The organism is Streptomyces sp. NPDC050560 (assembly GCF_044457285.1).
Classification (GTDB): Bacteria; Actinomycetota; Actinomycetes; order Streptomycetales; family Streptomycetaceae; genus Streptomyces.
Genome location: NZ_JBITGT010000021.1, coordinates 1 through 56,945 on the forward strand (window position 1 = coordinate 1; position 56,945 = coordinate 56,945).

The 56,945-nt window shown below is 73.5% G+C and carries 48 protein-coding genes (1 of these 48 running past the window's edge); 23 read left to right on the forward strand and 25 right to left on the reverse strand.

The window, feature by feature from the left end:
* Positions 1-425: 425 nt before the first annotated feature.
* On the reverse strand, positions 426-1,433 hold the full coding sequence (locus ACIBIW_RS33645; protein ID WP_399341831.1) for a stage II sporulation protein M: 1,008 nt from the start codon (positions 1,431-1,433) through the stop codon (positions 426-428).
* Positions 1,434-1,605: 172 nt separating this feature from the next.
* On the opposite strand from ACIBIW_RS33645, the gene ACIBIW_RS33650 reads away from it, so the two are divergent.
* Complete coding sequence (locus ACIBIW_RS33650; RefSeq protein WP_399341833.1) at positions 1,606-2,511, forward strand: RDD family protein; 906 nt, start codon at positions 1,606-1,608, stop codon at positions 2,509-2,511.
* 54 nt (positions 2,512-2,565) lie between these two features.
* Here ACIBIW_RS33650 and ACIBIW_RS33655 read toward each other — a convergent pair whose 3' ends face one another.
* The 13 genes from ACIBIW_RS33655 to ACIBIW_RS33715 all read right to left on the reverse strand — a co-directional run bounded on the left by ACIBIW_RS33655 (position 2,566) and on the right by ACIBIW_RS33715 (position 18,718).
* Positions 2,566-3,000 carry an SRPBCC family protein gene (locus ACIBIW_RS33655; RefSeq protein WP_399341834.1) on the reverse strand — a complete coding sequence of 145 codons (435 nt, stop codon included), beginning with the start codon at positions 2,998-3,000 and terminating at the stop codon, positions 2,566-2,568.
* A 54-nt stretch (positions 3,001-3,054) separates the two neighbouring features.
* The gene (locus ACIBIW_RS33660) at positions 3,055-3,711 is read right to left on the reverse strand and encodes a hypothetical protein (protein ID WP_399341836.1); all 657 of its coding nucleotides are present in this window, start codon (positions 3,709-3,711) and stop codon (positions 3,055-3,057) included.
* 168 nt (positions 3,712-3,879) lie between these two features.
* A complete protein-coding gene (ahcY, locus tag ACIBIW_RS33665; protein ID WP_399341839.1) occupies positions 3,880-5,334 on the reverse strand; it encodes an adenosylhomocysteinase in 1,455 nt (484 codons plus the stop codon).
* 230 nt (positions 5,335-5,564) lie between these two features.
* Positions 5,565-6,545: a cation diffusion facilitator family transporter gene (locus tag ACIBIW_RS33670; RefSeq protein ID WP_399341840.1), complete on the reverse strand. Its 981-nt coding sequence runs from the start codon at positions 6,543-6,545 to the stop codon at positions 5,565-5,567.
* Positions 6,546-6,627: 82 nt separating this feature from the next.
* The gene (gene manA / locus ACIBIW_RS33675; protein ID WP_399341842.1) at positions 6,628-7,800 is read right to left on the reverse strand and encodes a mannose-6-phosphate isomerase, class I; all 1,173 of its coding nucleotides are present in this window, start codon (positions 7,798-7,800) and stop codon (positions 6,628-6,630) included.
* Positions 7,801-7,864: 64 nt separating this feature from the next.
* A complete protein-coding gene (locus ACIBIW_RS33680) occupies positions 7,865-9,001 on the reverse strand; it encodes an SIS domain-containing protein (RefSeq protein WP_399341845.1) in 1,137 nt (378 codons plus the stop codon).
* Positions 9,002-9,219: 218 nt separating this feature from the next.
* Positions 9,220-9,390: a Trm112 family protein gene (locus tag ACIBIW_RS33685; RefSeq protein WP_399341847.1), complete on the reverse strand. Its 171-nt coding sequence runs from the start codon at positions 9,388-9,390 to the stop codon at positions 9,220-9,222.
* 265 nt (positions 9,391-9,655) lie between these two features.
* The gene (locus ACIBIW_RS33690) at positions 9,656-11,020 is read right to left on the reverse strand and encodes a phosphomannomutase/phosphoglucomutase (protein ID WP_399341849.1); all 1,365 of its coding nucleotides are present in this window, start codon (positions 11,018-11,020) and stop codon (positions 9,656-9,658) included.
* 176 nt (positions 11,021-11,196) lie between these two features.
* Positions 11,197-11,622 carry a DUF3499 domain-containing protein gene (locus tag ACIBIW_RS33695; protein WP_399341853.1) on the reverse strand — a complete coding sequence of 142 codons (426 nt, stop codon included), beginning with the start codon at positions 11,620-11,622 and terminating at the stop codon, positions 11,197-11,199.
* A 420-nt stretch (positions 11,623-12,042) separates the two neighbouring features.
* Entirely contained in the window at positions 12,043-12,498 is a 456-nt protein-coding gene (locus tag ACIBIW_RS33700) for a metallopeptidase family protein (RefSeq protein WP_399342023.1), read from the reverse strand.
* A 123-nt stretch (positions 12,499-12,621) separates the two neighbouring features.
* A complete protein-coding gene (locus ACIBIW_RS33705; protein ID WP_399341855.1) occupies positions 12,622-14,205 on the reverse strand; it encodes a DUF5719 family protein in 1,584 nt (527 codons plus the stop codon).
* A complete protein-coding gene (locus tag ACIBIW_RS33710; RefSeq protein ID WP_399341857.1) occupies positions 14,202-18,155 on the reverse strand; it encodes a glycosyltransferase in 3,954 nt (1,317 codons plus the stop codon). Before ACIBIW_RS33710 ends, ACIBIW_RS33705 begins: the two co-directional genes overlap by 4 nt.
* A 290-nt stretch (positions 18,156-18,445) precedes the next feature.
* Positions 18,446-18,718: a WhiB family transcriptional regulator gene (locus tag ACIBIW_RS33715; RefSeq protein WP_399341859.1), complete on the reverse strand. Its 273-nt coding sequence runs from the start codon at positions 18,716-18,718 to the stop codon at positions 18,446-18,448.
* A 913-nt stretch (positions 18,719-19,631) separates the two neighbouring features.
* On the opposite strand from ACIBIW_RS33715, the gene ACIBIW_RS33720 reads away from it, so the two are divergent.
* The 4 genes from ACIBIW_RS33720 (at position 19,632) to ACIBIW_RS33735 (ending at position 23,562) form a co-directional block, all read left to right on the forward strand.
* Positions 19,632-20,204, forward strand: a complete 573-nt coding sequence (locus tag ACIBIW_RS33720; protein ID WP_399342024.1) for a cysteine dioxygenase — start codon at positions 19,632-19,634, stop codon at positions 20,202-20,204.
* Between the two features lie 12 nt (positions 20,205-20,216).
* Complete coding sequence (gene cofD, locus ACIBIW_RS33725) at positions 20,217-21,197, forward strand: 2-phospho-L-lactate transferase (RefSeq protein WP_399341861.1); 981 nt, start codon at positions 20,217-20,219, stop codon at positions 21,195-21,197.
* Positions 21,194-22,495 carry a coenzyme F420-0:L-glutamate ligase gene (locus ACIBIW_RS33730; protein WP_399341863.1) on the forward strand — a complete coding sequence of 434 codons (1,302 nt, stop codon included), beginning with the start codon at positions 21,194-21,196 and terminating at the stop codon, positions 22,493-22,495. Before cofD ends, ACIBIW_RS33730 begins: the two co-directional genes overlap by 4 nt.
* Positions 22,496-22,563: 68 nt before the next feature.
* Entirely contained in the window at positions 22,564-23,562 is a 999-nt protein-coding gene (locus ACIBIW_RS33735; protein WP_399341866.1) for a DNA-3-methyladenine glycosylase family protein, read from the forward strand.
* Between the two features lie 124 nt (positions 23,563-23,686).
* Here ACIBIW_RS33735 and ACIBIW_RS33740 read toward each other — a convergent pair whose 3' ends face one another.
* Positions 23,687-24,991, reverse strand: a complete 1,305-nt coding sequence (locus ACIBIW_RS33740) for a cytochrome P450 (protein WP_399341868.1) — start codon at positions 24,989-24,991, stop codon at positions 23,687-23,689.
* Positions 24,992-25,704: 713 nt separating this feature from the next.
* On the opposite strand from ACIBIW_RS33740, the gene ACIBIW_RS33745 reads away from it, so the two are divergent.
* From ACIBIW_RS33745 to ACIBIW_RS33755, 3 genes are all read left to right on the forward strand, one after another.
* On the forward strand, positions 25,705-26,280 hold the full coding sequence (locus ACIBIW_RS33745) for a hypothetical protein (RefSeq protein WP_399341870.1): 576 nt from the start codon (positions 25,705-25,707) through the stop codon (positions 26,278-26,280).
* A 92-nt stretch (positions 26,281-26,372) separates the two neighbouring features.
* Positions 26,373-26,921 (forward strand): regulator component, encoded by a 549-nt coding sequence (locus ACIBIW_RS33750; protein WP_399341871.1) that lies wholly within the window; start codon positions 26,373-26,375, stop codon positions 26,919-26,921.
* Complete coding sequence (locus ACIBIW_RS33755; protein ID WP_399341873.1) at positions 26,909-28,183, forward strand: MAB_1171c family putative transporter; 1,275 nt, start codon at positions 26,909-26,911, stop codon at positions 28,181-28,183. The genes ACIBIW_RS33750 and ACIBIW_RS33755 overlap by 13 nt, the downstream gene beginning before the upstream one ends.
* Before the next feature lie 234 nt (positions 28,184-28,417).
* Here ACIBIW_RS33755 and ACIBIW_RS33760 read toward each other — a convergent pair whose 3' ends face one another.
* The gene (locus ACIBIW_RS33760) at positions 28,418-29,500 is read right to left on the reverse strand and encodes a sugar phosphate nucleotidyltransferase (protein WP_399341875.1); all 1,083 of its coding nucleotides are present in this window, start codon (positions 29,498-29,500) and stop codon (positions 28,418-28,420) included.
* Positions 29,501-29,649: 149 nt separating this feature from the next.
* Between ACIBIW_RS33760 and ACIBIW_RS33765 the strand changes: the two genes are divergently transcribed.
* From ACIBIW_RS33765 to ACIBIW_RS33785, 5 genes are all read left to right on the forward strand, one after another.
* On the forward strand, positions 29,650-30,417 hold the full coding sequence (locus ACIBIW_RS33765) for a TIGR03089 family protein (protein WP_399341876.1): 768 nt from the start codon (positions 29,650-29,652) through the stop codon (positions 30,415-30,417).
* A 675-nt stretch (positions 30,418-31,092) separates the two neighbouring features.
* Complete coding sequence (locus tag ACIBIW_RS33770; protein ID WP_399341877.1) at positions 31,093-32,925, forward strand: LCP family protein; 1,833 nt, start codon at positions 31,093-31,095, stop codon at positions 32,923-32,925.
* A gap of 84 nt (positions 32,926-33,009) precedes the next feature.
* Positions 33,010-34,779, forward strand: coding sequence for an LCP family protein (locus ACIBIW_RS33775; RefSeq protein WP_399341879.1), 1,770 nt, complete (start codon positions 33,010-33,012; stop codon positions 34,777-34,779).
* A gap of 367 nt (positions 34,780-35,146) precedes the next feature.
* Positions 35,147-36,610, forward strand: a complete 1,464-nt coding sequence (locus ACIBIW_RS33780; protein WP_399341881.1) for an LCP family protein — start codon at positions 35,147-35,149, stop codon at positions 36,608-36,610.
* Between the two features lie 143 nt (positions 36,611-36,753).
* On the forward strand, positions 36,754-38,001 hold the full coding sequence (locus tag ACIBIW_RS33785; protein WP_399341882.1) for an LCP family protein: 1,248 nt from the start codon (positions 36,754-36,756) through the stop codon (positions 37,999-38,001).
* A 120-nt stretch (positions 38,002-38,121) separates the two neighbouring features.
* Here the strand turns inward: ACIBIW_RS33785 and ACIBIW_RS33790 are convergent, their stop codons facing one another.
* Positions 38,122-38,643: a MarR family winged helix-turn-helix transcriptional regulator gene (locus ACIBIW_RS33790; RefSeq protein ID WP_399341883.1), complete on the reverse strand. Its 522-nt coding sequence runs from the start codon at positions 38,641-38,643 to the stop codon at positions 38,122-38,124.
* A gap of 126 nt (positions 38,644-38,769) precedes the next feature.
* Between ACIBIW_RS33790 and ACIBIW_RS33795 the strand changes: the two genes are divergently transcribed.
* On the forward strand, positions 38,770-41,439 hold the full coding sequence (locus tag ACIBIW_RS33795; RefSeq protein WP_399341885.1) for an FUSC family protein: 2,670 nt from the start codon (positions 38,770-38,772) through the stop codon (positions 41,437-41,439).
* Positions 41,440-41,551: 112 nt separating this feature from the next.
* Here the strand turns inward: ACIBIW_RS33795 and ACIBIW_RS33800 are convergent, their stop codons facing one another.
* From ACIBIW_RS33800 to ACIBIW_RS33810, 3 genes are all read right to left on the reverse strand, one after another.
* Positions 41,552-42,316, reverse strand: a complete 765-nt coding sequence (locus ACIBIW_RS33800; protein ID WP_399341887.1) for an SDR family NAD(P)-dependent oxidoreductase — start codon at positions 42,314-42,316, stop codon at positions 41,552-41,554.
* A 24-nt stretch (positions 42,317-42,340) separates the two neighbouring features.
* Complete coding sequence (locus tag ACIBIW_RS33805; protein ID WP_399341889.1) at positions 42,341-42,580, reverse strand: hypothetical protein; 240 nt, start codon at positions 42,578-42,580, stop codon at positions 42,341-42,343.
* Positions 42,581-42,657: 77 nt separating this feature from the next.
* Complete coding sequence (locus ACIBIW_RS33810; protein ID WP_399341891.1) at positions 42,658-43,242, reverse strand: TetR/AcrR family transcriptional regulator; 585 nt, start codon at positions 43,240-43,242, stop codon at positions 42,658-42,660.
* Positions 43,243-43,800: 558 nt separating this feature from the next.
* Between ACIBIW_RS33810 and ACIBIW_RS33815 the strand changes: the two genes are divergently transcribed.
* Complete coding sequence (locus tag ACIBIW_RS33815; protein WP_399342027.1) at positions 43,801-44,004, forward strand: helix-turn-helix transcriptional regulator; 204 nt, start codon at positions 43,801-43,803, stop codon at positions 44,002-44,004.
* A 38-nt stretch (positions 44,005-44,042) separates the two neighbouring features.
* On the opposite strand, the gene ACIBIW_RS33820 is transcribed toward ACIBIW_RS33815, so the two are convergent.
* Positions 44,043-44,834, reverse strand: coding sequence for a phosphotransferase (locus ACIBIW_RS33820; protein WP_399341892.1), 792 nt, complete (start codon positions 44,832-44,834; stop codon positions 44,043-44,045).
* 594 nt (positions 44,835-45,428) lie between these two features.
* A complete protein-coding gene (locus ACIBIW_RS33825) occupies positions 45,429-46,094 on the reverse strand; it encodes a hypothetical protein (RefSeq protein WP_399341894.1) in 666 nt (221 codons plus the stop codon).
* Between the two features lie 230 nt (positions 46,095-46,324).
* Here ACIBIW_RS33825 and ACIBIW_RS33830 point away from each other — a divergent pair, with 230 nt between their 5' ends.
* From ACIBIW_RS33830 to ACIBIW_RS33845, 4 genes are all read left to right on the forward strand, one after another.
* Positions 46,325-46,582, forward strand: a complete 258-nt coding sequence (locus ACIBIW_RS33830; protein WP_399341895.1) for a hypothetical protein — start codon at positions 46,325-46,327, stop codon at positions 46,580-46,582.
* Entirely contained in the window at positions 46,557-47,090 is a 534-nt protein-coding gene (locus ACIBIW_RS33835) for a DUF6879 family protein (protein ID WP_399341896.1), read from the forward strand. The genes ACIBIW_RS33830 and ACIBIW_RS33835 overlap by 26 nt, the downstream gene beginning before the upstream one ends.
* A gap of 22 nt (positions 47,091-47,112) precedes the next feature.
* A complete protein-coding gene (locus ACIBIW_RS33840; RefSeq protein WP_399341898.1) occupies positions 47,113-47,964 on the forward strand; it encodes a helix-turn-helix domain-containing protein in 852 nt (283 codons plus the stop codon).
* 185 nt (positions 47,965-48,149) lie between these two features.
* On the forward strand, positions 48,150-48,311 hold the full coding sequence (locus ACIBIW_RS33845) for a hypothetical protein (RefSeq protein ID WP_399341900.1): 162 nt from the start codon (positions 48,150-48,152) through the stop codon (positions 48,309-48,311).
* A 125-nt stretch (positions 48,312-48,436) separates the two neighbouring features.
* On the opposite strand, the gene ACIBIW_RS33850 is transcribed toward ACIBIW_RS33845, so the two are convergent.
* Positions 48,437-49,600: an acyl-CoA dehydrogenase gene (locus tag ACIBIW_RS33850; protein WP_399341901.1), complete on the reverse strand. Its 1,164-nt coding sequence runs from the start codon at positions 49,598-49,600 to the stop codon at positions 48,437-48,439.
* A 135-nt stretch (positions 49,601-49,735) separates the two neighbouring features.
* Between ACIBIW_RS33850 and ACIBIW_RS33855 the strand changes: the two genes are divergently transcribed.
* Positions 49,736-51,076: a UDP-glucose dehydrogenase family protein gene (locus ACIBIW_RS33855; protein ID WP_399341903.1), complete on the forward strand. Its 1,341-nt coding sequence runs from the start codon at positions 49,736-49,738 to the stop codon at positions 51,074-51,076.
* A gap of 920 nt (positions 51,077-51,996) precedes the next feature.
* Positions 51,997-52,536 (forward strand): DUF4232 domain-containing protein, encoded by a 540-nt coding sequence (locus ACIBIW_RS33860; RefSeq protein ID WP_399341906.1) that lies wholly within the window; start codon positions 51,997-51,999, stop codon positions 52,534-52,536.
* A 271-nt stretch (positions 52,537-52,807) separates the two neighbouring features.
* Here ACIBIW_RS33860 and ACIBIW_RS33865 read toward each other — a convergent pair whose 3' ends face one another.
* Together ACIBIW_RS33865 and ACIBIW_RS33870 are read right to left on the reverse strand one after the other, a co-directional pair.
* The gene (locus ACIBIW_RS33865; RefSeq protein ID WP_399341907.1) at positions 52,808-54,031 is read right to left on the reverse strand and encodes a sensor histidine kinase; all 1,224 of its coding nucleotides are present in this window, start codon (positions 54,029-54,031) and stop codon (positions 52,808-52,810) included.
* On the reverse strand, positions 54,022-54,684 hold the full coding sequence (locus tag ACIBIW_RS33870; RefSeq protein ID WP_399341909.1) for a response regulator transcription factor: 663 nt from the start codon (positions 54,682-54,684) through the stop codon (positions 54,022-54,024). Before ACIBIW_RS33870 ends, ACIBIW_RS33865 begins: the two co-directional genes overlap by 10 nt.
* Before the next feature lie 152 nt (positions 54,685-54,836).
* On the opposite strand from ACIBIW_RS33870, the gene ACIBIW_RS33875 reads away from it, so the two are divergent.
* Both ACIBIW_RS33875 and ACIBIW_RS33880 read left to right on the forward strand, forming a co-directional pair.
* On the forward strand, positions 54,837-56,099 hold the full coding sequence (locus ACIBIW_RS33875; RefSeq protein ID WP_399341911.1) for an ABC transporter permease: 1,263 nt from the start codon (positions 54,837-54,839) through the stop codon (positions 56,097-56,099).
* Between the two features lie 143 nt (positions 56,100-56,242).
* Positions 56,243-56,945 carry the 5' portion of an ABC transporter permease gene (locus ACIBIW_RS33880; RefSeq protein ID WP_399341913.1) on the forward strand. It continues 680 nt past the right edge of the window, so only the first 703 of its 1,383 coding nucleotides appear in the window; the start codon lies at positions 56,243-56,245; its stop codon lies beyond the right edge, outside the window.

Below are 56,945 nucleotides of genomic sequence, written 5' to 3' on the forward strand. Positions count from 1 at the left end.
GCACACTGTTGAGTTCTCAAGGAACGGACACTTCCTTCGTACTCACCCACACTCAGCAGGCTTTCCTCCGGGCGCTTTCCCTTTCGGTGTTCCCACCGTACCAGACTCGATTTCAGTCTCAGTTCCGGTTGGAAACCATTCACCGGCCGGAGCCTTTCGGCTGCCTTTCGGTGATCCCGACTTTATCAGAGGCGGAAGACCGCACCGACCACAGTCGGATTTCTGATCGAATCGGAGAGTGCCTCAGGAGTTCTGCGCGATGCGCTCGACGCTCCCGAAGCCGGTTGATTGTCATGGTTGCCACGGAGGACACGCCTCCAGGGCAACTGTTCAAATCTACCTCCCCGCCCCAGTAATGTCAAAGACCGGGCCGAAGCGCTGCCGAGGTTAGCAGTTGGGCGCGGCCCGACGCACATCGAGGGCGGTCAAGCCGCCACGGGCAGCGCCGCGTTGCGCTCCTTCGCCGCCAGGTCGCCGGTGTCGCCCTCGCGGACGGCCCGGCCGCCGAGCACGTACACGTAGGTCAGGAAGGCGGCCTCAGCGACGACGCCGATGCCGATGCGGGCCCACGTGGGGAGTCCCGACGGGGTCACGAACGCCTCGACGGCGCCGGAGACGAGGAGGACGAGGGCGAGGCCCAGGGCCATTCCGATGGCGGCGCGGCCCTCCTCAGCGAGGGCACCGCGGCGGGTTCTGGGGCCCGGGTCGATCACGGTCCAGCCGAGCCTGAGCCCGGTGCCCGCGGCGACGAAGACGGCGGTCAGTTCGAGCAGGCCGTGCGGCAGGAGCAGCCCGAGGAAGGTGTCGAGGCGGCCGGCCGACGCCATCAGGCCGATGCCGACGGCCACGTTCAGCATGTTCTGGAAGACGATCCAGAGCACCGGCACACACAGGAAAGCGCCGAGCACCAGGCAGAGCGCGGTGGCCTCGGCGTTGTTCGTCCACACCTGGGCGGCGAAGGACGCGGCCGGATGGCTTGAGTAGTACGCCTCGTACTCGCCGCCGGGGCGGGTCAGCTCGCGTAGCTGGGAGGGGGCGGCGATGGTCGCGCGCACCTGCGGGTGGGTGCCGATCCACCAGCTCAGGACGGCGGCGACGGCGAGGGAGACGAGGGCCGTGGGCACCCACCAGTGGCGGCTGCGGTAGACGGCGGCGGGGAACCCGCGCGTGAGGAAGCCGGTGACGTCCCCCCAGGAGGCGCGGCGGGCGCCGGTGACCGTGCTGCGCGCGCGTGCCACGAGCTGGGTGAGCCGCCCGGTGAGCTGGGGGTCGGGTCCCGCGGAGCGGACCAGGGAGAGATGGGTGGCGGTGCGCTGGTAGAGGGTGACGAGTTCGTCGGTCTCGGGTCCTGTGAGGCGGCGTCTGCGGCGCAGCAGGGTGTCGAGGCGGTCCCACTCGGCCCGGTGGGCGGCGACGAAGACGTCGAGGTCCATCGGCTGGCTCCCTCCCGCTGCGTGCCGTACCGGCTGCGGCGCGCTCCTGACCAGCTTGGCAGACTGGCGGTTCCCGGGGTCGTGGGGGCGCTCCGTCCCGGGGTGTTCGAGACTGGGGGGGCGGCGTTCTGTCGCGCGCGGTGGCGGGGCGAGTGGAAGTGAGGCGGTGCCGGTGAGCGAGCTGGTGACGGGCGAGGCGGTGGCTCTTGAGCTGCGTCCCGCGAAGGTGCCGAGCCGGGCGCTCGCCGTGCTGCTCGATCTGCTGGTGGCGTTCGTGGTGTACGCGGCGGTGTCGATCGCGGTGGTGGCGGGGACCTCGTCGCTCGACGACGCGGCGGAGGCGGCGGTGGCGGTGGCGCTGCTCGTGCTGGTGCTGATCGGGGCGCCGGTCGCGGTGGAGACGCTGTCGCGGGGGCGTTCGCTGGGGAAGCTGGCGTGCGGGCTGCGGGTGGTGCGGGACGACGGGGGGCCGATCAGGTTCCGGCATGCGCTGGTGCGGGGTCTTGTGGGGGCCGTGGAGATCCTGGGGACGCTGGGCATCCTGGCGTGCATCGCGTCGCTGGCGTCGGAGCGCGGCCGCAGGGTGGGTGATGTGCTCGCGGGGACGCTGGTGGTGCGGGAGCGGGTGCCTGCCGACGGTCCGGCGTTCCTGCCGCCTGCGCCGCCGTGGCTCGCGGGGCGGTTCTCCGGGCTCGACCTGTCGGGGGTGCCGGAGGACCTGTGGCAGGCGATACGGCAGTACCTGGCGCGGATGCGGCAGCTCGACCAGCAGGTGAGCTGGTCGATGTCGGTGCGGCTGGCGGGCGAGCTGGCGGAGCGCACGGGGGCTCCTGTGCCGCATGACGTGCCGCCCGCGGCGTTCGTGGCCGCGGTGCTCCAGGAGCGGCAGGCCAGGGACGCGCGGCGGGCGTTCGGGGCGGGGGTGCGGGGGCAGGCGGCGGGGCCGTGGCCGGTGGCCGGGCCTTGGCCGTCCGCGTCGTGGCCTGGGGCGGCGGTGCGGGGGCCCGGCGTGGTGTGGCCTGACGGTGGTGCGGCGGGCCCCGAGGCGCCGCGTACGGGGTTCGTGCCGCCCGCGTAGCTCCCGGACCCGCGTCACGCGCGCGGGGGCGCGGCGCGGGTGTCCGGCGGGTGGTCAGGCTTCGAGGATGCCCTTGAGGGTGGTGAGGTCGGCGTGGACGGCCGCGGCGTCGCGGCGGAACTCCTCGTCGCTCATGCCGCGGCGGCGGAGGGTGAAGACGACCTCGCTCCCGGCGCCGTCGGCGATCACCCGTACCGGGTTGTGGACGGTCTCGCCCGAGGGGAGGGTGACGTCGTGGTCGAGGACGCCGAAGTCGTTGGGCGGTGTGAAGACGACCTCGGCGCGGCCGAGCGGGGAGTCGCCGGTGATCCAGCGTCCTTCGTCGGTCCTGGTGAGGGTGGAGCCGAGGCCGGCGGCCCAGGCGGGCAGGTGGGCGGGGTCCGAGGCGTAGGCGTAGACGTCGTGCCGGTCGCGGGCGATGCGGACGCTGACGTGTACGGAGTCGGGGTCGTACGGGAGCGTGGCGCCCCGGGGGTCGTTCGCGTTCATGGCGCCGACGGTAGGCGGGCCCGTGCGGGGGCGTCTTGAACGAAACGGACCGGTTCAGGCGGTGTCGGGGTCCTGGAGGGCCGACGGCGGGGATTCGAGGTCTTCGAGTTCGATGCCGGGGGCGGCGAGGACGACGTCGCCGCTGAGGTGCACGGTGTGCTCTTCGCCGGTGTCCAGGGCTCTGACCTGGTATTCGTCCACGGTCAGTGGGCCGTTGTCAGTGGCGTGTGCTTCTCTGTGGACCAGTGCCCAGGACTGCTCGACGGTCCTGGGTGCCAGGGAGGGCTGTGTGAAGGAGACGAGGCGTACCCGGGTGGCGGGGGCCCCGGGTCGCAGGCGCAGCAGGAGCGCGGTGGCGACGAGGAAGGAGGGGGAGTCTCCGGTGAAGGCGTGGGCGGGGGCGTGGGCCTCGGTGGTGTCGGCGGGGGCGCCGGGTGCGGTGGGGGTGCGTACCCAGGTGACGCCGTCGAGGGCTGCGGCGCGTACCTGCCAGTCGGCGGTGCGCAGTTCGAGGCGGAGGGGGCGGCCTCGGGCGTCGAGGGTGAGGTCGAGGGTGCCGCGGTCGGGGGCGTGGCGGGGGGTGTCGTCGTCCGGTGCGGTGGTGCGGGAGACGTAGCGCCAGCCGTTGGGGCCCGGGGCGCACTGGAAGTGTTCCTCGCCGAGGGGGGTGCGGTCGTGCGGGTCGTGCAGTGAGTAGCGGCCGCGGGGCATGGGCTGTCCTGGGGTGGGGGCCTTGGCCGGGGGGCGGGGCCGGGGGCCCGGTCCTCCGTGAGGGGGAAGGGGGCAGGCCCCCGGCACGGGGGTGCGGGGGCCTGCTGCCGTCCGGTCCCGCCGTGTTCCGCCCGGTGACGGGGGCGGGGCACGGCGGGGGTGGTGCGGTCAGTAGCGGTAGTGGTCCGCCTTGTAGGGGCCCTCGACCTGGACGCCGATGTAGGCGGCCTGCTCGGGTCGGAGGGTGGTCAGTTTGACGCCGAGGGCGTCGAGGTGGAGGCGGGCGACCTTCTCGTCGAGGTGCTTGGGCAGGACGTAGACGCCGATGGGGTATTCCTCGGGCTTCGTGTGCAGTTCGATCTGGGCCAGGGTCTGGTCGGAGAACGAGTTGGACATCACGAAGGAGGGGTGTCCTGTGGCGTTGCCGAGGTTGAGGAGGCGGCCCTCGGAGAGGACGATGATCTTCTTGCCGTCGGGGAAGGTCCAGGTGTGGACCTGGGGCTTGACCTCGTCCTTGACGATGCCGGCGATCTTGGCGAGTCCTGCCATGTCGATCTCGTTGTCGAAGTGGCCGATGTTCCCGACGATGGCCTGGTGCTTCATCCTGGCCATGTCGCTCGCCATGATGATGTCCTTGTTGCCCGTGGTGGTGATGAAGATGTCGGCCTCTTCGACGATGTCGTCGAGGGTGGTGACCTGGTAGCCGTCCATCGCGGCCTGGAGGGCGCAGATGGGGTCGATCTCGGTGATGACGACGCGGGCGCCCTGGCCGCGGAGGGACTCGGCGCAGCCCTTGCCGACGTCGCCGTAGCCGCAGACGAGGGCGACCTTGCCGCCGATGAGGACGTCGGTGGCGCGGTTGATGCCGTCGACGAGGGAGTGGCGGCAGCCGTACTTGTTGTCGAACTTGGACTTGGTGACGGCGTCGTTCACGTTGATCGCGGGGAAGAGGAGGGTGCCCTCGCGCTGCATCTCGTAGAGGCGGTGGACGCCCGTGGTGGTCTCCTCGGTGACGCCGCGGATCTCGGAGGCGAGCCGGGTCCACTTCTGGGGGTTCTCGGCGAGGCTGCGGTTCAGGAGCTGGAGGATGACGCGGTGCTCGTCGCTCTCGGCGGTGTCGGGTGAGGGGGCCTCGCCGGCCTTCTCGTACTCGACGCCCTGGTGGACGAGGAGGGTGGCGTCGCCGCCGTCGTCGAGGATCATGGTGGGGCCGCCGGTGGTGGTGCCCGGCCAGGTCAGGGCCTGCTCGGTGCACCACCAGTACTCGTCGAGGGTCTCGCCCTTCCAGGCGAAGACGGGGATGCCGCGGGGGTCTTCCGGGGTGCCGTCGGGGCCGACGGCGATCGCGGCGGCGGCGTGGTCCTGGGTGGAGAAGATGTTGCAGGAGGCCCAGCGGACGTCGGCGCCGAGTGCGGCGAGGGTCTCGATGAGGACGGCGGTCTGCACGGTCATGTGCAGGGAGCCGGTGATGCGGGCGCCGGCGAGGGGGCGCCGCTCGGCGTACTCGCTGCGGATCGCCATGAGGCCGGGCATCTCGTGCTCGGCGAGGGTGATCTCCTTGCGGCCGAAGTCGGCCAGCGCGAGGTCGGCGACCTTGAAGTCGTGGGCGCGCGTGTCGCTCATGCGGGGGTGCTCCCTTGAGGGTTTCGGATACGGCTGGTCTGCGCGTCTTCGGGCATACGGGTCCCGGGGCCGCGCAGCGCAGTCCGTCGGAGGCCCTCTCTCCCTCGGTCGGCCCTGCCGGGCCGCCCGACCGCCATCAGCAGCGACGTCTGGCTCGGTGCTGAATTTACACCTGTTGGTCCGCTGGTCCCACCCCGCGGGCGGGGTGGGGGCGGTGCGGGCGGCGGGTGTCAGTGGGCGGCGGGTCCCGGGCCCGGGCCGCCGGGGGTGGCGGCGGGGTCGGGGCCCGCGGCGGCCTCGGCGGCGCTGTAGATGTCGGGTTCGAGGTAGATGACGCGGGCGATCGGGACGGTCTCGCGGATGCGGGCCTCGGCGCCGTCTATGGCGGTGGCGACCTCGGCGGCGGTGTCGTCGTGGCGTACCGCGATCTTGGCGGCGACGAGGAGTTCCTCGGGGCCCAGGTGGAGGGTGCGCATGTGGATGACGCCGGTGACGGTGTCGCCGTCGACGAGGGCCTTCTCGATCTTGGCGAGCTGCTCGGGTCCCGCGGCCTCGCCGATGAGGAGGGACTTGGTCTCCACGGCGAGGACGAGCGCGATGAGGATGAGGAGGGCGCCGATGCAGAGGGTGCCGACGCCGTCCCAGACGCCGCTGCCGGTGGCGAGGGAGAGCACGACGCCGAGGAGGGCGAAAACGAGGCCGATGAGGGCGCCGAAGTCCTCCAGGAGGACGACGGGCAGTTCGGGGGCCTTGGCGTGGCGGATGAACTGGACCCAGGACAGTCCGCGGCGCAGCCCGTTGGACTCCTTGACTGCGGTGCGGAAGGAGAAGCCCTCGGCGAGTACGGCGAAGACGAGGACGCCGACGGGCCAGTACCAGTTCTCCAGGTCGTGGGGGTGGCTGACCTTCTCGTAGCCCTCGTAGACGGCGAACATGCCGCCGACGGAGAAGAGGACGATGGAGACGAGGAAGGCGTAGACGAAGCGTTCGCGGCCGTAGCCGAAGGGGTGCTGGGGGGTGGCCGGGCGCTGGGACCTCTTACCGCCGATGAGCAGCAGGAACTGGTTGCCCGAGTCGGCGACGGAGTGGACGCTCTCGGCGAGCATCGAGGACGAGCCGCTGAAGAGGAACGCGACGAATTTCGCCACTGCGATGGCGAGGTTGGCGCCGAGTGCCGCGATGATCGCCCTGGTTCCGCCTGAAGCGCTCATGTGCTTCCGCTGTCCCTTCGCCTTGGCTTTGCCCGCGCTTTGCGGTGGGCCATTGTTGCAGTACGCCGCGGGGGTGGTGCCGTCAGGCCACCACGGTGGCCCGGAACAGGGTGCCGTTCCCGGTCAATTGGGCTGTTTCCGACGCGGGTACGAACAGGGATTCGCCGGGGGCGAGGGTGGTGCCGGAGACGGTGGGGGCGCCGTCGGTGCACAGCAGGATCTGGGGGCGTCCCGCGGGGAGTTCGTGGGGGGCGGCGCCGGGCGCGAGGACGTGGCGGGAGAGGCGGAAGTCGTCGGCGGGGGTGGCGTAGACCTCCTCGCCCTCGGGGGACGCCTCGGGGCGCAGTACTCCGGGGTCGGTGGCCTCGAAGCGGACGATGCGCAGGAGTTCGGGTACGTCGATGTGTTTCGGGGTGAGTCCGCTGCGTACGACGTTGTCGGAGTTGGCCATGATCTCGACGCCGAGTCCCCGGAGGTAGGCGTGCGGGACGCCGGCGCCGAGGTAGAGGGCCTCGCCCGGCTGGAGGGTGACGTGGTTGAGGAGCATGGCGGCGATGACGCCGGGGTCGCCCGGGTAGTGGTGGGCGAGGTCGGCGTAGGCGGCGTACGCGCGCGCGCCGGGGCCGCCCGCGGCGGCGAGGCGGGTGCAGGCCGCGGCGGCGCCGTGGACGGTGCTGCGCATCGCGTCGGGGTCGGCGGTGAGGACGGCGGTGAGGACTTCGCGCAGGGCGGCGTCCTCGGGGTGGGCGCCGAGGATGTCCGCGTAGGGCTTGAGGGAGTCGACGGCGAGGCCCCCGAGGAGGGCGGCGGCGTCGGCGGGCGGGCGGAAGCCGCACAGGCCCTCGAAGGGCGTGAGGGCGCAGATGAGTTCTGGCTTGTGGTTGGCGTCCTTGTAGACGCGTTCCGGGGCGTCGGCGGGGACGCCGCGGCGTTCCTCGTCGGCGTAGCCCTCCTCGGCCTGGGCGAGGCTGGGGTGGACCTGGAGGGAGAGGGGTGCGGCGGCGGCGAGGAGCTTGAGCAGGAACGGCAGCCGGGGTCCGAAGCGGGCGACGGCGGCGGGGCCGAGTTCGTGTTCGGGGTCGGCGGCGATGACCTGGTCGAGGGGGCCGCGGGGGGTTCTGGAGGGGGCGCCGGGGTGGGCGCCGAGCCACATCTCGGCCTGGGGTTCGCCGGTGGGTTGGGCGCCGGTGAGGTGGGCGATGGCGGTGGTGGAGCCCCAGGCGTAGGGCCGGATGGTGTTGTCGAGGCGGTCCATGGGGTTTCCTCAGGGTTCCGTGGCGGGCGCGGGCGGGCCCCGGGGGTGCGTGGGGTCCGGGTGGTCAGGAGGCGTCGGCGGCGGTGGCGAGCCCGAGGTAGACGGCGGCGAAGTCGGTGAGGGCGATCAGTTCGGCGAGGGGTTCGAGTTCGCCGCCTGTCTCCGGTTCGAGTTCGCTGAGGGGGGTGTCGTAGCCGAGGGCGAGTTCGCGGGCGGCGGGGGCGGCGCTGAGGCCGTCGGTGGGCCGGTCGCGCAGCAGGACCACGCGCGCGCGCAGCGCTTGGGCCTCCTCGACGCGGTCGCGGAAGAAGTCGTCGGGGTCGGCGCCCGCCGCGAGCCTGCCGGCGAGGAGCGCGCCGTGCGAGGGCAGGGCCTCGGGGAGTTCAGCGGCGAGGGCGGGGCGTCCGGCGAGTTCGGCGAGTGCGGCGGCGAAGCGGCGTCCCGTGGGGCCGGCGGCCAGGCCCTCGGTCCAGATCAGCGGGAGGGAGTCGGCGAGTTCCGCGGCGAGGGTCTTGGCGGGGTTGCTGTAGGTGGCGATGGCGGGGCCGCAGCGCTCGGCGGTGCGGTCGAGGCGGTCGGCGACGCTCGCGAGCTGTCCCGCGGGGGCGGACAGCAGTCCGGTGCGGTCGAGGAGCATCAGCAGGGGGGTGAGCAGGGCCCACAGGGCGCCGGGGGCGGCAGCGGCGGCGGGTTCGTCCTGCTCGTAGGGGGCGGTGGCCATGGGGACGTGCAGGCCGTGGGCGCCGTCGACGGCCTCGGCGAGGGGCGCGCCGCCGGGGGCGACGGCGACGACGGCGCAGCCGCGCCGGTATGCCTGTTCCGCGAGGAGGCCGAGCCCCGGCTCGGTGCCGTCGGGGGTGGCGATCAAGAGCAGGTCCACGGGGCCCGCCCAGCCGGGCAGCGCCCAGCGCAGGGCGCCTGCGACGGGGGCGACGCCGGTGGGCTGGAGGCGGATCACGGGGCAACTGGGGGCGGCGAGGGCGCCGAGGAGGTCGGCGACGCAGGCGGCGGCGGTGCCGGGGCCCGCGATGAGGACGGCGCGTGGCCTGCCGTCGGTGTTGAGCCGGTCGACGCCCGACTCGGTGGCGTGCCGCAGCGCGGTTCTTACCCGGGCGCCGGCCTCCGCGGCGCCGCGGAGCAGGCCCCGGTGGTCGGCGCGGGCCAGTTCCTCGGGCGCGTCGAGCAGGGTCTCGTCGAGCATGCGGCAGCCTCCGATTCGCTTGCGCGGCTGTCTTGCGGGCGGACGGTCCGCCGGTGCCGTGGCGCGGCGCGCGCAGGCCCTGGCTCAGGCCCTGTCCGGTCGTTCCCGTCGGGGTGCGGCGCCGACGGCACCGTACGTGGCCTGGGGCGCGTGCGTGCCCGTGTGGTCCGTTCTGCCCGCATGCGCGCGTGTTACGCGGGGCGGATGTGCGGCGCGGGTCAGGCGGGGCGGCGGGCCTCGTCGATGAGGAGCACGGGGATGCCGTCGCGCACCGGGTAGGCCAGGCCGCAGTCGTCGCCCGTGCAGAGCAGCTCGTCGCCCTGCTCCTTGAGCGGGGCGTGGCAGGCCGGGCAGGCCAGGATGTCCAGGAGGGCGGCTTCGAGCGCCATGGGGGTCCTTTCTGCGTGCTGCGGTGCGGGTGGTGCGCCACGGGGCCGGGGGCGGCACGGTGTGCGGATACCCGCGCGCGGCCTGGTCAGCGTACCGCGCGGGCGGGAGGGGCCGGGCGGGCGCCGCCCTGCGCCGCCCCCCCGGCGTCGGGAGGGCGGCGGGCCGTATGACGCGCGCGTGTTGGGGAATGACCGCGCACGCGTATGGCGGGGCGGGGCGTGTACGGCAGCCTCTCTCGCGTGTGTGTGGCGGGGCGGTGGCCGGTCAGCCCCTGATGATGGCGAGGGCCTCGTCGCGGATCTTGGTGATGGTGGCCTCGTCGCCCGCTTCCGCGTTCAGCCTGAGCAGGGGCTCGGTGTTGGAGGGGCGGACGTTCAGCCACCAGTCGGCGGCGATGACGCTGACGCCGTCGAGTTCCTTGATCTCGACGCCCTCGCGGTCCTGGTAGGCGGCCTTGACGGCGGCGAGGCGGCCCGCCTGGTCGTCGACGGTGGAGTTGATCTCGCCGGAGGCGACGTAGCGGTCGTACTGGGCGACGAGCGCGGACAGCGGGCCGTCCTGCTCGCCGAGCGCGGCCAGCACGTGCAGGGCGGCGAGCATGCCGGTGTCGGCGTTCCAGAAGTCGCGGAAGTAGTAGTGCGCGGAGTGCTCGCCGCCGAAGATCGCGCCGTGCGCGGCCATCTCCTGCTTGATGAAGGAGTGGCCCACGCGGGTCTCCACCGGGGTGCCGCCGTGCTCGGCCACCACCTCGGAGACCGACCGCGAGGTGATCAAATTGTGGATCACGACGCCCTTGCCGCCGTTCTTGGCGAGTTCCCGCTCGGCGACGAGGGCGGTGATCGCGGACGGGGAGACGGGCGCGCCGTTCTCGTCGACGACGAAGCAGCGGTCGGCGTCGCCGTCGAAGGCGATGCCGAGGTCGGCGCCCTCGGCGCGCACCCGCTCCTGGAGGTCGACGATGTTGGCCGGGTCGAGGGGGTTGGCCTCGTGGTGGGGGAAGGTGCCGTCGAGTTCGAAGTACATCGGCACGACGTCGAGGGGCAGTCCTTCGAGGACGGTGGGGACGGTGTGGCCGCCCATGCCGTTGCCCGCGTCGACGACGACCTTGAGGTGCCGGATGGAGTCGAGGGCGACGAGGGAGCGCAGATGGGCCGCGTAGCCGCTGAGGGTGTCGCGCTCCGTGAGGGTGCCGGGCCCGGCCACGGGCGCGGGGGCGCCGCTGTCCGACCACTCCTCGACCAGGGCGCGGATGTCGGCGAGTCCGGTGTCCTGGCCGACGGGCGCGGCGCCCGCGCGGCACATCTTGATGCCGTTGTAGCGGGCCGGGTTGTGGGAGGCGGTGAACATGGCGCCCGGCATGTCGAGCGAGCCCGAGGCGTAGTAGAGCTGGTCGGTGGAGCAGAGGCCGATCTCGGTGACGTCGGCGCCGCGGGCGGCGGCCCCGCGCGCGAAGGCGTGCGAGAGGCCCGGGGACGAGGGGCGCATGTCATGGCCGACGACGATCGCGTCCGCGCCGGTGACCTGTACGAAGGCGGCTCCGAACAGCTCGGCGAGGCTCTCGTCCCACTGGTCGGGGACGACCCCGCGTACGTCGTACGCCTTCACGATCTGCGACAGATCAGCAGCCACGGCCTGTCCTCCTGGATCTCCGTTCGGTGACCCCAAACTACCCGCAGCGGGTGTCGGTCACCTGTGCGGCGCGGAACGTGGCGCGGAAGCGCTCGTGGGGCGGCGGGGGCACGTGTGGGCGGATCGATGTCACGGACGTCACGGACGCGGCGGTCGTGACGGCCGGGCGGTCGTTGTCAGTTGTTGTCCGGGGAGCGCAGCACGCGCAGGTGGCCGCGGCGGGCGACCTCCATGGGGTCGGCGGAGCGCGGGCCGCCGCCGCCCTCCCCGGTGCGCTCCTGGGGGCGGGCCGCTTCCCGTACCGCGTTGGCCAGGGCTTCGAGGTCGTCGCCGCTGGGGCGGGCGGGTCCCGAGGCGTCGGCGAGGCGGACGACCTCCCAGCCGCGGGGCGCGGTGAGCCGCTCGGAGTGCTCGGCGCACAGGTCGTAGCAGTGCGGCTCGGCGTAGGTGGCGAGCGGGCCGAGGACGGCGGTGGAGTCGGCGTAGACGTACGTCAGCGTCGCGACGGCGGGGCGGCCGCAGGCGGTGCGCGAACAGCGACGTACAGGGCTCACGAGGTTGGACGGTACCGCACTCTTGAGCGGGCCGCGACGACTCCCCAACGCCTCACCCCACCGTGTCGTGGCACGGGCGGGCGCGGGGGCGCACGGAGGGTTTCCGGCGCGAGTTGCGGGAAAGGGATGGGTAGTTGAGCACCCGGGCGGTCCGCCGGGGGTGCGCGCGGCCGTGGGGTGCGGCAAGGTCCGGCGGCGGCTGTCCGCGTCATATGACGGCCCGTCACGTGGGTACGGGCGGGTACGCGGCTGCGGGGCCGTACACACGCGCGCGGTGCGCGTACGCGGTGGCGCGTCCTCGCGCGCGGGCGGCCGGGCGGTGGGGTGCGCCGCGGGCGGGGGCGGCGGTTACGTCGCACGCGTGAGCGCACGTTCTCACGTACGGTTACCCGCGACGGCGGAATGTCACGTACTGTTACGCTGTGGCCACGCGCGTGGCATGGCGTATGTCACGTCCGCGGTGCGGGGTCACTCCTCGCCGTAGCGGGGGTCGACCGTCTCGGGGGTCAGGCCGAGCAGTTCGGCGACCTGCTCCACGACCACCTCGTGCACCAGCGCCGCCCGCTCGTCCCTGCCCTTGGTGCGGATCTCCACGGGGCGCCGGTAGACGACCACGCGCGCGGGGAAGCCGTCGCGTGGCGCGATCGTGCCGCCGAGCGGGACCGCGTCGTCGCTCCAGCCGAGCCCGGCGGCGTCCGCCTCGGCGCCGGGGACGTCGAGGACGAGGAAGTCGATGTCGGCGAGCTGGGGCCAGCGGCGCGCAAGGCGCTCCACGGAGTCCTGGACGAGGTCGCCGAAGACCTCGGCGCGGCTGGCGGAGAGCGGGACCTGGGGAGGCGCGACGGGGCCTCGCATGCCCCTGCCGTGCCGGTCGCGACGGCGGGGGGACGGTCCTGTGGTGGGAGGTGGTACGGGGGTGTCCATCACCGCAGAAGCCTAGTCCGCCCCGGATGCCGGAGGCGGCACCTCCGGCGGGCATGCGGGTCGCGGGCCGGGCGGCGCGGGCGGCACGCGCGGGCGGCCCCCCGCCGCCCGGGCGCCCGGGGGTCACTTCTGGAGGATCGACAGGTCCTGCTCGGTGGACGGCACCTCCACGGTGCCGTGGTCGTCGGGGAGCGGCTGGACGGTGAACATCGGGACGCCGTCGTCCGGGACCTCAAGCTGGCGGGTGGCGTACACGGGGCCGCCCGAGAGGTGCTCCACGGTGAGCGCGTAGCTGCCCTTGAGGCCCGAGGGGACGGGCGGGGCGATCTCCGCCGTGGTGCCCGCCTTGATGTCGTAGGTCTTGCTTGCGCCCTTGCCGCCCTTGCTGCCCGCGGAGGCCGTGACCCGGACCTTGGCGGCCTTGTCGGGGGCCACCAGGTCGAGGGTGGAGCCCTTGGCGCGGTTGTCGGCCGCGGTGGTGCGCGCGCCCATGTCGGAGGTGGCGGGGATGAAGGCGGACTCCTGCTTGTCGCCCTTGCCGCGCACCACCCGCAGCGCGGCCACCACCGGGGTGCCGGAGCCGTCGGCCGGGGTCAACAGCAGGGAGCCGGGCTCGTCGCGGGTGATCGCGCCGAGGTCGACGGCGGCCGTCATGCCCGCCTTCACATGCAGGCTCTCGTGGCCCGCGGGCGCGATGGTGCCGTTGGCGGTGGCGAGCTTGATCTTCAGGTCGGCGTCGCTGTCCCCCGGCGCGAACGCCACCAGCCGGGCCGAGGTGGCGTCCTTGGGGATGCCGGGCAGTACGAGGCGGGGCGCGGGGGCGGCCGCGGGGGCGATCCAGTCGGCGCCAAGATCCTCGTCGGAGGACTGCACGGCGGCCGCGACGCGTCCGGTGCGCACCGTGACGTGGACGGTGAGATTGGTCTCCGGCTTGTCGGTGAGCGTGGAGAGCAGCACCGACACGGTCTGGTGCGGGCGGACCTGGATGCCCTCGCCGACCTCGGAGGCGAGGGCGCCGCCCTTGCCGTACAGCTCGATGTCGGCGACGGCGGCGGAGTCGTCGGGGTTGGTGAGGTTGACGTAGTCGCTGCGCTCGTCGGCGGTGCTTGCGCCGGGGAACCAGAAGTCGGTGTCCGGCGCCGAGCAGTTGAGGCCGAGCAGGCCCCGGCCGGGCCCCACGGTGATCCGGGTGGTCTGCTGCACGGTCCAGCCGGGCGCGAGCGCGCCGTCGGCGGAGCCGATCAGGCCGGGGGCCGAGGCGCCCGACTTCTCGCCGGTGGCGGGCGTGCCGGGCTTGGCGGCGGTGAGGAAGGGCTTGGCGGGGGCGCTCTGCGTGCTCGTGCCGTCGTCGGCCGACGTGCCGTCCCCGTCGTCCTTACTGTCGCCCTTGCCGTCTCCCTTGTCTCCCTTGTCGTCTTTGCTCTTGTCATCGCCGTCGTCGGTGGTGTCCTTGGTGACCTCGGCGGGGGTCAGGGCGGCCTTGCCGCCGGAGCTGTCGCCCGGCGGGGTGTACGAGGTGTAGTCGGTCTCGGCCTCGTCGGACGGGCTGGGGGCAGGGCACAGCAGGCTGCTGCGCTGGACGGGGCGGCGGGCGGCGGCGGTCGCGGTGTCGCCGCCGGAGCCGTCGGGCGCGGACGCGGAGGCGATGCCGGTGACGACGGCGAGGGCGGCGGCGCCCGCGATCAGGGAGATGGTGCTGCGGTTCACTGCTGGCTCCCGTCGGGGCGCTCGCGGTCGGTGCCGTGCTGCTGCTCGGGGTGGTGGCCGTCGTGGCCCTCGTGGCCCCGGGGGTAGGCGTTCGGGTCGTAGCCCTGGCCGTACGGGTCGTAGGCGGCGGTGTTGCCGTACGCGTCCTGGCCCTGCTGGTAGGCCCCGGCGCCCTGCTGGTACGGGTCGGCGGCGGCCGGGTCGTAGCCGCCCTGCTGCTGGTAGGCGGCGGGGTCGTAGCCGCCCTGCTGGTAGCCGTACGGGTCGGTGGCGTAGGAGCCGCTCGGGTACTCGGTGTCGCCGTAGGGCGCGCCCGCGTAGGCGGCAGGGTCGTAGTCGGCTGTGTCCTGCTGCGCGGCGTACTGCTGGGGGGCGTACTGCTGGGCCGCGTACTGCTGCTGGTCGGCCGCGTACTGGTCGTCGCCGTAGGGGGCCGTCGCATGGCCGGGCGCGTCCCAGCCGCCGTACTCGGCCTGGGCAGGCACCGCGGGCGGCTCGGCGGGCCCGGGCGGTGGCTGCTCGTCGGGGGCGGGGGTCTCGCGCGGGTCCTCCGCGGGGCCCCGGCCGCCCTCGGCGGCAGCGGCGGCCTGTTCCGCGGCCTCGGCCTCGGCGCGGAGCCTGCGGGCCCTGCGGCCCTCGCCCGCGGCGGCGGGGACCGGCGCGGGGGCGTCCTCCTCGGGGAGGTCGTCGTCGATGTCGCGGCGGCGGCCGGGGAGTGCGAGGACGACGAGGACGAGGGCGAGGACGGCCTGGAGGGCGAGCCAGAGGCCGTGCGTGAACGGCGTCTCGTAGGTGAGGTCGAGCCTGCCGCCGGAGGCGGGCAGGGTGAAACCCTGGGCCCAGCCGTCGAGGGTGGTGCGGCCGAGCGGCTTGCCGTCGAGGGTGGCCTGCCAGCCCGCGTCCGCGGTGTCGGCGAGCCTGAGGACGCGTCCGTCGACGCCCGCCGGGATGTCGGTGTGGACCTCGACGGGGCCCGCGGCGACGGGGCTCGGCTCGCCGGTCTTCGGGACGACGGCGACCCGGGAGACCTGGCGGTCCACCCGCCACAGCGCCGTGCCGTCCTGCTGGCTGAGGCGGGTGAGCCCGGGGGTGGCGTCGAGGGTGCGGCTCATCGCGCGCGGGGCGCCGTCCTGGACGAGGACATAGCGGACGGCGAAGCCGCCGAGTTGGTCGGCCTGGTCGGCGCCGGAGCCCGCGACGAGGTTGGCGACGGTCCTGCCGAGGGTGTCGTTGGCGCCGCCCGCGGCGGCCAGTTCCGCGTCGCCGAGGCGCGCGCCGGAGCCCCTGACCAGGGTGTACGAGACCTTCGCCGGGCTTGTGCCGCCGAGGACGAGGGTGCGGGCCTGGTCCTGGGTACCGCTCTCCTCTGCGACGAAGGCGGGCACCTGCACCGGGTCGCGCCTGGTCAGCGGCCCGTCGGCGCCCGCGGCCATCCAGCCGACGGCGGCGACCAGGGGCGCGAGCGCCGCCGCGAGCGCGATGAGCGCGGCGACGGGCTGGCGCCAGCCGAAGTTCTGCTCGGCGACGCGGGAGCGGGCGCCGTCGGCGCCGACGAGGGCGGCGCTCAGCAGCGCGATGCCGTAGACGAGGGTGGCGGGTCCGGCCCAGGTGGAGCCGTTGGAGAGGGCGGCGAAGAGGAAGCCCGCCAGGGCGGCGGCCCACGCGGCGCGCACCGCCTTCACCCGGTGGGAGCGCAGCAGGGCCGCGAGCGCGGCGAGCACGATGCCGGCGAGCAGCAGCCCGAAGAGGGTGCCGGGGCCGCCGGGGTCGGCGCCGAGCAGGTCGAGCGCGGAGGCGTCGCCCTTGCCGAAGGGCAGCCCCGCCTCGTGGAAGAAGTCGGTCGGCAGCAGCGAGAGGGACCACGGCGCGAGGATCACCAGCGGGACCGCGAGGGTGGCGAGGAACCTGAGCCCGTAGGCGACGATGTCGCCGCGGCGCAGCGCCAGGACGGCGAGGCCGAGGACGAGCGCGATCGGCCACACCACCGGGGTGAACGCGGTGGCGAGGGTGAGCAGCAGCGCGTACGCCCAGGTGGCGCGCCAGCTTCCGCGGCCGGTGCGGGCGAGTCCCGTGGCGGCGACGGCGGCGCGCGCCATCAGCGGCAGCAGGATGGCGAGGACGGCAGTGCCGAGGTGGCCGCCCGCGAGGGCGCCGGTCGCGGCGGGCAGGAAGGCGTAGGCGACGGCGGCCCACGCGCGCAGCAGCCGGGACGGCACGAGCGGGCGGGAGGCGAAGTACGCGGCGAAGCCCGCGAGCGGCACCGAGCAGACCAGCAGCAGGGTGACGGCGAGCCCGGTGGAGCCGAAGAGGAGGGTGGCGAGGCTCGCGACGAACGCCAGGTAGGGCGGGGCGCTCTGGGTGCCGCCCGCGCCGACGGCGTGCCAGGCGTCGGTGTAGGCGGACCAGAGGGTGGAGGCGTCGGCGGGGGCGGGCAGCAGCGCGCCGCCCGCGAGGGCGCCGCCGCCGAGGAGGCCGCGGCAGGCGACGAGGGAGATCACCAGCAGGACCAGGAAGAGCATGGGGCCCGGCTTGCGGGCGACGCGCTTGAGGCGCGCGAACTGCTCGATCTCCAGGAAGTCGGCGTCGTCGCCGCCGGGGCCCGACTCGACGGCGCCGTGCCTGCCGCCGGTGGGGACGTCGGCCTCCGAGCTGCCGAAGAGGCTTCCCGCGGCCTGTTCGAGGGTGAGGCGGACGGTGGCGCCCGCGGGCGGGAACAGCGGGCGCAGCTCGCCCTTGTCGAGTTGGGGGCGGCCGCGCGCGCGGCGGGCGGCGGCGATCCGCTCGGGCCGCAGCAGGGTGGCAAGCAGCCCGGTGATCTCGTCGAGGGCCTGGCCCGGGATCTTGCCGACGAGGTAGGCGAGGGTGCGCAGCACCGTGCCGACGACGAGCCGCAGCAGGACCCAGGGCAGTTGGGCGGTACGGGCGTTGGCGAGGAGGGTGTAGGCGGCGCCCGCCTTGTCGACCTTGTGCGGGGAGGCGCCGCGGCCGCCGGAGCCGGGGCGGGTGGCGGTGCGGCCGACGCAGTCGACGCTGCGGCGCTCGCGCGAGGCGGCCTCCGCGTGCCGTACCGAGGCGTCGGGGGCGATCAGGACGCGGTGGCCGGCGGCGGTGGCGCGCCAGCACAGGTCGACGTCGTCGCGCATGAGGGGCAGCCGGCGGTCGAAGCCGCCGAGGGCGTCGAAGACGTCGCGGCGGATGAGCATGCCCGCGCTGGACACGGCGAGGACGGGGCGCACGTGGTCGTGCTGGCCCTGGTCCTGCTCCCGGCGGTCGAGGCCGGTCCAGCGGCGGCCGCTGTTGGCGATGGAGACGCCGACTTCGAGGAGCTGGCGGCGGTCGTACCAGCCGTGGAGCTTGGGTCCGACGATGGCGACGTCCTTGCCCGCCTCGCGCTCGGCCTCGACGACGCGCAGCAGTTCCGCGAGGGCGTCGGGGGCGGGGGCGCAGTCGTCGTGGAGCAGCCAGAGCCACTGCTCGGGCTCCCCGTGGGGCAGCTCGGGCATGTCGTACGCCTCGTCGTGCCAGGTCCTGGTGACGGGGTCCCAGCCGCTCGGGCGCTTGAGGTAGGGCAGGTCGTCCGGGGTGAGGGGGCCCGCGGTGCGCACGGCCTCGTCGACGGCGGCGCCGAAGCCGGTGCGGCGGGCGAGGTGCAGCACGCGGTCGTCGCCGAGGGCGTCGGTGAGGAGGGCGGCGGAGGCGTCGGCGCTGCCGGTGTCCGCGGCCGTCACGTCCTGCACGGGGCGCTCCTGGCCGAGGAGTCCGCTGAGCGCGTCGGGCAGCCAGCGGGCGCCGTCGTGGGAGACGACGACCGCGGTGACGACATGCCGCGGGAACTCCGGTGGGCGGGCGGGCTCCGCCTGCGCGGCCCCGGTGGTGTCGAACGGCGCGCGGCCGGTGCGGCCGAACCCTGTGGCGGCGTCGTGGGCCGCCGTGTGACTGTGCACGGACATCGAGGTACGGGCCCCGGTTCGGTGGACTGCGGTGGACTCCCGCGCCGTGGGGCGGGGTGGTCTCGGACGAGGGCCCACACTAACGGCTGGGCACGACGTCGGCCCGCCGCCTGTGGATAACCCATGGGCGACGGGCCGTTGCCGTGACGAAGGTGTGGAGGTGTGAAGGTCCCGTGGTGGCCGCCGCGGCCGGTCGGGGCGCGGGTGGCGGCGGGCGGTGCGGTGCGGGGGCGGCGGCGTCCGCGGGTGCGGCCCGGCCCCGGGGGCGCGGGCGCGGTGCGGGGTGCGGCTCAGACCGCGGCCTTCTTCAGGCGCCTGCGCTCACGCTCCGACAGGCCGCCCCAGATACCGAAGCGTTCGTCGTTGGCGAGGGCGTACTCCAGGCACTCCGAGCGCACTTCGCAGGCGAGGCAGACCTTCTTGGCCTCTCTGGTGGAACCGCCCTTCTCGGGGAAGAAGGACTCGGGGTCGGTCTGCGCGCACAGCGCGCGCTCCTGCCAGCCGAGTTCGTCGTCGGCGTCGGCGGCGTCGGCGACCAGCAGTTCCTGAAACAGCTCGGTCATGTGTGCCCCTCGTCTGTCTTTGCGTCCCCGTGATGCTGCCGTTACCGATTGCGGCCGAACGACACGAGTGAAATTACAAGTGTGACGCTCCAGGCCAGTCAAGCGGAGATCTGCTATTGGGCCTCTTATTCACTCTGCGGAACCAAGCCTGCGCCGAAAGTGTTCAAATCCGCATAAACCCGGCGCCGCCCAGGTCCCCGTCCGCCCGCGGGCGTCCCGGTCGCTCGTGGCGCCGGCCCCCGGAGGGCCGTTCACCGGCGCCACAGAGGTAGACGCACGGTGCGCGCGTCTCGTTCACGGGGACCGCGGGAAGCGATCCGGATCACAGCGGAATCACAGGACCATAACGGCGCCCCACTGGATCACTTGTCGCCATGTGTCCGCCCTCCGGGCTGCATAAACCTTTCATCTGCCGGGCTCCCCGGATGGTGTGAACCCGGTGACGCATCCAGGGGATCGGATTGACAAGACAGGTGTGAGCCGCTGTCCTTGTGGGCATGCTCGCGAACTTGGCGCTTCCCGCGACCCGCCCCGCCGGGTCCCCCGGTGCTGCCCCCGCGCGCGTGAGCTGTCACCCCTGTCCCTGCTGTTGAGCCTCCACGCTCCGGCGGACACCCCGGCGCCCGGATGAACCGGGCTCCGGCCGCTCCCGGCCCGGCCTGAACGGCCGTGGTCCTCCCTCAGCCGCCGTACGGCCCGAGGGTTCCCGCGCCCGCCTCCCGGTGGGCCGTCGCGCCCCCTTCACGCACCCCTCCGCGCCCGCGTGCGCCGGAGGACATACGAGAGCGGAACACGCCCCGTCATGAAGACCGCAGCCGACACCGCACACACCACCGCTCCCCCGCACGCACCCGCGCGCACGTCCGGGCCCTCCCCCGCGCCCGGGCCCCCTGCCGCGTCCGCGCGGGGCGGGATGCGGGCGGACAGCGACATCCAGATCGCCGGTGACATCCTCGAAGTGCCCCATCTGCTGCGGCCCGCGCCGGAACACCCCGAGACCGTCGCCCAGTTCGCCGGTATGGCCAGGGCGCTCGCCGCCGACCGCGCCGCCTGGGAGCCCCTGGTGCGCTACGACCCCACCACCCGCTGGTACCACCGGCTGCGCACCGGGCCCGGCTACGAGGTGTGGCTGCTGTCCTGGCTGCCGGGGCAGGGCAGCGGGCGGCACGACCACGGCGCGTCATCCGGTGTGCTGACGGTGCTGGGCGGCGTGCTGACGGAGTACCGGCGCGGGCGCGGGCGCGCCCTGGCGCCGGGTGAGCTGCGCGTGGTGGTCCCCGACACGGTGCACCACGTCGTCAACGAGTCGCTGGAACCCGCCGTCAGCCTGCACGTCTACTTCCCCGGGCTCACCGAGATGCGGATGGCGGACGGCGTGCGCGCCCCCTTCCGCGCCACCGGCGCGCCAGCGCGCGAAGCGGCCGCCGCGGGAGCCGTCGACGGGGGCCGTGCGGGGACCAGCGGGGTGGCTGTCGGTGGCGGCTGACAGACTTGGGGCATGCGCATTGTGGTTCTGGCAGGCGGCATCGGCGGGGCCCGATTTCTCCGCGGCCTCAAACGGGCGGCCCCGGACGCCGACATCACCGTCATCGGCAACACCGGGGACGACATCCACCTCTTCGGCCTGAAGGTCTGTCCCGACCTCGACACCGTCATGTACACCCTCGGCGGCGGGATCAACGAGGACCAGGGCTGGGGCAGGTCGGACGAGACGTTCCACCTCAAGGAGGAGTTGGCCGCGTACGGGGTCGAGCCGTCCTGGTTCGGCCTCGGCGACCGCGACATGGCCACCCATGTCGTGCGCACCCAGATGCTCGGCGCCGGCTATCCGCTGAGCGCCGTCACCGAGGCGCTGTGCGCGCGCTGGCGGCCCGGGGTGCGGCTCATCCCGATGACCGACGACCGGGTGGAGACCCACGTGGCGGTCACCCTGCCCGCAGCGGAGGGCGACGGGGGCGCGGGAGAGCGGCGCGCGATCCACTTCCAGGAGTACTGGGTGCGGCTGCGCGCCTCCGTGCCCGCGCACGCGGTCGTCCCCGTCGGCGCCGACCAGGCCAAGCCCGCGCCCGGCGTCCTTGAGGCCATCGCGGAGGCGGACGTGGTGCTGTTCCCGCCGTCCAACCCGGTCGTCAGCGTCGGCACCATCCTCGCGGTGCCAGGCGTCAGGGAGGCCATCGCGGAGGCGGGCGTGCCCGTCGTCGGGCTGTCCCCCATCGTCGGGGACGCGCCCGTGCGCGGGATGGCCGACAAGGTGCTCGCCGCGGTCGGCGTCGAGTCCACCGCCGCCGCCGTCGCGGAGCACTACGGCTCGGGGCTGCTCGACGGCTGGCTCGTCGACACCGTGGACACGGCCGCCGTCGCGCGCGTGGAGGAGGCGGGCATCCGCTGCCGCGCGGTGCCGCTGATGATGACCGACGTCGACGCCGCGGCCCGGATGGCGCGCGAGGCGCTCGCCCTCGCCGAGGAGGTGCGCCCGTGACGGAGCGGCCCTCGTACCGCGTCTGGGCGGTGCCCGGCATCCCCGAGGTGCGCCCCGGCGACGACATCGCCAAGCTGATCGCCGCCGCGGAGCCGGGGCTCCAGGACGGCGACGTCGTCGTGGTCACCTCGAAGATCGTCTCCAAGGCGGAGGGCCGCGCGGTCGCCGCCGACGACCGGGAGGCCGCCATCGACGCCGAGACGGTGCGCGTGGTGGCCCGCAGGGGCCCGCTGCGGATCGTGGAGAACCGCCAGGGCCTGGTGATGGCCGCCGCCGGGGTCGACGCGTCCAACACCCCGTCAGGGACCGTACTGCTGCTGCCGGAGGACCCCGACGCCTCCGCGCGGACGGTCCGCGAGGGGCTGCGCGCGATCCTCGGGACCGACGTCGGCGTGCTCGTCACCGACACCTTCGGGCGGCCCTGGCGCGCCGGGCTCACCGACGTCGCCATCGGCGCCGCGGGCGTACGCGTCCTCGACGACCTGCGCGGCGGCACCGACACCCACGGCAACTCCCTCCAGTCCACCGTGGTCGCGGCGGCCGACGAGATCGCCGCCGCCACCGACCTCGTCAAGGGCAAGGCGTCGGGGCTGCCGGTGGCGGTGGTGCGCGGGCTGCCCGCCGCCGTCGGCGAGGACGGGACGAGCGCGCGCGACCTGGTGCGGCCCGCGCGCGACGACATGTTCAGGCTCGGCACCTCGGAGGCGGTGCGGGAGGCCGTCGCACAGCGGCGCACGGTACGGGAGTTCACCGACGAGCCGGTCGACCCGGGCGCGATACGGCGCGCGGTCGCCGCCGCGGTCACCGCGCCCGCGCCGCACCACACGACGCCCTGGCGCTTCGTCCTGCTGGAGAGCGCCGCCGCGCGCACCCGGCTGCTCGACGCCATGCGGGACGCCTGGATCGCCGACCTGCGCGCCGACGGCAAGTCGGAGGAGTCCGTGGCCAGGCGGGTGCGCCGCGGCGACGTGCTGCGGGCGGCCCCGTACCTGGTCGTGCCCTGCCTCGTCATGGACGGCTCGCACCACTACGGCGACGCGCGCAGGGACACCGCGGAGCGTGAGATGTTCGTGGTCGCCACCGGCGCGGGGGTGCAGAACCTCCTGGTGGCGCTCGCCGCTGAGCGGCTCGGCTCGGCGTGGGTGTCGTCGACGATGTTCTGCCGCGACGTCGTACGGGAGGCGCTGGCGCTGCCCGCCGACTGGGACCCGATGGGCGCGGTGGCCGTCGGCCACCCGAGGCACCTGCCCGCCCCCCGCGCGGGGCGCGACGCCGGGGACTTCATCGAGACCCGCTGACCCCGCGAGACCCGCCGACCCCGCCGTACGCGCGCAGGGCCCACGACCACCAGGAACGGAAAGACCCCGTGGCAGGACGCTTCGCACCCCGGCCGGTCACCGGCGGGGTGCGCTCCTCCCCCGCCGCCGTGCCCGCACCGGCCGGGCCCGCGCGCCCGGTGGCGCGCACGCGCGCGTGGACGCCGCCTGGCCCGCTGGACCTCGGGCTCGTCCTGGGGCCGCTGCGGCGCGGCGGCGGCGACCCGACGTACCGGGCGGCGCCCGACGGCTCCGTGTGGCGCGCGAGCCGCACCCCGGAGGGCCCCGGCACCCTGCGGGTGGCGCTGCGCGGGGGCGCCGTGGAGGCGGCCGCCTGGGGTCCTGGCGCGGGGTGGCTGCTCGACGGGCTGCCGCGGCTGCTCGGCGAGGCCGACGAACCGGGCGCCTTCGCGCCCCGGCACCGTCTCGTGGCCCGCGCGCGGCACCGCAGCCCTGGGCTCCGCCTCACCCGCACCGGACTGGTGCTCGAAGCACTGATCCCCACCGTGCTCGAACAGAAGGTGACGACCGCGGAGGCGTACCGCGCGTGGCGGCGGCTGGTGCGCGCGTACGGCGAACCGGCGCCGGGGCCCGCGCCCGACGGCATGTGTGTGATGCCGGCGCCGCGCACCTGGGCGATGATCCCGTCCTGGGAGTGGCACAGGGCGGGCGTCGACGACAAGCGGGCGTCCACGGTGCTGCGGGCGGTGCGGGTCGCCGGGCGGCTTGAGGAGGCCGCCGGGATGGAGCCGGGCGCGGCCAGGGCGCGCCTGGAACTGGTGCCGGGGGTGGGGGTGTGGACCTCGGCCGAGGTGGTGCAGCGCAGCCACGGTGCGCCGGACGCGGTGACCGTCGGGGACCTCCATCTGCCCGGCATCGTCGGCTACGCGCTGGCCGGGGACCGGGACGCGGACGACGCGGAGATGCTGCGGCTGCTGGAGCCGTACGCGGGCCAGCGGCACAGGGCGGCGCGGCTGATCCTGCTCAGCGGGGTCTCCCCGGCCCGCAGGGCGCCCCGTATGCCGCGCACGGACATCGGGCTCCTGTAGCCGCGCGGTGGCCGCCGCTGGCCGGGAGGTCGTACGCGCGGGTACGCCAGGGGCCGTACGCGCGGGTACGGCGTTGTGGACCGTAACGCGCGCGTACGGGCGCCGGGACGGGGGCGGTTTTCGGCTACGGGGCCGGCACCAGCCGGACCGGGAGCCGCTTCAGGCCGCGTGAGCGCATCGAGTCGCGCCACGGCATCGCGTCGGCCGGTGCGGCGAGTGCGAGGCGGGGGAAGCGGCGCAGCAGGGCGGCGAGGGCGGTCTCGGTCTCGACGCGGGCGAGCGGGGCGCCGAGGCAGTAGTGCGGGCCGCGGCCGAGGGCGAGGTGGGAGCTGTCGGCGCGGCGCACGTCGAGGGTGTCGGGGTCGGTGAAGTGCTCGGGGTCGCGGTTGGCGGAGGCCAGCGACACCAGGACGGTGCCGCCCTTGGGCACGGTCACGTCGCCGATGGTGCAGTCCTCGGTGGCGAAGCGGCGGATCGCGACGGGCGCGGGGCCCTCGAAGCGCGCCAGTTCGTCGACGGCGCCCGGGATGAGGTCGGGCTGTTCGAGGAGGAGCGCGAGCTGGTCGGGGTGGGTCAGCAGGGTGAGGACGGCGTTGGCGATGAGCAGGGCGGTGTTCTCGAAGCCCGCGGTCAGCAACAGGAAGGCGAGGGAGGTCAGTTCGTCGCCGGTGAGGTGGTCCGCCGCCTCGTGGGCGGCGATCAGGTCGGAGAGGAGGTCGTCGCCGGGGGCCGCGCGCTTGGCGGCGATGAGCTGTCCGAAATACGCCCAGAGTCCGCCGACGGCCTGTTTGATCCCGTCGGGGTTCGTGGGGTCGGGGGCGACCATGGCCTCGGTCCAGCGCCGGAAGTCGGGGCGGTCCCCTTCGGGGACGCCGAGGATCTCGCAGATGACGACGGTGGGCAGCGGGGCCGCGTAGGTGGCGACGAGGTCGGTCACGGTCGGGTCGGCGAGATCCGGCTCCCCGGTTTCGGCCGGAACCGTACCCTCGCCGCCACCCTGGCGGGTGATGCCCGGCGCCCCGCCGCCGGTCGCGGCGAGTCGGCGCTCCACGGTGTCGAGGAGGGCGTCGGCGGCGCGCTGGACCGCCGGGCGCAGCCGCTCGGCGCGCGCGGGGGTGAACGCCTGGGCGGCCAGTCTGCGCACGCGCGCGTGGTCGTCGCCGTCCATGTTGAGGAGGTTGCGGTCGAGCGCGGGCGGCAGGTCGAAGCCGCGGTAGCCGTCGGCCGCATGCCGCTTGTCCAGCGAAAGCCTGGGGTCGGCCAGCGCACGCGCCACGTCCGCGTACCGGGTCACCAGCCAGGCGGGGGCGCCGCCCGGTGCGGAGACCGGGCAGACCGCGGACGACTCCCGCAGCCGTGCGTAGACGCCGTGCGGGTCGCGCGTCAGCTCCCGCGCGCTCACCCGGGATTCGTCGGTAGGAGCGTTCATGCGGCCACCCTAGGGGGCGCCCCGCCGCCTTTCCGTGCCCGTCACCCGGGCACGGAAAGACACCGGACACCGCCCGGCCCCTCCCCCGTAGGGGCCGAGCGGCCTGGTGGTATCCGCCGACGCCGCCCCCCGTTCGGCGTCGGCGGATACCACCGGGCTACTCGCCTCCGGCTACTGCGGGGCATGAAGCCCGGGGTGGTACCCCCGTTCCGCGGCGCGGGCCCGTCATCCCGCGCGCGGTCATGGCCGCCCGCGGCGGCCCGGCACCTCCCGTAACCGGTCGGGGGCCGTCGCGCGCCCCGGGGCGCCCGCGGTGGCGTGGGCGCCCGCGTATGCGGGACGCACAGTGGTCCGCGGCCCCGGCCGACCGCCCCGGCCGGGTGAGGACGGCAGGGCGCTGCGCCCGGCGACCCGGTCACTGCGTACCGTTCCGGCCATGGGCGCTCCCCCCTTCCCCGCTCGTCTCTCTCCGGGGCCGCGATCCACTTACCAACCCCCGGCATTGATTATATTCGCCAGCCCCAGCGTAGCGTCATCGACTTTGAGTCATTCAAGACCGGCCACACCCGCTCCCCAGCGGCGTCTGCTGCGATTAGAATCGATGGACGGCACAGGACCGGCCCGCGCGAGAGAATTTTCCCGGGAGATCGCCGACCCCTCAGGCGACACCCAGGTGACATCACAGGCGACAACGAAGGCGACGACAAGGCGACATGGATAACGGGGCCAACGGGGCCAACGGGAACAGCGACGCCGACGAGACCCAGGTGGCGGGCGAGACCGACGTGGCCGCCGCGGAGCGGTCCCGGATGATCGCCGCCAAGCTCGCCCGTCTCGTCGAGCGCGAGACCCGGGAGGCGGCGCGCCGGGGCGGACCCGCGCCGTCCCCGCGCTCCATCGCCGACCGGATCTGCGCGCTCGCGGGGCGGAAGGTCATCTCCAAGGACACGGTGCGCATCCTGCTCACGGGCCGCAAACCCACCGGGGAGCCCACGAATCCGACAGTCGACACCCTGGACTGGCTGGCCAAAGGGTTCGGAATCAAGAGCGGAGCGGCGTATTTTCTGGATGACGCCATCACGGAGCGGGTGGACGCACAGCTTGATCAGGTGAGTTCACTCGGTACGCTCACTCGGGAAGGCGTCACGCTGGCCATGCGCGCCTCCGGGCTCTCGGCCGACCACATGACCGTGGTCGACGCGCTGGTCACGCGTCTTCAGGAGATCGAGGCCGGTGCTCGCGACCGTGTCCGTGGCCCCGAGGGGTCCTCGGGCTCGGAAGCGGAGTGACGGACCCGATGAGCACGCCCCCCACGTCCATAAGCGACGCGCGGCCGCCGGGGTCGACGCTTCGTAGCTGTCCGAAAGAGCGGTTCGACCAGATGCCCGTGCCCCGTGGTCTGCGTAAGGAGGTCGAGCGCGTCCTCGCGCGGCTTCCGATCCCCACGCCGTTCACCGTGGACGGGTTCAGGGCGGCCCTTGAGGAGCAGCGCGGCCGCGAGATCGTCATGGAGGAGCTGCCCCGCCACCTCGGCAGGAACACACCCTGCGGGCTCTGGTTCGCGATGCCGAGCGTCGACGTGATCTTCAGCGAGGCCAACACCTCCCCGTACCACCGCGACCAGATCAGGCTGCACGAGCTGGGGCACCTGGTCCTCGACCACCGGCGGGCGCTGACCGCCGACATCGTCGGGCCGCTGCTGCCCGATCTGATGCCGGAGTTCGTCGCGGACCGGGTCGGCGACAGCGGGCCGCGGCCGATGGGCCGCACCAGCTACAACACCGAGGAGGAGGCGCAGGCCGAGGTGTTCGCGCGGGCCCTGAACCGCCTCCTGGCGCCCGACCAGCAGTACACGGACCCCACCGAGCGCCGCATCGCCAACAGCCTGAGGGCCCCGGCCGCGGGCAGACAGCGCTGGTGGCAGCAGTGATCCTGAGCCTCGTCGGCTACGCCACGGCGGCCGTGCTGTGGGCGGTGGCGATCTGGCGCGCGCCGTCCGTGCTGCGCGGCGGCGAGGCGTCGCGGTCGCTGACGGTCGCCCTTGCCGCCATAGCGCTGGCGTTCACGCTGCGCATCCCGCGCGTGATGCACCTCTTCGACGTGACCCTCGGCGTGCGGGACCTGTCGGTGCTGATCAAGCACGGCGCCACCGTCATATCGGCGTGCTTCCTGTTCGACTACGTCAACGCGCTGCACGGCAGGCGGCCGCGGATGGCCGGCCCGGTACGCGCGCGTTATCTGCCCGCGCTGCTGGCCACCGTGGCGATGCTGGTGATCTTCCTGGTGGCGCTGCCGCGCACCGAGGCGTCCGACCTGTTCCCGGTCGAGCACACGGTGGGCGCGGGCGACGTCGCGTACATGGCGGTCTTCTACGGGTACCTCGGGGTGTCGCTCGGGCTGTCGGGACACACCTTCTGGGTGCACCGCGGCAGCGGGCGCAACCGGCTGCGCCCCGCGGCGTTCTCGCTGACGGCGGGCTGTGTCGTCGGCTGCGTCTACACCGCCTACCGCGTGGTGATCGCCTTCGTCCGGCAGGTGCAGCACCGGCCGCCGCTCGGGGACGAGGCCGTCACCGTGGGGCTGACCAGCGTGGCGGTGCTGTTCATCGTGCTCGGGGTGGCGCTGCCGCCGTTGCAGTCGCTGCAGAAGCACCTGGACAACCGGCGGGCGGGCTGGGTCATCCACCAACTGTGGGCCGACCTCACCGACCTGTATCCCGGGGTGGTGCTCGGCACCCGGGAGAGCCGGGTGCGCAACCTGTTCACCGTGGGCAGCAGGGCCCGTGACGTCGTCGACGTGGTCATCGAGATCAGGGACGCCAGGCTCGTGCTCTTCGAGGCGACCCCCGCGGAGCTGTTCGCCACCGCGACCGCGACCGCGCGGGACGCGGGGCTGCGCGGCGAGGCGCTCGACGTCCACGCGGAGGCGGTGTGGCTGCACGCCGCGCTGCACCACGCGCGCGTGCACGGCGACGGCGGCGGGGACGCCGCGGCCCCGACGGCGCTTGAGACCCGCGAGGACGCCTCGCGCAACAGGACGCCGGACGAGGAGGTCGACTGGTTCCTGAAGGTCGCCCGCGCCTACAGCCGCCTCGGCCGCGTCTACCGCGACGCCCGCGACCGCGGACCCGGCTCCGGCTCGGGCGAGGACGGCGGCAACGCGGAGGCGGTCGGGGCCGTCCCGGGCGGCTGAGCATTCCGTACGGCCGCGTACGGCCCCGGCTTCGTACGGCCCCGCCTGGCACCCCGGGAGGCCACGGCCCCGTACGGCCCCGTGCGGCCTCGCCCGGCACCCGGGAGGCCCGGGGAGCACCCCCGGACCCGCCCGCGCCCCTGACGGCCGCTCAGACGGCCGCACGGCGGCTCCGCGCCGCTCGCGTCCCACCGGTGGCCGCCCCACCGGCCGTTGCCCCCGCCCGAGGCGCCGCTACGCGTCGGAGGAGAAGCGCACCGCGCCCGGCGGCAGGGCCGCGTCGCACCAGATCCTGATGCCCGCCCGCAGTTCGTTGTCCGCGCCGACGCTCGCGCGGTCGCCGACCACCGCCCCCGAGATCACCGTACGCGCGCCCACGCGCGCGTGGGCCCCGATGAGGGAGTCGGTGACGACGGCGCCCGGTTCCACGACCGCGCCGGAAAGCACCGTGCTGCCGGTGAGGCGGGCGCCCTCGCCGATCAGGGCGCGCTCGCCGATGACGGTGCCGCCGGTCAGCTTGGCGCCGGGGGCGACCTCGGCGGTGGGCAGCACGAGCCGGTCGCCGCAGCGCCCCGGCACCGCGGGCGAGGGCGCGCGGCCCAGCACCAGGTCGGCCGAGCCCCGTACGAACGCCTGGGGGGTGCCGAGGTCGAGCCAGTACGTGGCGTCGACCATCCCCTGGAGGTGGGCGCCCGCCGCCAGCAGCCCGGGGAAGACCTCGCGCTCCACCGATACCGGCCTGCCGCCGGGGATGGCGTCGACGAGCGAGCGGCGGAACACGTAGGCGCCCGCGTTGATCTGGTCGGTGACGATCTCCTCGGGCGCCGTGGGCTTCTCCAGGAACGCGGTCACCCGGCCATCGGCGTCGGTCGGCACGAGGCCGTACGCGCGCGGGTCGGCGACCCGGGTCAGGTGCAGTGATACGTCGGCGCCGCTCGCGGTGTGCGCGGCCACGAACGCCCGTATGTCGAGCCCGGTGAGGATGTCGCCGTTGAAGACGAGCACCGGGTCGCCCGGGGCCGAGCGCAGCAGGGAGGCGGCGTTGCGTATCGCGCCGCCGGTGCCCAGCGGCTCGTGCTCGGTGACGTACTCGATGTGCAGGCCGAGCGCCGCGCCGTCGCCGAAGTACGGCTCGAAGACGTCCGCGAGGTACGAGGTGGCCAGCACCACGTGGTCCACGCCCGCGGCGCTCGCGCGCGCCAACTGGTGTGCGAGGAACGGGACTCCGGCGGCGGGCACCATCGGCTTGGGGGTGTGGACGGTGAGCGGCCGCAGCCGGGTCCCCTTCCCGCCGACCAGCAGGATCGCTTCCGTCACCTGTCGTCTCCGCATCGTGGGGGCCGGGGGTGTCGTTCCATGGCGGGTCAGTGTATGCAGCGGCCGGGTAGCGCCCGCGCGCGCGTACGGGCGCCGGTGGAGCGGGAGTCGGCGGCGGGGGCGCGGCGGGCCGCGCGTAGGCTTGGGGTGTGACCGACAGCGACCGTACGCCCGCCGACCTGCTGCGATCCGAGTTCGCCCGGAACCCGGCCCGGCCCCTGGTGACCTTCTACGACGACGCCACGGGCGAGCGGGTCGAGTTGTCCGTGGCGACGTTCGCCAACTGGGTCAGCAAGACCGCCAACCTCCTCCAGGGCGACCTCGCGGCCGAGCCGGGCGACCGGCTCGCGCTGCTGCTTCCCGCGCACTGGCAGACCGCGGTCTGGCTGATCGCCGCCTCCGCGGTGGGCGTGGTCGCCGACGTGGGCGGCGATCCCGCGGCGGCCGACCTGGTGGTGAGCGGCCCCGACACCCTGGAGGCCGCCCGCGGCTGCCGCGGCGAGCGGATCGCGCTTGCGCTGCGGCCGCTCGGCGGGCGCTTCCCCGAGCCGCCCGGGGGCTTCATGGACTACGCGGCCGAGGTCCCGGGCCAGGGCGACCGCTTCGCGCCGCTCGTGCCGCCGGAGCCGACCGACGCGGCGCTGGTGGTGGCGGGCGCCGCGATGTCCGCGGCCGACGTCACGGAGCGGGCCCGCGCCGACGCCGCGCACCTCGGGCTGACGGGGCCCGGCTCGCGGCTGCTGTCCACGCGCGCGTACGACACCTGGGAGGGGCTGAGCGCGGGCCTGTACGCGCCGCTGGCGGCGGGCGCCTCCGTGGTGCTGGTACGCAACGCCGGTGCCGGTGCCGCCGACGGCGACGGGGCGGCGATGGCGAAGCGGGTCGAGGAGGAACGGGTCACGGCCACCGCGCGCTGAGGGGCGCGGGGACCGCGCGGGGCCGGTCGCGGGAGCCGGGGAAGCTGCGGGACGCCGCCCGCGCGTGAGGCGCCCGAGCCTCCCGCGCGCGAGGCCAGAACTTCCCGCGTGACCTGAATTCCCTCCGGGAATTCCCGAGCCTCCCGCGCGGGATACCGACCCCCCTGGCGGCTCCCCTCCCGCGCCCCCGAAGATCCGTACACGATGCACACAGGTCCTCACCTCCGCCGCACACAAGTGGTCGGCCCGCGTCCGCTCCGGGATGTGTGAGCGGGCCGTCCGAAAAGGGCCCCTCGGGGGCGCCGTGGCGGGCCCGGCGGGGGTGCGGGCCCGTGGGGGCGGGCCACGGCGGTGCTCCGCGGGGGCAGCGGGGGCGGGCTCGGAAGGGCACGTTCCCCTTCACGGCAGGTCCGCGCGGGGCTGCCCGCGAACCGGCGCCGCATGTTGCCCACGGGTAAAACACTGCCCAATGTGAACCGGCCCCGCCGAGATATGGGTTGGATTGCCCGGTTGTAGGGACGTGGAATTCGTCACCGGCGTCGCCCCACGCTGAACTGGGCGGATAGTGTGAGCGATCCGGTGCCCCGGTCATGCGGCGGCGCACCGCCTGTTGACTCACCGAGCGCCCCGGAGGGGGAGGGCGCCGCGTGGCCCCGACGGAGGATTCGAGCAATCGTGGACGCGCAAGGCCGTGGACGGGGGGACGAAGTCGACCCCGCGGACCAGTGGGTACTGAACCCGGAGACCGGCGAGTACGAGCTGCGCCTCGACCCTCCGGGCGGGCGGCCGACGCCACCGGGCCCCAGAGGGCCGCGCCCTCCGCGCGGCGCCCGTCCGCCGCAGGGCGCCCAGGGCCGCACGGGACCGCCGAGGCCGCGCACGGGAGAAGGCCCCCCGCCGGGCGCACGCCGGGCGCACGGCTCCCCCTCCGCGCCCCCGGGCGAGGACGAGACGGCGGCGCCCCCCAGGGTCCCCGGGCAGCGCAGGCGGCGGGTGAGCGAACCGCCGCCGCCGAGCAGGCGCCGCGGGAAGCAGAAGAAGTCCCGGGGCAAGCGGATACTGCTGTGGGGCAGCGGCGGTGTGGCGTTCGTGGTGGTGGTCGCCGCGGTCGGCGGCTACCTCTACTACCAGCACCTCAACAACAACATCGACACCACCGATGTCGCGGGCGCGGGCAGCCAGGGCTTCAACAAGGACTCCGCGTTCAACGTCCTGTTGATCGGCACCGACAAGCGCACCGGCAAGGGCAACGAGGGCTACGGTGACGCGGGTAGCGTCGGCCACGCGGACACCAACATCCTGCTGCACGTGGCGAAGGACCGTTCCAACGCCACCGCGATGAGCATCCCGCGCGACCTGGTCACGAGCATCCCGGACTGCAAGACGAAGCAGAAGGACGGCTCCGAGAAGATCATCCCCGGCACCCCGCACACCGACGCCGCGCCCAGCGAGCCCCGCTTCAACACCAGTCTCGGCCAGGACGGCCGCGACCCGGGCTGCACGATGCGCACGGTCGAGGCGATGACCGGCATCCACGTCGACCACTTCATGATGGCCGACTTCAACGCGGTGAAGACGCTGACCACGGCCGTGGGCGGGGTCGACATCTGCGTCGGCAAGCCGATAGACGACCCCAAGTCGCATCTCCACCTGCCGAAGGGCACCAGCACCATCAAGGGCGAGCAGGCCCTCGCGTTCGTCAGGACCCGGCACAGCTTCGGCAACGAGGGCGACCTCGACCGCATCAAGGTGCAGCAGCAGTTCCTGAGCGCGCTGGTGCGGAAGATGAAGTCCAACGACACGCTCTTCAGCCCCGGCAAGATGCTCGACCTGGCGGAGGCGGCCACCAAGGCGCTCACCGTCGACACCGGCATCGGCAGCATCAACAAGCTCAAGGACGTCGCCCTTGAGATCAAGAAGGTGAACCCGAAGAACATCACGTTCACCACGCTGCCGGTGGTGGACAACCCGGCCGAGGGCAACAACCGGGTCACCGTCGTCATGAACAAGACCGAGGCCGACCCGGTCCTCTCGATGATAAAGAACGATGTCTCGCTCACGGACGCCAAGGAGAAGGAGTCCGCGGAGAAGGACAAGGAGAACGCGCGGCTCAAGGGCAGCAAGTCCGACCCGGCCGACGTCAGGGTCGACATCTACAACGGCGGCGCGGACGCGGGCGCGGCGCAGCAGACGCTGGCCTGGCTCCAGAACAACCACGGCATGGGCAAGGCGAGCCAGCTCGGCAACGCGGACGCGACGCTGGACAAGACCACGCTGGAGTACTCCCCCGACCAGGCGGACCAGGCCCGTGAGCTGGCCGACGTGATGGGGCTCCCGGGCAGCGCGATGAAGCCCGGCAAGAGCGAGACGAACGACCAGGGACTGCCGGCGATGATCCTCACGCTCGGCAAGGACTTCAAGGGCGCCGGGGTGCCCATCGTGCCGCCGAAGAAGGCCCCGAAGGATATCCAGCGCGTTTCGGGGGACAAGAAAGTCTGCTCGACGTAACCCTTTTGGGGGATTGCGCGTCTAACCGGGCGAAGTGGCGGGGGCCGTGGGCCCGGTGAGTTCGTGGGGTGGGAGGGGCGGAGCATGAGGCAGGGCAGTGTGCGTGGGGAGGGAGCCGGCCGGGGGGTGCGACGCCCCGAGGACAGCGGCTGGGACGACAGCCTCTACGACGACAGCGACGACAGCGACGACAGCGGGGACGGCGCGAACGGCGCGGGCCCGGCGGAGGGCTCCGCTGACACCGCGCGGGACGGCGCGGGCGACGGCGGCGACGGCGCGGCCACCGCGCGCGACAGACCTGGCGGCCGCGGACGGCGGGTGCTGCGCTGGTCGGCGACGGTGCTCGCGGTGCTGATACTCGGCACCGCCGGCGCGGGCTACCTCTACTACCAGCACCTGAACAACAACATCCACACCGACGACCTCAACCTCGGCGACCACAAGGCCCCCGCCCCCGAGCCGAACGCCGCGGGCCAGACCCCGTTGAATATCCTGCTGATCGGCTCCGACGCGCGTGACAGCAAGGAGAACCAGAAGCTCGGGGGCGCGAAGGACACCTTCGGCGGGGCGCCGCGCGCGGACGTCCAGATGCTGCTGCACCTGTCCGCGGACCGCAGCAACATGTCAGTGATCAGCATGCCCCGCGACACCCTGGTGAACATCCCCAAGTGCACCGACCCGGACAGCGGCAAGGCGTATCCGGCGACGACGGGGCGCGCGATGACCAACGAGACCCTGGGCCGCGGCGGGCCAGGATGCACGGTGGCCACCTGGGAGCAGCTCACCGGCATCCACGTCGACCACTTCATGATGGTCGACTTCGCGGGCGTGGTGTCCATGGCCGACGCGGTCGGCGGGGTGCCGGTCTGCGTCGACGCGAACATCTACTCCAAGGACAGCGCGGGCCACGGCTCGGGCCTCAAGCTGACCAAGGGCACCCACTCGGTGAAGGGCGAGCAGGCGCTCGCCTGGCTGCGCACCCGCTACGGCTTCGAGGACAACACCGACATCGGGCGCACCAAGGCGCAGCACCAGTACATGAACTCGCTGGCGCGCCAACTGCGGGAGAACGCGACCCTGAGCAGCCCGGGCAAGCTGCGCGGCCTCGCCGAGACGGCCACGAAGGCACTGCGGGTCGACAACGGGCTCGGCAGCGTGAAGAAGCTGTACGACCTCAGCAACGAGCTGCGGAAGGTGTCGCCGAAGCGGATCACCATGACCACCATGCCGTGGCAGTGGGCGCCGTCCGACCCCAACAGGGTGGAGCCCAAGCCGGGCGACGCCGAGCAGTTGTTCCGGCTGGTGCGCGAGGACATCTCGCTCGACGGAAAGGACAAGCAGGACGGCGACGACGGGAAGCCCGCGTCGAAGACGCCCGCGCCCCCGGCGGACCCGGACGGCGAGATTCCGGTGACGGTGCAGAACGGCACCCGCACCGAGCAGTACGCGCCGGCCTCGGGGCGGGCAGGCGAGGTGGTGTCGCTGCTCGCGGCCAAGGGCCTCACCCGGGCCTCGGCCGACCAGTCGGTGACGCTGTCAGCCGAGCGCACCGAGGTCCACTACGCGGGCGACGGGATGCGCGGCGACGCGCTCCGGGTGGCCGGGGCCCTCGGCATCCCGTCGAGCGCGGTACACGCCTCGGCGGAGGGCTCGTCGGACGCCGGTGACGGGGTCACGCTCGTCGTTGGCTCCGACTGGCGTACGGGGGACACGTTCCCGAAGCAGAAGCAGAACGGGGAGGACGGGGAGAACGGGGAGAACGGGGAGAAGGACAACACCACCCCGGACTCGGCGGACGTGCTCAACGGCGCCAAGAAGGCGTGCATGCACGTCAATCCGTCGTACACGTTCTGAGGCGTCCGCGTCCGCGTCGGCTCGCGCGGCGGGGCCGACGGGGCGTGACGGGGGCGCCGCGCGCCCCTGCGGCCGCCCGGGGCGCAGGGGGCGTTGCACAGCCCCGGGGGCGGATGAGGGCTGCGTAGTCCCGAGGGCGGATGAGGGCCTTGCCCGGCCCCGCGGGCGGCGGTGGTCGGGTGGTGGCTCTCGGGTGCCGGGGCGGGTGCCCATGGCCCGTCGCGTTACCGCGTACGGGGGACACGGGCGCGCGCCGCGGGGGCGTATCGGGCGGTCCGCAATTCGTATCGCCGTACTGTTCTGGACTGTTCTGGCGATCGCCCGACCGCAGCCCCCACCAACGCCCCCGACCGCGCAGGAGTTCCCCGTGCCCGTACCGCCCCGTCCGCCCGCCGGCGCCGCGCCCCGGCGCCCCCGCACGCCGCCGAGGCAGCGGCGCGGGCGGCCGGGGCGGCGCCGCTGGGGCAAGCGGACGGTGACCGCCTTCTCGGTGGCGGTGCTCGCGGCGGCCGGTATCGGGCACGCCGTGGTCACCACCATCGACCAGGGCATCGAACGGGTCGACGCGTTCAAGGACATGAAGAACCGGCCCTCGCAGGGCCACGGCATCAATCTACTGCTGGTCGGCACCGACGGCCGCGACAAGATCACCGAGAAGGAGCGGCGCCGGTACCGGCTCGGCGGCGCGCCCTGCCACTGCACGGACACCCTGATGGTCGTGCACGTCTCCGGCGACCGTAAGCGGGTGAGCGTGGTGAGCCTGCCGCGGGACTCGTACGCGACGCTGCCGCCGCACCACGACCGGATCTCCGGCAAGGACCACCACGCGCACCCGGCGAAGCTCAACGCCGCTTACGCGGAGGGCGGGCCGCAGCTCACGGTGCGCACGGTCGAGAAGATGTCCCATCTGAAGATCGACCACTATATGGAGGTCGACTTCGTCAGCTTCATGAAGACGGTCGACGTGCTCGGCGGTGTCGACATCTGCACCACCCGCCCCCTCAAGGACTCGTACACGGGTCTGAACCTGCCCGCGGGCAGGCACCGGCTCGGCGGCGGGCAGGCGCTCCAGTTCGTGCGCTCGCGGCATGTGGACGGCACGGCCGACCTGGGGCGGATGCAGCGCCAGCAGCGGTTCATGGCGGCGCTCGTGGCGGAGGCAACCTCGTCGGGGGTGCTGCTGAACCCGGTGAAGTTCCGGAACGTGGCGCACACCGTGCTCGGCTCGGTCCGCGCCGACAAGGGCTTCGACGCGGACGAGATGGTGGACCTCGGGCAGGCGATGCGGAATGTGTCGCTGAAGTCGTCGGAGTTCACCACGGTGCCGATCGACGACGCGGGGCACACGGTGAAGGGCATCGGGTCGACCGTGAAGTGGGACCCGGTGAAGTCGAAGGCGATCTTCGACGCGCTGCGCGCCGACCGCCCGCTGGCCGCGCCGCACGCCGCGCCCCGCGCGAAGAAGGTGGACGTGGCGCCGGGGCAGATCCGGGTGCAGGTGGAGAACGGCACGGCGACCGCGGGCCTCGGGGATCGGGTGGACGGCGCGCTGCGGGCCACCGGCTTCGCCACCACGGGCAGCCCGAAGAACGCGCACGACCGCGACACCGGGCGCACCGTCGTCGCCTACGACCCGCGCTGGGACCGCTCGGCGAAGTCGCTGGCCGCGGCGCTGCCGGGCAGCGAGCTGCGCGCGGTCAAGGGCCAGGGCCCGGTGCTGCGGGTGATCGCGGGCGCCGACTTCCGCAAGGTGGAACGGGTACGCGCCGCCGACCCCGTCAACGTCCGCAGGCCCCCGGCGGTGACCGGCGACGAGGTCTCCTGCGACTGACCCTGCGGGGCGGCCGGGGAAAGTGCGGGAATGGGGCATTCCAGTCCGTCGTGCGCGCGCTTTGCATCAGCTCTGCAACAGCCCGACCTGGAATTCCGTATCGCGCTCCCGCCCGCCCGAGGCGACCCGGCACACTGGGCCGTATGAGCGATTGGCCCGACGAGCACGGCCAGGACGGTTACGGACGCGGCAGCGCGAACCCTCAGCCCGAGGGCGCAAGAGCCATGCGTCGCATCCAGCGCGGCTCATCGGCGCCGCCCCGTCCCGGCGTCCCCCCGCAGTCCTCATACGGTTACGGCCCCCAGGGCGACCGTCCCGCGGAGGGCTACGACAGCGGATACAACACAGGACAGGTGTACGGCGGCGGCAACCAGGGCGGCGGGGATGGCGCCACGGCGAGACCAAGACGCCCCGCGAACTGGCGCAAGAGGATCACCGTGGGCCTGATCATCGTGGTCGCCGTGGTGCTGATCGCGGGCGTCAGCACGTACTTCTGGGCGGACTCCAAGCTGCGCCGCGAGGTGGACCTGTCGAAGGTGATCGACAGGCCCTCGGGGGGCAAGGGCACCAACTACCTCATCGTCGGCTCGGACAGCCGCGAGGGGATGTCCGACGAGGAGAAGAAGGAGCTGCACACCGGTTCTGCGGAGGGCAAGCGCACGGACTCGATGATGATCCTGCACGTCGGTGACAACGGGAACACGATGATCTCGCTCCCGCGCGACTCCGATGTCGAGATCCCCACCTTCAAGGGCTCCGACTCCGGCAAGACCTACCCCGGCACCGGCCGCCACACCAAGCTGAACGCGGCCTACGCGGAGGACGGCCCCGAGCTGCTGGTGCGCACCGTCGAGTACAACACCGGGCTGCGCATCGACCACTACGCGGAGATCGGCTTCGGCGGCTTCGCGAAGATCGTGGACGCGGTCGGCGGCGTGGAGATGGACCTGGACAAGGGCTTCAAGGACAAGTGGTCGGGCGCCGACTTCAAGGCCGGCAAGCAGAAGCTCAACGGGCAGCAGGCGCTGGCGTTCGTACGGACCAGGCACGCGTTCGCGGCCAGTGACCTGGAGCGGACGAAGAACCAGCAGAAGTTCCTCGCGGCGCTCGCCCACCAGACGGCGACCCCGTCGACCGTGCTGAACCCGTTCAAGCTGTACCCGGTGATGGGCGCGGGGCTCGACTCGCTCGTCGTCGACAAGGACATGTCGCTGTGGAACGTGGCGTCGATGTTCTGGGCGATGAAGGGCGTCAACAGCGGCGACGGCACGTCGATGAACATGCCGACGAACGGTTCGAGCGGCGGCAACCTGCTCTGGGACAAGACGAAGGTCAAGCAGCTCGTGAGCGAGCTGAAGAACGACGAGAAGGTCACGGTCGCCTCGGACTGACGGCGGGGCGAAGGGCCGAAGAGGGGGCGGGCGCCGCGAGCGCCCGCCCCCTTCGCGCGCCAGGCCCGCGCGCCGGATCGCACCCGGCCCGCACGCCGGGCTCCCCGCCCGTTCCCGCCCTCACGCCAGATAGTGCCGGGCCACCGTCTCGTTGTACTTCTCGAACATCGCGCCCAGTGTCGCCAGGTCCTCCGCGTCCCAGTCCGCGAGCAGTTCGGCGAAGCTCTCCGTGCGCCGCTCCCGTACCAGCCCCGCGCGCGCAAGGCCCTCGGGGCGCGGGGTGACGATGCCGCGGCGGCGGTCGGCCGGGTCGGCCTCCCGCTCCACGAGGCCCCGGCGGCGCATCGCCGCGACCTGGCGGCCCGCGGTGGAGGGGTCGAGGCCGAGCGTCGAGGCGAGCGAGTTGATGTCCATGGGGCCGTGGTCGGCGAGGGTGCTCAGCAGCAGGTACTCGGCGCGGTCCAGCTCTTCATGGACGTCGCTGCGCCGGTAGAGCAGCTCGAAGTTCCTGTTCAGCACCGCCGTCTGGCGCTCGATCGCGGCCACGTGCCCGGCGCGCCCGCCCGCCGCGCCGTCCCGGGTCTCCGCGCGCTCCGCCCGGGGCGCGTCGCCCTCCGCGGTGGCCGTCGCAGCCGTCGTCATGCCTCACCGCCATTACCGGTACGATACCTGCTATTATTTGTATAATACAAGCAAAGAGGTGTCCCGAGCCGCCCACGAGGCGCCCGGGCCAGGGTCACTCCGGTACCACCGGTCGGAAGGAGCTGCGTGACCGCGCGCGTCAGGGGCAGGCTGTCGGAACTACGTGATCGCGTCATCGGCTCGGACCCGGGCCTCAACCGGCTGAGGCAGGCCGTCTCCGCGGGCGTCGCCATGGCCGGTGCCATGGCCGTCGAGTACGGCTTCGCGCACGCCACCCGCGCGGACGCGCAGGGCACTATGGTCGCGATGATGCTCGGCACCATCATCGCCATGATGGGCTCCATGGCCCTCGCGGTCTCCGGGGTCTGGCTCAAGATTCGTACCGCCGTCTTCTTCCCCGTCGCCATCGGTCTCGGGCTCGTCCTCGGGGTCACCGTAGCGGGCAGCACGGCCACGATGCTCGGGGTGTTCGTCGTCGTGATGTTCGCGGCGGTCTTCGTGCGCCGCTTCGGGCCCGCGTTCTTCTTCTACGGGTTCATGGCGTGGATGGGCTACTTCTTCGCCGCGTTCCTCCACCCCACGATGGACCAACTGCCCAGCCTGGTGGCGGCGGTCGGGGTCGGCACGGCGTGGGTGCTGCTGCTGTCGCTCACGGTGCTGCGCACCAACCCGAGGCGCACCCTGCGGCGTATCCAGGCCGCGTTCGGCGCCAGGTCGCGCGCGGTGGCGAGGACCTGCGCCGACCTGCTGACCGCGGAGGACGACGCGCGCCGCGCGCGGCTGCGCCGCAGGCTGCACGCGCGCCAACTGCGGCTCGCCGAGACCGCGTTGATGATCGAGGGCTGGTCGGCCGAGCCGGGGGCGCTGCCGGTGGGCTGGTCGGGGCCCGCGCTGCGGCGCAGGCTGCTCGACGCGCAGTTGGCGGTGGACGCGCTGGCGCTGGCCGCGGACAGCCTCGCCGCGGCGGGCGGCTCCACCGTCTCCGTCGCCGCCAGGATCGCCGACCATCTCGCCCGCCGCGAGTACGACGCCGTGCGGCGCACCGCGGCCCCGCTGCTGCGGCTCGCGCTGGCAGGACCGGGGACCGGCACCGCCGCCGGGCACGCCGCGCCCGCCTCCGCGCCGCGCCCGGTGACCGCCCTGGCGGGCCGGGGCGCGCCCGCGCACGGACCGGTGGCCGCGGGCCGCGGCGCCGCGGTGCCGGAACCGGTGGTGGCGGGCGGCCCGCACATGTCGGCGCACCAGGTGGCCGCGGCGGCCGTGGAGTACGTGGACCTGGCGGCGCAGGCCGGGACGCCGCCGGAGACGGACGCCGCGGAAGACAGCTACGAGCCCGCGGTCACCCTGGCGATGGGCAATCTGCCGGGGTCGTTCGCGGTGGCCAAGGACGTGGCGGCGCGCGGCGGCCGGTGGAACCCGCTGAGCAGGAGCGGCCTCGTCACCCGGCAGGCGGTGCAGGCGGCGGTGGCGGGCGGCATCGCCATCGTCATCGGGCGGGCGATATCCGAGCAGCGCTACTACTGGGCGGTGATCGCCGCGTTCATCGCCTTCACCGGCACCGCGACCCGCTCCGAGACGTTCATCAAGGCGTCCAACCGCGTCATCGGCACCCTGGTCGGCCTCTTCGCGGGCGTCGGCCTCGCCCATGTGACGGCGGGTCACACGCTGACCGTGCTCGGGGTGATCGTGGCCAGCATGGCGTGCGGCTTCTACCTGGTGCAGATCTCGTACGCCTACATGATCTTCTTCGTGACCATCATGGTGTCGCAGCTCTACGTGGTGCTGAACGAGTTCTCGACCGAGCTGCTCGTACTGCGCCTTGAGGAGACCGCGGCGGGCGCGGCGGTGGGCATCGTGGTGGCGCTGGTGATGCTGCCGACGTACACGAGGGACGCGGTGGGCAGCGCGAGGAGCGAGTTCTTCGCCACCCTCCAGGCCCTGCTGACCAGAGTTGCGGTCCATCTGGAGGGCCCGGCGGCGGTGCCGGTCACAGGACCGCGGGCGACCGCGGCCGCGGCGGCGGGCTCGGCGCCCGGGGCGGTACGGGCGGGCGGCGCGGGGGCGCGGGGCGCGCAGGGGGGCGGTGCGGCGGGGGCCGGGACGGCGTGGGCGGACAGCCCGTGGGCGAACGACCCCTGGGTGTCCACCGCGGCCCTGGACGGCACGGCGGCCCTGAACGGTCCGGCCCTGGACGGCGTCCCCCTGGACAAGCCGCGCCCGGACGGTCTTGACGCCCTGGACGGCCTGAACCGCATGGACGACCTGGACGGTGTGGACGGCGCGGGTCTCGACACCCTGGGCGCGGAGGAGGAGCCGGAGCGTGACCTGGACGCGCTGGCCCGCGCGCTCGACCACCAGTTGCGCGGTCTCGCCCTGGTGGCACGCCCCCTGACCCGCCCGCTGTCCTGGGGCAACGACCCGCGTCTGGTACGGCACCGGCTCACGCTGTACGCGGCGGCGGCGCGGCAGGCGAGGGCGGCGGCGCTGGCACCGCGCCGGGTGCCCGCGGGCTGCGGGGAGGCGGTCGGCCCCGCGTCGGCGGCCCGCGAACTGGCGGCGGCCGCGGGGGACATCGGCGCCCACTGGAACCGCTCGGCACAGCCGCCGAGCTCCGTACGCCGCCGGCTCGCGGCGGCGGAGACGGCGCTGATGGCGGACCCGCCCTGCCGCTCCGCGCCCCCCTCCGCCCTCACCCTCCCCCTGGTCCATCTGCGCCAGTTGCTGATGGAACTGGCCACACCCCAGGCACCCCCGACCCGCGCGGCACACGCGCGGGTCACACCCCGGGTGCCGTGAGGACAGCCGGGGCGGCACCCGTATGTCGGGGCGCACGTGTATGTCGGGGCGTGCCGCCCCTGCACTCGGGGCCGTGCCGCCCGGCGCCCGGTCCTGCCCCCCGGGGCCGTGGTCAGGCGGCGGCGCCGCCGTCGACGACCAGGTCGTGGCCGACCACGGAGGCGGCGTCCGGGGAGGCCAGGTAGAGCACCGCCGCCGCGATCTCGGCGGTGGACGAGACGCGCCCCAGGGGTGACGCGCTCTTCATCCGGGCGGCGCGGTCGGCGTCGGTCTCGCCGGGGCGCAGTGACATGGCGGTGGCGGACGGTCCCGGGCTCACCGCGTTGATACGGACTCCGTCGGCGACGTGGTCGAGGGCGGCGGCCCTGGTCAGCGCGGAGACGGCCGCCTTGCCGGCGATGTAGGCGGCGAGGCCGGGGGTGCGGCGGTGGGCGCCGAGGTTGGAGGCGACGTTGACGATCGCCCCGCCGGTGGGCTGTGCGCGCATCTGGGCGATCTCGGCCTGGAGACCGAAGAAAACTCCGGTGACGTTGACGTCGAGCAGGGCCCGCCAGTCCTCCTCCGGGAGGTCGGCCACGGGTGCGCCGCCCCGGAAGACGCCCGCGTTGTTGACCGCGACATCGAGGCCGCCGAACCGTTCGACGGTGCGGCGTATTAGGGCTCCGACGTCTTCCGAGCGGGTCACGTCCGCGGTGACCGCGACCGCCGTGCCACCCGCCTTCCCGATCAGGGCGACCGTCTCCCCGAGCGCCGGGGCAGTGCGCCCGGCCGCCACCACCGAGGCGCCCTCGGCGGCGAAGGCGAGAGAGACGGCCCGGCCGATGCCGGAACCCGCCCCGGTGACGAGAACAGTCCTGCCGGTGAAGCGTGCGGTCATGGCGACTCCCTTGGCCTGTGTCTCTTACTCGGTACGGGTGCTGGGGCGGGCGCCGACGCCGAGGAGGGCGGTGGCGGCGGCCCCGCCGGCCGACAGCATGAGCAGGCCCGGGAGGAGCCCGTACGCGTACGTGCTGTGCGGCGCGAGGCCGGCGCGTGCGAGCAGCGCGAAGGCGGGCGCGGTCGGCCTGTCGGCGGCGGGCGTGGGGCCGCCGGGCGTGGTGACGGCGGGCGTGGTGTTCCGGGGGCGCTGGGTGAGAGCCATTCCCTCTCCAGAATATGCGACTGCTCGTTCCATAATTGGCGCATGAAGATCCCGCCCACGGCGGGGAGGGGTGCCGCTCAGTCCAGGAGCTTCAGCGCCTGCTCGGCCGCGTCACGTACCCGGCCGGAGTCGTCCGACGCCTTGCCGACCACGCGCAGGCCCTGCATCAGCACCAGCAGCATCCGCGCGAGCGTCCGCGGATCGCGGTCGGGGGGCAGTTCGCCCTGCGCGCGGGCCCGTACGAGCGAGGAGTGCAGCAGGGTCTCGATGTGGCTCCAGCTCGCCTCGACCCTGCGGGCCGCGGCCGGGTCGTGCGCGGCAAGCTCGGCAGCCGTGTTGACGACGAAACACCCCTCGCGGCGCCGGTCGTCCGCGCCGGCCTCGGCCGCGAAGCGCCGCAGCACCGCCCGCACGGCGGGCAGCGCGGGCCCCGGCTGGGACAGCTCGCGCAGCAGGCCGGGGTCGCGGTTCTCGTTGTAACGGTCGAGCGCACGCAGATACAGCTCGTGCTTGCTGCCGAAGGTGGCGTAGATGCTGGCGCGCCCGATGCCGAGCCGGTCGACGAGGTCCGCCATCGAGGTCGCCTCGTAGCCCCGCCGCCAGAACAGCTCCAGGGCCGACTGCAACGCGGCATCCGGATCGAATTCCTTGCTCCTGCCCACACCCGGACCCTAGACGGACTGGAACGACCGGTCAAGTACGGCCCCCGGCACGGCGCCGGGGGCTGTCGTCGGAGGAATGACCTACGGTCTCAATACGGCCCGCCTACAGTGCGCCTACGCTTGATCATCTCCCTGATTTCTCCCATGGGGGGACTCACAGGCAGACCAGGTGACCGATGCGGATCACGATGACCGGCAGGTCGGCACCGATCAGGCACGGCCGGAGCCCGGGGCTCGGCGTCTTCGGCGCCTCGGGCGACGTGGTGCCCGATGGCGAAGGGCTGCCTTGGGTCGGCGTGGGCGGCTGTGAGCGCGGCGGCCCCGCACTGCTCGGGGAGACCGTGACGGTGAGGGCGGAGCGCTCGGGCGCCACGCCTCCACCGTGCGGCCACAGGGCGGCCAGAACGAGGGTCGCCACGACGGTTGCGGCCGCCCCCGCGGCGACCGCCCCTCATCCCCTGCACTGTCCGCGCGCTGGGAGCGCTCCCGGAAGCCGGTGCAGGGGTTTGTCACGCCCCGTGCCCCTTGACCGACTGACTCCAGCAGCAGCGCCGCGAGATCGGCAACCGCATCCGCGCCGCCCGCCTGGGCGCCAACCTCAGCCAAGAGGGGCCAGCGCACCAGATCGGCGCCAAGCGCCGCACCGTCGTACGCATCGAACTCGGCATTACGTCCCCTCCCGTGGACCGGCTGCTCGACATCGCCCGGGTACTTGACTTACCGCCTGCCGACCTGCTGTCCGATGCAACCGCCACCCCGTAGCGAACCGCCCCCGGCCGGGCAGTGGCCGGGGGCGGCGGTCACCGGGGGGCAGGCGCGAGGAGCGCGCGGAAGCGGGCGTTGGACGGCTCCGCATCCCGCGCCCCGAGCCGCGTCGTCCAGTCCCGGCACACCACCCCCACGAAGGCGGACACCGCAGCCGGGTCAGCACGCCGCCACGACGGAATGCCGTCGAGCCAGGCGAGAGCAGCCCGCGGCGTCTGGTCCGCCTCCATCAGACGCACGGCGGTGAGAGCGGGGTCGATCCAGGCGGGCCCACGGGCGGGCATGGCCCAGTCGACCAGACGCGCGGTGCCGTCGTCGACGAGGATGTTGTGCGGGTTCGTGTCCGTGTGGAGCAGGTGCCGTCCGTGCAGCAGAGCGGCCTCACCGGGGAGCAGATATCTGGCGTACTGGTCCGCGACCGGCGCAACGGACCGGGCAGCCGGGGCGAGGCAGGCGAGGCGGCGCATCAGGGCGGCCGTGGCCACGACGTCGGGCGAGCCCGGGCCGAGGTCTGCTGTGCGGCCGGGCACGAAGTCGAAGACCAGCACGCGCCAGCCGGCGGCGTACACAGCGAGCCGCAGGGTGGGGCTCACGTCGGAGACAGCGGGCGCGAGGCGCTCCTCCCAGGCCAGCGCAGCCCGGCCTCCGGCGTCATCGTCGCGTACGCCCTTCACGAAGAACATGCCCTCGGCCGCTGCCAGGGCGAGAGCCACCGGGCTGTTGAGGCCCAGCTCGACCGGCTCGGCCGCGGCGGCCTTGCCGGTGGTCTCCTCGATGGCGGCGCGGAGCACCGCGGGCAGGTGCTCCCACTGGACTCGGTCGGTCATGCGTCTCTCCTGCGTGGAGCCGGGGCGCCCACCACTCGGGGTGCCCCGGCGGGGTGTATCAGGAATGGGTGGTCACTACCTGGTGGCGCCGCACTTACGGCAGCGGTCCGCGCCAGACCACTTGACCCATTCGTGGTCGCATTCACTGAGGATGTGCCACATTGTGCGTCCTCTCGTGTCGGTGCAGGGGTGGGTCGCAACCGCCGTGCGTCCCTGTGCGGGCCGTGCGGCGGGTGGTGTGGTCGGCCCCGGCGGTGTTGCAGTGCCGGGGCCGTGGGGGCGGCGCTCCTGTGGCCGCCCCGCCCGCGCGGCCCCGCGGGGGTCGTCGGCCGCGCGGGAGCCGGGTCAGGTGGCGTGCTCAGGTCACTGCCACCAACTGATGTGGCAGGAGCGGCAGACGTAGTAGCGCCGCCCCAGGGGCTCCACGTCACTGCTGCCGCAACTCGGGCGCACCATTGCGTCGTTCTCCTTCTGCTGGTGGGTTGGGGTGGCCCGCCCGGCGCTGGGGGGCGTTCGGGCGGGCCGTCGTCCCCGCCCGCCGTGTGAGCCACAGCGCGCGGGGAGTAGGGGGCTACGGCCGGTCGGCCAGGGGCGTCAAGCCGTGCACCGTGCGGCAGTCCGCGCAGGCGTACAGGCCGCCGCCGTGCGCCGAGCCCTGCTCGGTGATCTGCACCAGCTCGGTGCCGTGGGCGTAGCCGTGGTGCCAGTTGCACCAGCGCACTGCCCCGGCCGCACCCGCTCCCGCCCCAGCCGCGCCAGCTCCTCCACCGCGACCGGGTCGCACAGATGCCCCGGGCCGTCCATCGGCACCGCCCAGTACCCGCTCATCCCCGACGGGCGCACGGCGGCGGGGTTGGGCACGCCGAGGTAGTACTCGGGCCCCAGGCACTCCACGTCCGGCAGCCGCCAGGTCTCCGTGGTGCCGGGGGGCACGAGGGCGTAGTGGCGGGCGTCGGCGGGGTCGCGGAAGACCGGCCCGTGCAGCGTCGCGGCGAGGGCGGCGTGGACGGCGGCGAGGTCGTCGGTGCCGAGGGCGGCGCGCACGACCGGATCGGGCAGGCGCACGGCGGTGTACAGGACTCCGCAGGGCAGCGCCGCCACGCCGTACGGGTGCGCCCACGCCGCGTGCACCTCGGCCGGGCGCCGGTGCGCCCGCGCCAGCCAGGCGGCAGCGGCGCCGGTCCGGTACGCGGGCGCCAACGCCGCTGCGGACGTGTCGAGTTCCGTTCGCTCATCCCGGGGGCAGTGTGGAGCGTCCATCCCCGTCGACTCCTTCGCAGTCGGCCATCCCCGGGGCCAGTGGCAGGTCGCCGGGGTTCCTCGTGGGCTTCGAAAGGCTAGGAGCATGACGCGCACCACAGCCAGCGATGTGCGCAGATGTGCATGCAGCGTCCCGGAAGGCCAGTTGTCGCGTTCGCGCCCTTGACCCTGCCAACCCCAGAGTCGACGTTGGTGCACATCGGCGCACCACCCCACGTTGGAAGGCAGCCATGGACCTACAGTTCATCGGGATCGATCCGGACACCGGCAAGAACGGCTCACCCACCGCCTGGGTGGACCAGGAGACCGCAGACATCGTGATCCAGAGCTACACCGCAGACGAGGGGACACGCGCCCAGTGCGTGGTCAACACGGCACCCGGACACGCGAAGGGCATCCCCCACCACGAGACCGTGATCCGCATCCCCGTCCGCCTAGTACCGATTCTCAGGGAGGCATGCGATGCCGCAGAGCGCGCTCAACTTTGACGAGCTGTTCGAGGCCGCACAGCGCTCCGCTGTGCACCTTGAGATGCGCGATCAGTACGCCGTGGGCGACGAGGCCGACGACTTCAACGCCTACCTGCGCACCGGAGAGCGGGACGTCGACCCGTTCTCCGAGTACTGGGCACCGTGGACCGCCATGATCTCCGCAGCGGTCGCCCGCGGGGTCGTCGTGCGCCGGGCCCGGATTGTGTCGGAGCCGGTCACCGACTACATCCGCTACGAGCACGCGGGCACGGTCGTCAACGTGGCCGCGGGCGAACAGGTGCGCTGGCTGCCCCGCCAGCATGCCGTCGACCTGCTGGTGCCGGGCGCCGATCTGTGGATCTTCGACGGGGCGCGGGTGCTGTTCAACCACTTCACCGGCGATGGCAACTGGGCCGACCCCGACATGGAGCTACGCACCGAGCCGAGCATCGCCAAGCAGTGCGCGGACGCCTTCGAATCCATCTGGGACCGCGCCATCCCCCACGAGCAGTACGAGATCCACTGACAGAGAGCACCCTGGCCAGCTCATGCCCATCTCTCCATCTTCTTCGTCCCAGGCCGCGCGCGAGAACGTCGCCCGCCAGTTGCGTGAGTTGAGGAGGAACTCCGGCCTGACGGTTACCGAGCTGGCCGGCCAGTGCGGGTGGCACCATGCCAAGACATCTCGAATCGAGAACGCACGCACACCCCCATCACCCACTGACATCCGGCTGTGGTGCCGGGCGACCAGCGCCACCGAGCAAGCCCCCGACCTGATCGCGGCTTCCGTGCATGCCGAATCCCTATACCGCGAATGGCGCCAGCGGGCACGCGCGGGCCTGGCCAAGCTCCAGGACAATTACATCGAGCTGTACCGGTCCACGAATCTCCTGCGCACATACTCGCCCGTCCTCGTCCCCGGACTACTTCAGACGGAGGGCTATGCTCAGGCGCTGCTGAGCATGAACACCCGCTTCCTCGGCGTGCCCGATGATGCAGCCGAGGCCGCCGCGGCGCGCGTGCAGCGCTCCCAGGTCATCCATGAGCCGGGGCACCGCTTCGTGATGGTCGTAGAGGAGGCGGTGTTGTACTACCAGCTCAGCGAGGCGGAGGCGATGGCCGGCCAGTTGGGGCACTTGCTGACGGCTGGGGCGCTGCCGCAGGTCTCCTTCGGCATCATCCCGACCGCGACTCGCGAGCGGGCGCTGTGGCCGCAGGAGACGTTCGACGTACACGATGACACCCTTGTATCGATTGAGCTGATGTCGGCGGAGGTGAACGTCACGCAGCCGTCCGAGATCGCGCTCTACGTCAAAGCGTTCGAGCACCTGCGCGGCATGGCGGTGTACGGGGCGGAGGCGCGGGGCCTGATCGTGAAGGCGATCGACGCGCTGCACTGACTCGGGCATGACGAAAGGCGCCCGCCCGCCCCGTGAAGGGGTGGGCGGGGGCGTGGGTTATCGGTACTGCCTGCGGGGGGCGAGGCCAGCGGCCTGAGGCGCGGTTCCGGCGTGTTCGTCGCCGTCCGAGGGCGCGCTGTCGCGGCGGCACACGAGGGCGTCGGGGGCGGCGGGCAGGGGCTGGAATGGGGCACGAGCTGCCGGGAGTCGAGGGCGTCTACTCGCATGTCACACTGGAGAGGGAGTTCAGGATCGCCGCGTTCCTCCGGGGCCTGTGGGAGAAGTCGCTGAAGCCGGTCATCGACCGCCGCGGGTACGGCGCCATCCCCACCGCCTCAGGCTCCTGAGAAGTGGATCACCCAAAATTCTCCCAAGAGATCTTTAAGTGGTCTCTCGAAGCAGGTTGAGGCTCCTCCCCCCAGGCGAAGGGGAGGAGCCTCTCAGGCGCCGGTGACCTGGCGCTTCGCGGGGGCTACGGGAGATTCCTCGCCATGACGACGCGCTGGACCTGGTTGGTGCCCTCGTAGATCTGGGTGATCTTGGCGTCGCGCATCATGCGTTCCAGGGGGTAGTCGCGGGTGTAGCCGTAGCCGCCGAGGAGTTGGACGGCGTCCGTGGTGATCTCCATCGCGGCGTCCGAGGCGAAGCACTTCGCCGCCGCGCCGTGGAAGGTCAGGTCGCCGTCACCGCGCTCCGACTTCGCCGCTGCCGAATACGTGAGCTGGCGGGCCGCCTCCAGTTTCATGGCCATGTCGGCCAGCATGAACTGCACGCCCTGGAAGTCCCCGACCGGCTTGCCGAACTGCTTGCGCTCGCGCACGTACCCCTTCGCGTAGTCCAGCGCGCCCTGGGCGATGCCGAGGGCCTGGGCGGCGATGGTGATGCGGGTGTGGTCGAGGGTGCGCATCGCGGTGGCGAAGCCGGTGCCCTCCTCGCCGATGATGCGGTCGGCGGGGACGCGGACGTTGTCCAGGTAGACCTCCCGGGTCGGGGAGCCCTTGATGCCGAGCTTCTTCTCGGGCGCCCCGAAGGACACCCCCGGGTCGGACTTCTCCACCACGAAGGCGCTGATGCCGCGGGAGCGCTTCTCCGGGTCGGTGACCGCCATCACGGTGTAGAAGTCGGAGACGCCTGCGTTGGTGATCCAGCGCTTGACGCCGTTGAGGACGTAGTGGTCGCCGTCGCGTACGGCGCGGGTCTTCATGCCCGCGGCGTCGGAGCCCGCGTCGGGCTCGCTGAGCGCGTACGAGAACATCGCGTCGCCCTTGGCAAGCGGCGTCAGATAGCGGCGCTTCAGGTCCTCGGAGCCGGAGAGGATCACCGGCATCGAGCCCAGCTTGTTCACGGCCGGGATCAGCGACGAGGACGCGCAGGCCCTGGCCACCTCCTCGATGACGATCACGGTGGCGAGCGCGTCCGCGCCCGCGCCGCCGTACGTCTCCGGTACGTGCACCGCGTGCAGGTCGGCCGCGAGGAGGGCGTCGAGCGCCTCCTGCGGGAAGCGGCCCTCCTCGTCGACGGCCGCCGCGAACGGGGCGATCTTCGCCTCCGTGAGGGAGCGCACCGTCCTGCGGAGCAGATCGTGCTCCTCGGCGGGCCGGTACAGATCGAAGTCGGGATTCGCCGAGTCGGCCATCGTGGTCACTCCCCTGCTGTGAACTACCGTTAAGTAACCCCGATCCTACGGGGCATCCACCGGCGCCGACAGGGGTGTCCCCCGGCGCCCCCGTTATGCTCGCTGCGCCCGCCCCCGTCCGTACCAGGAGCAGCGATGGCCCCCAAGATCACCGTGATCGGAACCGGCTACCTCGGCGCCACCCATGCGGCCGCCATGGCCGAACTCGGATTCGAGGTACTGGGCCTCGACGTGGACGCGGAGAAGATCGCGCGGCTCTCGCGCGGTGAGACCCCGATGTACGAGCCCGGCCTCCAGGAGCTGCTGCGGCGCCATGTCGAGGGTATCGAGGGGGCCAGCGGGCGGCTGCGGTTCACGCGGGACTGGGCCGAGGCCGCCGACTTCGGCGACATCCACTTCGTGTGTGTGAACACCCCGCAGAAGCAGGGCGAGTACGCCTGTGACATGTCCTATGTGAACGCGGCGATGGACTCCCTCGCCAAGGAGCTGCGGCGGCCCGCGCTCGTCGTCGGCAAGTCGACGGTGCCGGTGGGCAGCGCGGAGCGTATCGCCGCCCGGATCGCCGCGCTCGCGCCCGCGGGGGACGGGGTCGAGCTGGCGTGGAACCCGGAGTTCCTGCGGGAGGGCTTCGCCGTGGCGGACACCCTGCACCCGGACAGGATCGTGGTGGGGGTGCGCAGCGCGCACGCGGAGAAGCTGCTGCGTGAGGTGTACGCCACACCCGTCGCGGAGGGCTCGCCGTTCATCGTCACCGACTTCCCCACCGCGGAGCTGGTGAAGACGGCCGCGAACTCGTTCCTCGCCACCAAGATCTCCTTCATCAACGCGATGGCGGAGATCTGCGAGGCGTCCGGCGGGGACGTGGTGAAGCTCGCGGAGGCCATCGGGCACGACGAGCGCATCGGGCGGAAGTTCCTGCGGGCCGGGATCGGCTTCGGCGGGGGCTGTCTGCCGAAGGACATCAGGGCGTTCATGGCGCGGGCCGGGGAGCTGGGCGCCGACCAGGCGCTCACGTTCCTGCGGGAGATCGACTCGGTGAACATGCGCCGCAGGGGCCGGATGGTCGAGATGGCGCGTGACGCGGTCGGCGACAGCTTCCTGGGGACGCGGGTGGCGGTGCTCGGTGCCGCGTTCAAGCCGGACTCGGACGACGTACGGGACTCCCCCGCGCTCAATGTCGCGGGGCAGATCCATCTCCAGGGCGCGCAGGTCACCGTCTACGACCCCAAGGGCATGGACAACGCACGCCGGGTCTTCCCCACCCTCGGCTACGCGCCGTCGGCGCTCGACGCGGTGCGGGGTGCGGACGTGGTGCTGCACCTCACGGAGTGGAGCGAGTTCCGGGACCTCGATCCGGAGGAGCTGGGGGCGGCGGCGGGGCGGCGGATACTGCTGGACGGCCGCAACGCACTCGACGCTGCGCGCTGGCGTGCGGCCGGGTGGACGGTACGGGCGATGGGGCGCCCCCAGCCCTGACCTCGGCGGTCGGCCCTTTTTCCGGGGCCGGTTCGCCTGGCGGCGGGCCGGTCGCCTGGCGGCGCGCCCGGCCGCGTGCTGGCGGGCCCGGCCACGGGGCTGCGGGCCCGGCCACGGGGTTGCGGCAGCACCGCCTCCTTACGCGAGGGCGCCCACCACCCTGCCCCGCGGCAACGCCGCCCACGCGCCTCACGGCGCCTCTAGCTGCTCGCCTGGCGGCGCGCCCGGCCGCGTGCTGGCGGGCCCGGCCACGGGGCTGCGGGTCGACCACGGGGTCGCGGCAGCACCGCCTCCTTACGCGAGGGCGCCCACCACCCTGCCCCGCGGCAACGCCGCCCGTGCGCCTCACGGCACCTCTAGCTGCTCGCCTAGCGGCGCGCCCGGCCGCGTGCTGGCGGGCGGGCCCGGCCACGGGGTCGCGGCAGCACCGCCTCCTTACGCGAGGGCGCCCACCACCCTGCCCCGCGGCAACGCCGCCTACGCGCCTCGCATCTGCCCGAGCGTGGCGGCGGGCTTCGCCGCATGGCTGCGGCAGCACCGCCCGCCTGCGCGGCAACGCCGCCCGCGCGCCTCGTGGCGCGTCCGCCCGCGACCGGCGGCGGGCCCCGGCCACGTGATTGCCACAACACCGCCCGCCTGCGCGGCAGCACCCACCCCCTCGCCACCCGGCAACGCCGCCCGCGCGCCCACCAGCAGGCCGCCGGAGCCTCCGCCGGAGGCGTAAGTTCGCGTGCCATTCCACGTCGGCGTTCCAGGCCGCCGTTCCAGGCGCGTGGTATTCGGGCTGCTCAGTAGCCCTTTCGGCGTTCCAGCCTCCCGTGTTGGCCGGTGGTGGTGGCGGGTGGGACGGGGGGCGGCACAGGCTGGGGGTGTCCGAGCGTCCCGCTGGACTGTCCGCCTTCCGCACCGTGGAGATACCGATGCGTTCACGTCTCACCGCCCGCCTCACCCGTGTCGCCCTCGCCGCCGCCGTGTCCACCGCGGCCCTCACCGGCATCGGCGCCGCCACCGCCACCGCCGCGAGCGGCGGGGCCGCCGCGCACGACGAGGTCGGCCAGTTCTGCGGCACCAACGACCTCACCTTCACGCTCGACGAGGAGACCCAGGCGGGCGGCTACTACCTCATCACCGCCAAGGCCAAGCCGGGCATCACCTGCTACCTCCAGGGCATCTACCCGACCGCCTCCTTCGGCTCCACCCCCGAGACCCGGGTCGGCCCGGCCGAGCAGTCGACCAGCGAAGAGATCAAGCTGTCCGGCGACACCGTCGCCTACAGCGGCATCAGCCCGAAGTCCGTCGGCGGCAACGAGGGCACCGACTCCGACCGGCTCACCCTGGCCATCACCAACTTCGAGGTCGAGCCCGTCACCTTCACCCTCCCCGGGACGGTCTCGGTCAACGAGCCCATCGCCACCAACTGGCACGCCGACGCCGCCGACGCGGTGCCCTTCCCGAACTAGATGGTCTCGTTCGGATCGGCCGGTCGTTTGGTCCGGGTGTGCCGTCGGCTGATGCGCAGTGGGCGCGGATGGCTGAGGCGCACTGGGCGCGGAGCGAGAGGGACGGCAAGGGGCGGGGCGGCCGCGACCGGCTGTGGAGGGGGGCCGCTCCCGCGGCGGACCGGCCGCGAAGATCCGCTTCGCGGCCGACCGTCGGCCTTGTGGCGCGCGGGGGTGGCCCCGGTGTGGTGCGGGTATGCGGGCCCGGTCGCCGCCCCTCCCCTCAGTTCCCTCAGTCGAAGGTCAGGACGACGGTCAACCCGCCCCCGGCGCGGGGCCGCGCCGTCAGTGTCGCGTGGTGGGCCTCGGCGATGGAGGCGGCGATGGACAGGCCGAGTCCGTGGCCCGCGGTCGTGGTGCGGTCCCCGTCGAGGCGCCGGAACGGCTCGAACAGGTCGGGCACGCGCGCGGGCGGCACCGGCGGCCCGGTGTTGGTCACCGTCACGGTACGGGCGGCGATCCGTACCCGCACGTGGCCGCCCGCGTGGTTGTACTGCACCGCGTTCTGCATCAGGTTGGTCAGCAGATGGCGCAGGAGCACGGGGTCGCCGGAGACGACCGGTGGCGTTCTGGCGGTGGTGGCGAGGTCGAGGCGTACGTCCTGCTCCCGCGCACGCGGGGCGAGCGTCGCGGCGGCGAACCGCGCGGTGACGGCGAGATCCACCGGCACGGTCTCCTCCAGGCCGCGGTCGCTGCGCGCCAGCAGGAGGAGCGCGTTCACGAGCCGTTCTGCCTCGCGGTTGGCGTCGAGCAGGTCCTCGCGCACCTCGGCCAGCCCCTCGGGCAGCGGGTCCGCGAGGCCCACCTGGAGGCTGGTGCGCTGCACGGCCAGGGGGGTCTTGAGTTCGTGGGAGGCGTTGGCGACGAAACGGTGCTGGCTCTCGAAGGACTTCTGCAACCGGTCGAGCATCGTGTCGAAGGTGTCGGCGAGACGGTGGAGTTCGTCGGGCGGGCCGGTCAGCCCGAGGCGCTGGTGCAGGTTCTGCTCGCTGATGCGGCGTGCGGCCTCGGTCACGGAGACGACGGGGCGCAGTGCACGCCCCGCGAGCCACCAGCCGAGCAGCCCGGCCAGGACGGCCATGACGAGGAGGCCGACCGCGGACCAGAGCAGCATCTGCCGCAGCGCCGTGTCCTGCACGGTCTGCACGGTCCTGTCGATCTTCTGGACCTCGGCGAAGTCGCCCCCGGCGGTAGGGGGAGCGGCATGGGTCCTGCCCCCGGTGCCGGGGCGCGCGGTCGCGAAGGGGGGTGCGGAGCCGCCCGCGCGGTCCGGCACGTCGGCGTTCCCGTATCTGATCGAGAGGGACTGCGCCTGCTGGGCGGTCCCGTACCGCGCGAGCACCACCACGAACGCGAGCAGGATCACTCCGGCGACGAGGAAGAGCCCGGAGAAGGCCGCGGCCAGGCGCACCCGGAAGGGCACGCGGCCCAGCAGGGCGCGCGGGCTCAGTCGCACAGCCGGTAGCCCTCTCCCCGGTCGGCGAGGATCAGGCCGGGGTCCCCGAGCTTGCCGCGCAGCCGGCTGACGGTGGCACGGACGGCGCTGGTGCGCGGGTCGAGGTGCTCGTCCCAGACGGTGCGCACCAGCGTGTCGTGCGGCACGGGGGCTCCGTCGGCGCTCAGCAGCAGATGCAGGACCGCGAACTCCTTGGGGGTCAGGACCAGCGGACGGCCGTCGACGCTCGCCTCGTGCCGGGTCGCGTCGACGGTGACGGCCCCGAAGCGCAGCACCGTGGAGGGCGGCTTGGGCGCGCGGCGGCCCAGCGCCCGTACCCGGGCGACGAGTTCGGTGAAGTCGAAGGGTTTGGCCAGGTAGTCGTCGGCGCCGAGCGCGGTGAGGCCGTAGATCCGGTCGGTGAGTTCACCGGCCGCGGTCAGCATCAGGATGCGCGGCGGGTCCTGGAGTTCACGCAGCCGCCTGCACACCTCGTCCCCGCTCAGCTCGGGCAGGTCGCGGTCGAGGACCAGTACGTCATAGGCGGTGAGCAGGCACATCTGCTCGGCCTCCACGCCCGTACGGGCGATGTCGACGGCCATCACCGCACGGCGCAGACCGGTGGCGACGGTGCGGGCGAGGACACGGTGGTCCTCGGCAACCAGGACTCTCATGCCCTCATGGAAGCAGGGGCGCCATTACAGCCGAATAAGGACGCGGTACGACGGCTCGCCCCCGGCCAGCGCGGGGCGCCGCCCCCTGTGCTCCTTATGCCGCCGTAACGCGTTTATCCCCGTGCAAACGGCGGGCTGCTTGGGTCTGCGGCATGAACTTCGCCATGCGCGCCGGGATGAGCCTGGGGGCCAGAAAGTCGAGGACCGCCGGTCTGCTGGGCGTCTTCTTCGCCCTCTGCACCCTGCTTCTGGGGGGCTTCCTGCTCCAGGACGCGGCGGCGCGCCAGGAGGCCGACGCCCGGCGCACCGTCGGGGTCGACGTCACCGTCAGGAAGAAGGACCTGACACCGTCGGACGCGGACCGGCTCGGCGACTTCGGCCCGGTGCTCCGCTACAGCCCCGAGCTACAGGTACGGGCCGCCGCCCACGGCCTCGAACCCCTCGCGCCGGGCGGCGGGGCGGGGCACGGGGCGCGGGAGCCCAAGCCGCTGTCCGTGCACGGCATCCGGGACCAGGGCATGCTGCTGTCCTTCTCATACGGCTCGACGAAGATCACCGAGGGCCGCGGTATCGCCCCCGGGGACGCGGGCCACCGTGTCGTGGTCGTCGAACAGAGCCTGGCCGGCCGGAACAGGCTGCGGGTGGGCGACACGGTGCGGATGGTGTCGGGCGACGGCGGGCACGAGGTGCCGCTGAAGGTCGTCGGCATCTTCCGGGACCCGCGGCAGGACCCGTCCGCGAGCCAGGCCCCGCACGAACTGCCCGGCAACACGCTGTACGTCCCGGTGGGCACGGCACAGCGGCTCGCCGCCAACGCCGCCCCGGTCTCCGAGGCCGGGTACCGGATCGGCTCGCCCGAGCAGGCCGAGGAGCTGTACGCCAGAGCGCAGGACCTCCTCGGCCGCGGCACCTTCGACTTCCGCGTCAACGACAAGGCGTACCGCGACCAGGTGCGGCCGATCCAGCGGGTCGGCACCTTCGCGGGGCTGGTCATCTGGGTGATCGCGCTGGCGGGCGCGCTGATCCTCGGCCTCGTCGTGACGCTCCAGATCCGTGAGCGCCGTACCGAGCTTGGGGTGCTCCTCTCGCTGGGCGAGCGGAAGTGGAAGCTCATCGGGCAGCACGTCGTGGAGGTGGCGGCCGTGGCCGTGCCCGCCGTCGCGCTCGCCGCGCTGGCAGGCGCCCTCGGCGGGCAGTCCGCGGGCGACGCGTTCCTCGGCCACCGGGCCGACGAGCCCCCCGCGGCGCACCACGCGCAGGACGCGGGCGTCGCGCCGCCGCGCGTGCGGGTGGAGGCCGCCACCGTCGGCAAGGTCGGCGGCATCGGACTCGGGATCTCCCTCGTCGCCACCGTCGTCCCGGGCGTCGGCATCCTCCGCCTGCACCCCAGAAGCATCCTCACCGACGGCGAGTAGCCCGCCGGGCCGTCCCCCCGCACCCGGGCGCGGCGAGTCCGAACGAATCAGAACGAATCCAAAACGAGTCTGTACCAACCCGAACGAGCCCGACAAGCCGCATCCGAACGCGTCCCCGAGAAGGACCGAGAGAGCCGATCCCGATGAACTTCGTCACACGCGCGGGGCTCAGTCTGTGGGCCCGCAAGGGCCGCACCCTGATCACCCTCGCCACTTTCCTCGTCATCTCCGTGATGGTGCTGGCCGGTGTCCTGATCGACCACGCGACGGCGCGGGCGGAACGGGACGCCAGACGCTCCGTGGGCGCCGAGGTCACCCTCGACATGGACATGGACCAGATGACGGCAGGCGGGCAGTTGACGGCCCCCCGTATCGACTCCGCGACCGTCGACAAGATGGGGGCGCTGCCCCAGGTACGCAGCTACTCCTACACGGTGTGGGACCGTGCCCTTCTCAGGGGCGGCGCCAAGCTGGTGGAGGGCGTGGCGGACTCCATGGGCATGGGCCCCCACGGCACCATGGGCATCGGCGTCCTCGACTCCTCGCTGCTGCCCGACTTCCGCAGCGGAAAGTTCACCCTGCTGTCCGGCAAGCACCTCACGTCCGCCGACCGGAACAAGAAGCGGCTCCTGATAGAGGAACGGCTCGCCAGGAAGAACCACCTCAAGGCCGGTGACCGCGTCACCCTGGCGGGCAACGACGAGAAGACCACGGGCGAGTTCACCGTGAGCGGGGTCTACCGTGACCCGCGCCCCACAGGACAGGCCGACGCCGAGTACGGCATCAGCCCGGCCAACATGGTCTACGGAACCGTCGGCGGCCTCGCCTCACTCGACCCCCAGCAGC

Coding starts and splice junctions, on each gene's coding strand:
- ACIBIW_RS33645 (WP_399341831.1), bottom strand. CDS start 1,433: ATGGACCTCGACGTCTTCGTCGCCGCCCACCGGGCCGAGTGGGACCGC.
- ACIBIW_RS33655 (WP_399341834.1), bottom strand. CDS start 3,000: ATGAACGCGAACGACCCCCGGGGCGCCACGCTCCCGTACGACCCCGAC.
- ACIBIW_RS33660 (WP_399341836.1), bottom strand. CDS start 3,711: ATGCCCCGCGGCCGCTACTCACTGCACGACCCGCACGACCGCACCCCC.
- ahcY (WP_399341839.1), bottom strand. CDS start 5,334: ATGAGCGACACGCGCGCCCACGACTTCAAGGTCGCCGACCTCGCGCTG.
- ACIBIW_RS33670 (WP_399341840.1), bottom strand. CDS start 6,545: ATGAGCGCTTCAGGCGGAACCAGGGCGATCATCGCGGCACTCGGCGCC.
- manA (WP_399341842.1), bottom strand. CDS start 7,800: ATGGACCGCCTCGACAACACCATCCGGCCCTACGCCTGGGGCTCCACC.
- ACIBIW_RS33680 (WP_399341845.1), bottom strand. CDS start 9,001: ATGCTCGACGAGACCCTGCTCGACGCGCCCGAGGAACTGGCCCGCGCC.
- ACIBIW_RS33685 (WP_399341847.1), bottom strand. CDS start 9,390: ATGGCGCTCGAAGCCGCCCTCCTGGACATCCTGGCCTGCCCGGCCTGC.
- ACIBIW_RS33700 (WP_399342023.1), bottom strand. CDS start 12,498: ATGGACACCCCCGTACCACCTCCCACCACAGGACCGTCCCCCCGCCGT.
- ACIBIW_RS33710 (WP_399341857.1), bottom strand. CDS start 18,155: ATGTCCGTGCACAGTCACACGGCGGCCCACGACGCCGCCACAGGGTTC.
- ACIBIW_RS33715 (WP_399341859.1), bottom strand. CDS start 18,718: ATGACCGAGCTGTTTCAGGAACTGCTGGTCGCCGACGCCGCCGACGCC.
- ACIBIW_RS33720 (WP_399342024.1), top strand. CDS start 19,632: ATGCGGGCGGACAGCGACATCCAGATCGCCGGTGACATCCTCGAAGTG.
- cofD (WP_399341861.1), top strand. CDS start 20,217: ATGCGCATTGTGGTTCTGGCAGGCGGCATCGGCGGGGCCCGATTTCTC.
- ACIBIW_RS33740 (WP_399341868.1), bottom strand. CDS start 24,991: ATGAACGCTCCTACCGACGAATCCCGGGTGAGCGCGCGGGAGCTGACG.
- ACIBIW_RS33745 (WP_399341870.1), top strand. CDS start 25,705: ATGGATAACGGGGCCAACGGGGCCAACGGGAACAGCGACGCCGACGAG.
- ACIBIW_RS33750 (WP_399341871.1), top strand. CDS start 26,373: ATGCCCGTGCCCCGTGGTCTGCGTAAGGAGGTCGAGCGCGTCCTCGCG.
- ACIBIW_RS33775 (WP_399341879.1), top strand. CDS start 33,010: ATGAGGCAGGGCAGTGTGCGTGGGGAGGGAGCCGGCCGGGGGGTGCGA.
- ACIBIW_RS33785 (WP_399341882.1), top strand. CDS start 36,754: ATGAGCGATTGGCCCGACGAGCACGGCCAGGACGGTTACGGACGCGGC.
- ACIBIW_RS33790 (WP_399341883.1), bottom strand. CDS start 38,643: ATGACGACGGCTGCGACGGCCACCGCGGAGGGCGACGCGCCCCGGGCG.
- ACIBIW_RS33800 (WP_399341887.1), bottom strand. CDS start 42,316: ATGACCGCACGCTTCACCGGCAGGACTGTTCTCGTCACCGGGGCGGGT.
- ACIBIW_RS33805 (WP_399341889.1), bottom strand. CDS start 42,580: ATGGCTCTCACCCAGCGCCCCCGGAACACCACGCCCGCCGTCACCACG.
- ACIBIW_RS33820 (WP_399341892.1), bottom strand. CDS start 44,834: ATGACCGACCGAGTCCAGTGGGAGCACCTGCCCGCGGTGCTCCGCGCC.
- ACIBIW_RS33825 (WP_399341894.1), bottom strand. CDS start 46,094: ATGGACGCTCCACACTGCCCCCGGGATGAGCGAACGGAACTCGACACG.
- ACIBIW_RS33830 (WP_399341895.1), top strand. CDS start 46,325: ATGGACCTACAGTTCATCGGGATCGATCCGGACACCGGCAAGAACGGC.
- ACIBIW_RS33835 (WP_399341896.1), top strand. CDS start 46,557: ATGCCGCAGAGCGCGCTCAACTTTGACGAGCTGTTCGAGGCCGCACAG.
- ACIBIW_RS33840 (WP_399341898.1), top strand. CDS start 47,113: ATGCCCATCTCTCCATCTTCTTCGTCCCAGGCCGCGCGCGAGAACGTC.
- ACIBIW_RS33845 (WP_399341900.1), top strand. CDS start 48,150: ATGGGGCACGAGCTGCCGGGAGTCGAGGGCGTCTACTCGCATGTCACA.
- ACIBIW_RS33850 (WP_399341901.1), bottom strand. CDS start 49,600: ATGGCCGACTCGGCGAATCCCGACTTCGATCTGTACCGGCCCGCCGAG.
- ACIBIW_RS33855 (WP_399341903.1), top strand. CDS start 49,736: ATGGCCCCCAAGATCACCGTGATCGGAACCGGCTACCTCGGCGCCACC.
- ACIBIW_RS33860 (WP_399341906.1), top strand. CDS start 51,997: ATGCGTTCACGTCTCACCGCCCGCCTCACCCGTGTCGCCCTCGCCGCC.
- ACIBIW_RS33870 (WP_399341909.1), bottom strand. CDS start 54,684: ATGAGAGTCCTGGTTGCCGAGGACCACCGTGTCCTCGCCCGCACCGTC.
- ACIBIW_RS33875 (WP_399341911.1), top strand. CDS start 54,837: ATGAACTTCGCCATGCGCGCCGGGATGAGCCTGGGGGCCAGAAAGTCG.